Genomic DNA, 43593 nt, shown 5'->3' on the forward strand with positions numbered 1-43593 from the left:
TTATTAGTGATAATTATAAATCTAAATAATATTATTTAAAAGCTATAAAAATGTATGAATAAAACCATATACTGTGCTGTAAATACGAATATATAATTTACGTCCATTTACAAAGTTATTTTTAAAATTAGATAAGAATTTCACAGCAACTATTGATTTTGGATCATATTCGTGATATCATATATTCGTTGCTTGCCGAAGTGGTGGAATTGGCAGACGCAACGGACTCAAAATCCGTCGGTAGTGATACCATGCGGGTTCGACTCCCGCCTCCGGCACCAGATTATGAGCTGCATTTTTGTTGGTGATAAACCAATGGAAATGCAGCTTATTTTGATAAAGTGCATCTTGGAATTTTTTCTAGGGTGCTTTTTTGTGCACTTGTTATTATTTGGCTGATTCCACTTGCATTTAATATATTGGGAGAATTATAATTATTATATATGGAGAATTATGTTAAAAGTTTTAGGGAGGTAGTATAAAGTGGAATATCAATTTTCACCTATAAGATTTGACAATAGGGGATATATCCGGGATTCGGTATTTTCCATTTTGCGTAATGCCATATTAGATGGAAAATTAGAACCGGGTCAGCGGCTGGTGGAACGCAATATTGCAGAACAGCTTAAGATAAGCAGGACCCCTGTACGTGAGGCAATCCGCCAGCTTCAATATGAAAGACTGGTAACTTATATACCCCGTAAAGGTGTGGTGGTTTCAGGATTCAGCAAGGAGGATATTGAAGAAATTCAACTTATCAGGACTACATTGGAGGCACTGAGCTGCAGTATCGCAGCTGTGAAAATTAATGACAAGGAATTGAATTATCTCAATTCAGTTGTGGGTCAGATGGTGGAGGAATACAAAAAAGAAAATAATGGAAAATTGAGTTCGCTAAATAAAAAATTTCATGAATGTATCTGGAAGTCAGCAGACAGTCCCCATTTATATTATTTCATAAATACACTTTGTGAATATGTAAATAAATTTACTCATTTAACTTATACGAAGCCTGGCAGAATTGAAGAAGTGGTGCTGGAACATAATGAAATAGTTGATGCTCTGCAGAGACATGATAGTCAGGCTGCTTATGATGCCATGAAAAAGCATGTTGAAAATTCAGGGCATATATTTCTCAGTATGGCTTATTCAGATAAAAATAAATGATAGTATATGTTTGGTGGCATCAGCTGGATGCTGGGGAATTTATGTGTATGCAAAATTAATTTGTGATACTGGATTGAAAAATTTTCTGAAAATTTGTTGAATTCAGTATAAGATAATGCTATAATAAAAATGGAAAAATTAACAAGTGCAATTATTATAAGATAAGGCAAATTGGTATTGATTTAGCAGTGGATATGCCAGATCAATACCAACACAGCAGACCGTTTGTTTATTCATTGAAGAATATAATGTGTTGATTTTGTAATGAATTAAAGAGGAGTTTGATGACATTATGGTATACCGTATACCATAAATATGCCAAAATTTAGCTTGAATTAATTGATGGTTGCTCAAAATTACTGGGGGGTTAATGAGATGGCTGAATTCAATTCTATTAAACTGAAAGTTAAAGAAGGGCTGATAGAGGATTCACGCAAAGGAATTGTGAGAATAAATAGAGAGGATATGGAGAAACTGGGTGCTGACACTGGAGATGTTGTCGGTATAAAAGGCAGTAAAGTTACTGCAGCAAAAGTCTATCCCTCCTTTAGTGATATTTACGGCAGTCCGCTGATTCAAATGGACGGTGTAATCAGGCATAATGCCGGGGTGGGAATAGATGGTGAAGTGGAAGTTAGCAAAGCTGCAGTGAAAACAGCACAGAAGGTAGTACTTTCACCAATGGAAAACTCTTGCGAATGGACAAGGGAAGATGAAGACGAGGTAAAAAGTACACTGAGAGGAATACCATTGATCTGTGAGGATGAATTGTCTCTGACTCTTTTTGGAAATGACAGACATGACTTTCTTGTAAGTGGTACAGCACCGTCAGGAATTGTAAAAGTAAGCAGAGAAACTGATATTGTTTTTGTACAACCTGAGCTTGTTACTGCTGGTTCCAGAATTACATATGAAGATATAGGTGGATTAGATGAGCAGCTTCAAAAGATAAGGGAGATTGTAGAATTGCCTTTAAAATATCCTGATGTATTCAAGAAATTGGGGATAGAGCCTCCTAAGGGAATATTACTTCATGGGCCTCCAGGCACTGGTAAAACTTTGATTGCAAGAGCAGTGGCCTCGGAGACAAAAGCCTATTTTATCCATGTAAATGGACCGGAAATAATGAATAAATTTTACGGCGAGAGCGAGGCAAAATTAAGGGGAGTTTTCAAGGAGGCCAAAAGCCGTGTGCCCAGTATAATTTTTTTGGATGAATTGGATTCCATTGCACCAAGAAGAGAAAATGTACATGGTGAAGTGGAAAAAAGGGTGGTGGCCCAGCTCCTTGCTCTTATGGATGGATTGGAAAGCCGGGGTCAGGTCGTTGTAATCGGTGCCACTAATATACCTGATTCACTAGATCCGGCACTTAGACGTGCAGGAAGATTTGACAGGGAAATTGCCATAATGCCTCCCAATAAGGAAGGAAGGCTTAGAATATTGCGGATTCATACAAGATGTATGCCTCTTGATAAAGATGTTAAATTGGATGAATTGGCTAAAATCACCTATGGATTTGTGGGTTCAGATCTGGCTGCATTATGCAAAGAGACTGGGATGACAGCGCTTAGAAAAATCCTGCCTAAAATTACAGAGAAGAATGTTATTCCTTCTTTTAAAGTCTCAATGGATGATTTTAAGAATTCACTGAGAGAAATTCAGCCGTCCTCCACGAGAGAATATTATTCGGAAATTCCAGATGTAAGGTGGGATGATATAGGGGGACTGAAGAAAACCAAAAAAGTTTTGCAGGCTTTAGTAGAACTTCCGCTTCATCATCCTGATCTATGTCAGATATACAGATTTGTACCACCTAAAGGTATTTTGATAACAGGGCCGTCGGGAACAGGTAAAACCATGCTAGCAAATGCCGCAGGAAATTCTGCAAGAACAAATTTTATAGTTATAAATGGCCTTACGCTTGCTTCTCACTGGAAGGGAGAGGCAGAAAGGGTTTTACATGATATATTTGTCAAGGCTAAACAGACTTCTCCCTGTATTTTATTTTTCGATGAGTTAGATGGAATTGTGCGTTTCCGGACTTCAGGGGCAAGTAATTTAAAAAATGGACTTATAAGTCAGCTTATATTGGAATTTGATGCCCTGGAAAAAATTCAGGGAGTCACGGTATTGGCTGCCACCAGCAGAATAGATTTAATTGATTCTGTTTTACTGAGAGAGGGGCGATTTGAATATATTCTGGATCTGCCTTTGCCCACGGCTGCTGAGAGAGAATCAATTTTTAAAATTCATTCCAGAGGTCTGCCCATAGATGATGAAGATGTGGATTTTAAAAAACTGGCAGAAAAAACTGGAGGCATGAGTGGAGCACAATTGGCCGGGATATGCCATAGGGCCTCGTTTATAGCAATTATGCTGTCAATAAAAAATGGCTTGAAAATAAAGATAGATCAAAATATCTTTAATCAATCCATTGATGAAATCAATAATCAGAAAAAGCTTGAGGGGGTGATAAAAACAAAATTTCAGCATTGAAATTGATTATAATGTTGACCATTAAAGAAAGGAAGGTGGAATAAAGGTGTCAAATCAAAATTTGTTTAATGAACCAGGGTTGAAACAAATTACAGTTTGGGGTAGAGGAGTTTATGAGAATAAAGAAGCCCGTGATGTGGTGGTTTCCTTGACTGAAGCTGCCGCATTGGAGGGCAAGTATGTTCAGGCATGGGAAAATTATGTAGATCTTCCCGACCGTATCTATGTTCCGGTGAGGGCATATGGAAAAATTAGTTCTCAGGAAATTGAGTCCAAGTATGTTTATGAAAATGAGGCTCCCGATATTGTAGTTCTTACAGAAGAGACTCTTGTAAAAGGTGTAGATGTTTTAGCCGGAATAAAGCCGGGAGCTGTGCTGGTGGTAAATACGAAGCGCTCACCGGAATACCTGTTTGGATTTATTAAAAAGAATACAGAAAATCTTTCGAAAATTGTTACGGTGGATGCAAATAGTCTTTCAAAATCTATTATCACTCTCTCGGGAGCCGAAGGCGCTACAGATGCATCAGGAATTGGAAAGGGTATTGGTGCTGTGCTGGCAGCAGCTGCTGTCAAGGGTACTGAAATTGTGAAATTTGATAATCTGCTTAAAATTGTTGTAAATAAAAATGCTGCGAAAAAAGCTTATAAACAAGCAGTTGTTATAGATGTAAATACTATACCGAAAGCTTCTGTTTAAAATTTAAAATTAGGAGGTGCTGTAAAATGGCTGTACCATATGAAAAAATTCCCTTTGCAGGAACTGTACCTTCCCCTAAAAAGGAGAATGAAGGCATGATTACCGGTAATTGGCGTACTAGGAGACCGGTATTGGATACTGAAAAATGTACACAGTGTCAGATTTGCTGGATTAGCTGCCCGGATTCCTCTGTAAATCTTATGACTGAAGATAGTCCTATCACTTTTAATCTGAAATATTGTAAAGGCTGCGGAATCTGTAGTGAAGTGTGTCCGGTAGGAGCAATTACTTTAGTGCCTGAACTGGATTTTAAAGATTGATTTATATCAATAGGAGGTGAATTAAAAAAATGAAAACCAATATAAAAAGAATGTCAGGATGTGTGGCAACAGCTAATGCCATAAAACTGGCCAATGTGGATGTTATATGCTCATATCCAATTCGTCCATATACTGGAATCATGTCGGAGCTGGCAAGAATGGTGGCAGATGGAGAATTAGATGCTGAATTTGTTCTAGGTGAAGGAGAGCACGGACAGCTAAGCGTTGTCTATGGGGCTTCTGCCGCTGGAGCAAGGGCCTTTACAGGTAGTTCCGGAGTAGGTGTGACCTATGCCATGGAAGTGTATTCTCCAATTTCAGGTGAAAGACTTCCTCTTCAGATGGCTATTGCGGATCGTACGCTGGATCCACCAGGTGATTTTGGATCGGAGCATACTGATGCACTGTGCTGTCGTGATCAGGGATGGATTCAAGGATGGGCATCTACACCCCAGGAAGCACTGGATTTAAGCCTTATGTATTATCGTATTGGTGAAGATCCGCGGGTTCTTCTGCCGCAGTATGCCTGTCAGGATGGGTATTTCGTATCCCATATTCTTGGGGAAGTCGATGTGCCGTCACAAGAGCAGGTAGATGCATTTTTGCCGCCTTATAAAAATCATCATGTGCTGGATACAAGCAATCCAATGATTATAGGGCCTCAGATGGAGCCTGAAATGGGACCTGGAACTCAATATCAAAGACATATGGCTGTGGAAGGGGTGTATAAGGTATTTGAAGAAGTTCATGAAGAATTTGCGGATATCTTTGGACGCAAATATGATCCATGGCTTGAAGAATACATGACCGATGGTGCCGAAACGGTTATTTTCATCCAGGGAGGACATGCCGAGACAGCCAAAAATGTTGCAAAACATTTGAGAAATCTGGGTGAAAAGGTGGGTGTGGTTCGACTGCGTACACTGCGTCCTTTCCCAACTAGACAAGTACGTGAGACTCTGAGTAAATTTAAAGTGGTAGGTGTGGTGGATAACTCGGTCAATTTTGGAATATCCTGTGGAGCAGGTGTTCTTTTGACTGAAGTCAGAGCAGCCTTGTATAACAGTGACAAGAAAGTGGATACCGTTGGATTTGTGGCAGGACTTGGAGGCTCTATGATCAGCCAGGATGAGTTCTATAAGATGTACAGTATTATTAAAAATGTAGCTGAGACCGGAAAAAATGAAAAACAGAGTTACTGGTCGCCATTTGAATTGTAAATATGAAAGGAGGAAGTCAAGTGTTAGAACAAATCAAATCTATTAAAAAAGCTCCAAAAGAGGAATACTATGTTCCAGGTCATCGTACTTGTGCCGGATGTGGTCCTGCACTGCAATATAGATTAGTGGCCAAAGCTGCAGGAAAAAATACGATTTTTATAGGACCTACAGGCTGCATGTATGTTGCAAACACCAGCTACGGGTGTGGACCCTGGGCTGTTCCATGGATACATGCACAGATTACCAATGGTGGTGGGGTTGCCTCCGGAATATCAGCGGCATTTAAGGCAATGATACGCAAGCATAAGACTGATGCAGAATATCCCAATATCATTGTAATGGCCGGCGATGGCGGTACTACTGATATTGGAATACAGTCACTGTCTGCTGCTTTCTACCGCGGACATAATATAGTGTTTATCTGTTATGATAATGAATCCTATGCCAATACGGGAATTCAAGCTTCTCCGACCACGCCTTACGGAGCGTGGACTACCTTTACTCCCGCAGGTCCTGTAGTTCCAGAAGGCAGAAAGCTTATGCCTAAGGATATAACCAAAATTATGGCTCACGGCCATCCTGAATTGAAATATCTTGGTACTGCATCAGTGGCTTATCCTCTGGATTTGATGAATAAAGTACGTAAGGCCTGTAATGCGGATGGACCGGCTTTTCTCTACATTCATGCACCATGTCCAAAAGGATGGAGTTTTCCAGCAGAAAAAACAATTGAAATTGCCAAATTGGCAGTTCAGACAGGTATGGTACAGCTGTACGAACTTGTAGATGGGAAATACAAATTGACTTACAAACCTGCCAAATTGAAACCAGTTGATGAGTATATAAAATATCAAGGACGATTCAGTCATCTGAAGCCCGAACATATTGAAAAACTTCAGCAGTTTGCGAATCAGCGCATGAGAGAAGTTGAAGTAGAGAACAATGTACCTCCGGTAGCGGAATAATAAATTTTGGACGTAATATAATAGAGTATGGAGATACCATAATTTTCAATATATCAAGTAAAGGTTTACTCCCCGGGTTGATTCACCAACTCCGGGGTTCTAACTAATAAATAGGAGAGGGGGGTGGTAAAAATGGTTTATTGATTTGAATCAGGTAATTTTTACAATTGAATATTAATTGAAGGGGGAATTATGCATGAGCAATATTGATGATATGAAAGCCAAGAATATCAATGCATATGGATCAGTTCTCGGTAACCGTTGGGTACAGCTTATATCTGCTGTTGTGGCCATGGTAATGATTGCAAATCTACAATACTCCTGGACTTTGTTTACCACTCCGCTGGTAGCACAGTTAAAATCATCTCTAACTGTTATTCAATATGGGTTTACCTTATTTATCATGCTTGAAACTTTTGTACAGCCGGCAGGAGGATATTTGCTGGATAGGTTCGGCTCAAAACTCATGTTTATCATTGCAGGTCTTCTCATTGGATTTGGATGGAGTATGATGGGACAAGTGAATTCCGTAAGCGGTTTGTATTTTTCATATGCTATGGCAGGAATTGGTGCGGCAATTATCTATGGCGGGTGTGTTAGTGTGGCAATCCGCTGGTTTCCAGATCGACGGGGTATGGCTTCTGGTATAATAGCAGGTGCCTTTGGTCTTGGATCAATGCCTTTTATACCTATAATCAATAATCTGCTGCAAAACAGTGGTGTTACACAAGCTTTTCTGGTTACTGGAGTGCTGCAGGGTATTATAATCCTGATTGTAGCCTTAATTCTGCGTTATCCTGTTGGATCAAAAATGCCCAATAAAAAGGAGGAAATCAGTAAATTGGATCAATCCAAAATTGGGTTTAGTCCTCTGCAGATGCTGAAAACTCCAAATTTCTGGATCATATGGTCTATGTTTTTTTCCATCAGCGTAGGCGGACTTATTATTACAGCTAATACAAAGCCTTTTGGAAAAGAAATGGGTATAGCTTCTTCAATTATTGTGCTGGCAGTTATGTTAAATAGTCTTGCCAATGGGATAGGTAGAATTTTTTGGGGATGGATTTCAGATAGATTGGGTCGTCCTAAAACCATGTTTATATCTTTCGGTTTAAATGCGGTATTTTTATTTGTTTTGCCTATTATAGGCGGTAACAATATATTATATATAATTTGTCTAATGCTTATAATGTTCACCTGGGGACAATTATTCTCCTTATTCCCGCCAATTAATGCAGATGTATTCGGTTCCACTTATGCCGCAACTAACTATGGATTTCTATACAGCGGCAAAGGAATAGCTTCTATTTTAGGCGGTGGTCTGGGAGCATATCTGGCTACCTCCTATGGATGGAATGTAGTATTTTCTTGTGCTGCAGTACTTTCACTTTATGCCTGTATAATGTCACTGGTTTTGCCTCGCATACCAAAACCAGTGAAAAAACAACCTGTTGTAATTAAGGAAGAAGTTACTAAAACCACTGAATAGCATTCAATTGAAAATATTCTGCAAATTATCTTGTCACCACTTCCCATGTTACGTTTACAGTATATCACAAGCCAAAAACTATTTCAATAGTTTTTGGTATACCAGATACCTATTTTAATAGGGAATATACTGTAAATTATTTAAAAATATTGGTTTATCTCACAAATTCAATTTTGAAATTTATATTGTTATTGAGGTATGGTTTTGTATAAAAGCTGTACCTCAATAATTTTCACTACAATAAAAGTATGGTCTTATAACTTTTTGTGTACTATATTATAATTGTATAAGGGAGCATTTTTTATGTAAATTATAACTTGCATGTACTATTGATATATAAGAAGGGAGAATTAGATAATATGGATATTTCATTTTTGGGAGGAGCCCGGGAGGTGGGAGCCAGCTGTATACTGCTTACGATATATAATAAAAATATATTGCTTGATTGCGGCATAAGGCAGAGTTCCTCCAAGGATTCCCTGCCTGATTTCAAATTGATTCAGGATAAAGGCGGTGTAGATGCCATTGTGATAAGTCATGCACACATGGATCATATAGGTTCTCTCCCAATCATAAGCAGGGAATACCCAGAAGCTAGGATATACACAACTAGAATGACCAAGGATTTAATGAGGGTTCTGCTCTATGACAGCCTGAAAATTATGAATCACAGGGAAGGAGAAATTCCCCTGTATGCAGAAAAGGATGTCATAAGCATGCTAAATCGTGTATTCCCCATAAACTACATGGTTAAATTCTCTATATTTGATAATATAGTTCTTACTTTCTATATGGCAGGACATATAGCGGGAGCCAGCTGTGTTTATATTACTACTCCGGAAGGTTCGTTTTTTTATTCCGGGGATTTTTCACTGTTTTCCCAGAAGACCGTAGAGGGATTGAAACTGCCAAAATTGAGGCCGGATGCGGCAATTTTCGAATCCACTTATGGTGATAGACTCCATTCAAACAGACAGGTGGAGGAAGAAAAACTTGTGGATATAATAGATGAATGCATCAGTGAAAAAGGTAAAATGCTAATCCCGGCCTTTGCACTTGGAAGGGCACAGGAGGTAATTCTGATCATAAAAAAGGCAATAAACAAAAAAATGCTGAAAAATGTTAAAGTTTATGTGGATGGAATGATAAGAGATATAAACAGAACCTATAAATTGAACCCGCTGTATCTTAAAAATTCTCTGGGCAAAAAGATACTGAAGGGTATTGAACCATTTTATGACGACAATATAATTGCAGTAAAGGATAATGAAACCAGAAAAAATATATTGGAAAGCGAAGAGCCTTGTGTGATAATATCCAGCTCGGAAATGCTTACAGGGGGTTACAGTCAGTACTATGCAGAGAAAATAGCTGCCCTGGAAAAGGGATATATAGTTATAACCGGCTACCAGGATGAAGAATCACCAGGGAGAAAACTGCTGGATCTTTTGAAAAATGAAGAGAATAAAAAATTATGTATAAATGAAAAAACCATTGAAGTGAAGTGTAAAGTTGAGAAAATAGGCCTTTCAGCTCATAGTGACAAATTTGAAATAAAGTCTTTAATTCATCTTTTAAATCCAAGAAGTATATTTATTGTTCATGGAGATGAAAAGGTAGTGGAGGGTTTTTCTAGAGAACTTTTTTCGGAAGTGACTGGAGAAATATATGCTCCTAAATGTGGGGAAAGTTATGAAATATATGTACACAGACCTCGAAAACAGCGGGAAAGATATATAGGCAAAATCATGAATTCCTATGAAGAATTAGATGAAGGCAATGTGAGAAATCTATGGGGATTTGTGTCTTCTAATTATGAAAAAAAGTTATTTACGCTGGAAGAACTCTTCTATATATGGAGAGGTCGTAATAAATTGGGAAATTCTTTTGAGCATTTTCAGAAAATCATAATTGATTCTCCATATTTTGAGAGTGACAGCAAAAGGTTGTTCTTGTTTGGCTGTCAGGAGGAGGAAAAGATACGAAAAATTCTAGATAAGAAAGAGCTCAAACCCAATGAATTGAGGGAGATCGTATATGAACATTTTGGCAAATTTAATTTTAAAAAAGCCAGCTATATATATGATGAGAAAAAAATTATTTTAAGCTTTGATTTCCCGGCTGTAGTGGATAAAGATATATATGATGTTATAAAAAAATTTCAGGAAAAACTGGGATGGAAGGTTGAAATAAGTAATAAGGTAAATATAAATGCAGTTTCAGAAGTGGTAAAAAAATTTTTGCGGCAGGAAGATATAAGCAAGATATCTTATAGGCTGGAGAAAAATGAAGTTCTGGTAATTTTGGCTTCAACGCCTGATATAAAAGAGAGCAGATCCAGGGAATTTAAAAATATTACGGGAATGGATATTTTGATTAGATCTACCATGAATTCAGCTTCTAATTCTAAAGGTACAGATGGCATAGTTGTAAAAACTGATAATGCTTATAATGTTATGGAACAAAACAAGGCTTTACAATTCATCGATGATTTTTTTTACAATCAAGAATTTAGCCCCTATAGGAAAAGCGTAAAATCTTTTTTGGATAAGAAATATATAGAACTGTCTTTTATAAGCCCTATAATAGGGAAAAAATATAAAGAAAGCATTAAAAAAATAGCAGATAGTATAGGTTGGGACATAAGTGTCTCAGGGAGTGCAAATCAAAATGAGATAATAAAGATGGCTGTAGAGCTCTGTAAAAAGGAAGGTATAGAATTTAGAAAAAATCCTGCTTTTAATGCCCTTGACTTGAGTGTAGAGCTAAAAATTAAAGACAGTTGTCTGAAAAGCATGGAAGAAAAACTGAAGCTGATAAAAACTGAGTTTGGGTATAAGACAGGTTGTGTATTGAAATGGTAAATATAAAATGTGGCTTATTGCATACAGATATGAGGAACATAAAATAATTAATCATAGAAGATTTAGACAAAATATGATAATATTATATTTAAATATAGGAAGGGGACATGTTAATGAAAAATAGAAATCAAGGTACGAAAACAGCAGAAGTATCAATGTATTTTTCAGAATTTGAAGTACCTCCAATGCAGGATGTTCTCATCATTGGTAAAAGATCTCCTATTGGCCCGGAGGCCGCCAGAAGAATGGTAGACATGCTTTCTCCAGAACAATATGAAGTGATTAAAATAGAACATAAATATGTAGAGGCAATTGTAATTAAAAAATCTTTAGTAAATCTGATTCCTGAGAATAAGTTGATTTCTATAATTATGGAGGAAGGAGGTAAAATTGCTGACGAAACAATGATTATAAAAGCACAGGTTAGTATAACATTGCATGTTAGTAAATCCATAGATTTATGATACAGAATGTTTTAGGTATAGCGGATAAAAATTTTGTGAAAGTTAATATATTTTCAGGAGTAAATTCCATTCAACACCATTTTTATGAAAATGATATCGTGTGTTTTGTAGTTTATGATTCTGATGAATTGGCTGGCATAATTACAGAAAAAGAACTGATCGGGGCCCATCCCAACAGAATAATTGCAGATGTCATGTCAGATAAATATGTTTGTTTGAATGGAGACACTTACATATGGGAATTGATGGAAATATTTAACACGGATAGAGAACTGGAAGTTGTATTGATAAAAGAAAAGAATGTAATTGTAGGATTTATTACAAGAATAGTTCTAAAGATAGAATTGGGAAAACACATTGATCTGCTTACAGGACTTTATAAAAATGATTATATATTTTATTATGCTTATAAATTTATTATGGAGAGTAAAGAGGTCTCGATTATATTTATGGATCTGGACAATTTTGGTTTTATAAATAAAAAATACGGCCATATAAATGGAGATAAAATATTAAAATCAATAGCTTGTATAATAAAAGAAAATATTGGTTTAGATGAGGACATCTATCTCTGCAGATATGCAGGAGATGAATTTGCCATGCTGACACTGAAGCCTTTAAATGAAAACAAGATATTGTCTGAAAGATTGATAGAATCAATAAAAAGCGGCAGTTTTCCAGACGAGATTCCGGTTTCAATATCCATAGGTATGGCGGAATATAGAGCAGACAACCTACATGAAGAGAGAGATGTATTTGAGTTAGTAAACAAATTGGTCAATTCTGCAAGCCTTGCATCTACCAAGGCTAAGAGTATGAGCAGTCACTTATTTGTAGCAGAGAGTATGGATGACATATGCTTTAATGAAAAATGATCATTTTATCATAGACAAGTAACAGTAGAGAAAATAAAGTACAGATATCAAATAATGAAGATTTTTTGATATCTGTACTTTATTTTTATTAGTTATTACTTTTCAGGGAATATTCGATTATTTTGTCTAACAGCTCTGTAAAGGATATATTTACTGCATTGGCACTTTTGGGGAAAAGACTGTTTTTTGTCAATCCGGGAAGCGTATTCAATTCCAGTACATAGGGTATATTGTCCTTTACTATCATATCCACTCTTGCATAACTGCTGCATTTTAAAACTTTCCAGCATTTAAGGCATATTTTTTCTATCTCGCTCTGTAGAGATTTGTTAAGCTCCACTATTATCTCTTCCGAACCACCATCTGCATATTTTGAAGTGTAGTCAAAAAAATTGGCTTTAGGCCTTATGGAGATCAGTGGAAGCGGGTTGCCATTTAACATACAGCAGGTTATTTCATCACCTTTTATATATTTTTCAATTATGATCTCCCTGTCATAATTGAGAGCTAGTTTTACAGCATCTTCTACATATTTTTTATCTTTTACTATATTGGTAGCTACACTTGAACCTCCGCAATTTGGCTTCACCACTACGGGATAACCCATATCATCTAAGTATTTATAATCTATTTCCTCTGTTGAATTGATGCACATCCATTTTGCAGTATTAATTCCTGTGGATTCAAATATTTTTTTACTTATATCTTTATCCATGCAGATGCTGCTGGTTAGAGGACCACAGCCGGAGTAAGGTATATCCATGGTTTCAAATACAGATTGAATTGTTCCATCTTCCCCGAATTTTCCATGAAGTGCGATAAATGCGAAATCTATATCTTTTACTTTTGTGAAAACATCACTTTTTTTATCTATAACAATAGGTTTTACCTGGTACTTGTTTTTATCCAGATAATTCATTATTTCTTTACCTGAGTTTAATGAAACTTCTCTTTCTGAGGATATCCCACCCATTATAACACCTATTTTCATATTTATTCCTCCATAATTTATTATTTATATGTTTCTAAATTTTCACACTCTGTTCTCAATATTTATTCTATACATCTGTCATGTAAAATAAAGAACCACATCTGGACTATTTTATTTAAGCTGTGGTTTCATATAGAATATAATCCTTTATTTATATGCTCAATTGTGTAAAATATAAGTGAGGTGAAATCTAGTATGTTCTCTAATATGAAAATAACAGATAATAAATTTGTATATATACAATTAAAGGATTATATTAAGAGTATGATATTGAAAGGACTATTAAGAGCAGATGAAAAACTGCCTTCTTCCAGAGAAATGGCCTCGATGTTAAACGTAAGCAGAAATACAGTGATGTATGCCTATGAATTTTTACAGGATGAGGGATTTGTCTATATAAAAAAGGGAAAGGGCACCTTTGTTTCAGATATAAAAGTAAGTGTGGAGGAAAAGTGGAACATAGACTGGGAAGATGAAATAAACAGCTATGGAAAATTGTCAGAAAAATTAGATATAATCAAGCATGAAACAAAGTGGCAGAAGGGTATGATATCTTTTAAAAGCATAGCTCCTGATGAAAAACTTTTCAACATAGAGGAATTTAAGAAATCCTTTCTAAACCGCATGTCTTTGGAAGGGGAAAAAGTATTGAATTATGGATATGCAAAGGGTTATAAATACCTTATAGAATATCTGCTTAAATATATGGAGAACAAGGGTGTTGATATAGAGGGAAAAGATATACTTATAACAAATGGATTTACAGAGGGATTTGATCTGGTGCTGACCTGCCTTACGAATAAGGGGGACAATATATTATGTGAAAATCCGACCCATAATACGGCTATTAAAATCATGAAATTACACGGGCTGAATATAAAAGGAGTTCAAATAGGGAAAAAAGGGGTGGACTTGCAGGAGCTTGAGAAAAAATTAAAGAGAGACAAATATAAAATTTCCTATTTCATACCTTCTTATCATAATCCTACAGGTATTGTGATGTCTCCGGAAAACAGGGCAAAACTGTATAATGTGCTTAAAAATTATAATGTTCCAATAATCGAAGATGGTTTTAATGAAGAACTCAGGTATTCAGGTACTCATGTGCTTCCTATAGCTGCTCTCAGCGGTAAAGGCAACAGTGTCATATACATAGGAAGTTTTTCAAAAGTTCTGTTTCCGGGTATAAGGATAGGGTGGATATTATCGGATAAAGTACTTACAGGATATCTGGAAAGTATCAAAAGAGCCAGGAACATCCACACATCTTCACTGGATCAAGCAGTATTTTACGATTATCTGAAAAGTGGAAGTTTTCATAAATACATAAGAAAAGCCAGGAAAATATACAGGGAAAAGTATGAGTTTGCACTGGAATGTGCCCAAAAATATATACCCAGCAGAGAGATACTGGGGGAGGGAGGAATGCATATTTTTATAAAACTAAAAAATATAGACTCCAGACAGCTCTTAGAGAAATGCTGTGAGAGGAAAGTAATATTTACTCCTGGAGACATATTTTATGTAGATGACAGGGGCAGGGATACTTTAAGACTTGGTTTTTCAAGAGTAAGTGAGGATAATATAGAAAGAGGATTTAAGATAATTGGTGAGGAAATTGAAAAATTAGGAGGGACAATATAGTGAAGAAAATATCGCAGAAGACACTGTACAAGGGAGATTGGATTAAATTAGAAGAGATAACTTACAGGGGTAAGAATCAGGAGCAGTTAAAGTGGGAGAGCATAGAGAGAACCAATACTGTAAATACAGTTGTAATAATGGGCAGAATGGTTCCATCTAACAGATATGTGCTCATAAAGCAGTACAGACCCGCCATAGATGGTTATGTGATTGGATTTCCTGCAGGGCTGGTGGAAAGCGGGAGCCTGCCTGAAAATGCACTGAGAGAATTAAAGGAAGAAACGGGATATACAGGAAAAGTAAAGTCCGTGGGACTTTCTCTGTATTCAAATGCGGCACTGCTGACGGACAAGGTTAGGGTGGCCAAAGTGGAGATAGATGAAAATCTGCCTGAAAATAAAAATCCCAAGCAGCAGCTGGAAGCGGCAGAGGACATACAGGTAATCACTTTGAAAAAAGATGAAATGAAGAACTTCTTTTTAAAGGAGCAGGCAAGTGGAACTGCCATAGCCATGGGGCCCTGGTATGCTTTTTTTGGAATGGAGGGCATATAGCAATACAACAGGTTCAAGTGGAGAGTTTGTTTGAAATATACTTATAATTATGATATATTTTTAACATGAATGTATTGTAATTTGAAATTGAGGGTGTAATTTATGGAGGATTGGCTTTTAAAAAAAGATGAGTATATTCCTACGGAAGATAAAGATAAATTTATAGATAAAAGTATTTTTTCTATATTGCATCTTCTATCACTTATTAAGAGAGATAATAATCGTGAGAATAATATTCTATACAATTTAAATCCCGTGGGAAAATTATTTTTTACTATTTTGAATATAGTATTTTTATCTTTATCAAAAAGTTTTCATTATGTGCTGCTGGTAGATGTATATTTTTTGCTGGTTTTGAGTCTTCTGAACATAAGGGAGATAAAGAGGATATTGATTTTGAGTACAGCGGTACCTCTGTTTACGGTGATAATGCTCATACCTTCCATAATGATGGGAAATGTGACAAACAGCATATTGCTTGTATTGAAAGTAGTGGGAACTATAATTGCCATAAATACTTTATCCTGTACTACAGGATGGCATGATATAATAAAGGCATTAAAAAAGTTTTTTATACCGGATATATTTATTTTGGTATTTGATATAACTTTGAGATATATTTATATTTTGGGAGAGTTTGCACTGGATATGTTTTATTCCCTTAAGCTAAGGTCTGTAGGAAAAAATCACAACAAGTATTCTTCTGTTTCAAAACTTATGGGAAGCCTGTTTTTAAAGTCCAAGGAAATGGGGGATGAAATGTATTGTGCCATGGAGTGCAGAGGATTTACCGGAGAATACATATCTCATGCAAAATTTAAATTCAAGCTGGTGGATTTTCTATATTTAATGGCGAATATTTTTATTATAGGTATGTATTTTTATATAACTGGAATGAGGTTGAGATGATAGAATTTAAGGAAGTTTTTTTTAAGTATAAAGATGAAGAAGTGCTGAAGAATATAAATGTCAAAATAGAGCCGGGAGATTCAGTAGCACTTATAGGTGCCAACGGCAGTGGAAAATCAACTTTTTTAAAATTGCTGAATGGAATAATATTTCCTACAAGCGGAAGCTATTATTTTGATAATGTAAAGATATCCCAGCATAAATTGGAACAGAGCAGCTTCTCCAAAAAATTTCATAAAAAAATGGGATTTGTATTTCAAAATTCTGATGCGCAGCTCTTCTGCTCCAGCGTATATGAAGAGGTGGCCTTTGGGCCAAGGCAGATGGGAATGGATGAGGCTGAAGTAAAAAAAAGAGTGGAAGATTGCTTGAATCTTTTAAATGTAAAGGATCTTCAGAACAAGGAACCGTATAATATAAGCGGAGGAGAAAAGAAGAGAGTTGCCATAGCTGCTGTACTTGCTTTAAATCCAGAGGTGTTGATTTTAGACGAACCTATGAGCGGTATAGATCCTAAAGGGAAAAAATTTTTAAATAATTTGTTTATAGACTTGAATAAAGCCGGAAAGACTATAATATGTTCCACACATGATTTTGAATATGTGAAAGGACTTTTTAAACGTGTGCTGGTATTTTCAGAAGATCATCTTCTTATAAAAGATGATTCTTATGAGAGGATAATTGAGGATAATAATTTTCTGACAAAATATAATATCAAGTGATTCTTGGATTGGAGTTTTGCTTATAAGAAATGTTATATCTTTTAATTGACATAAAAGTCGAATTATAATAAACTTAAAATATAATAAAATAGATTTTAGGTACCTTATGCAAGGTTAAAAGGGAATGCGGTTAAATTCCGTAACAGCCCCCGCTACTGTATGTGATGACAAATTTTGATTTTTGAATTTTAAATAAAATCAAGGTAAATGTGAGTCATGAGTCAGAATACCTGCCTAGTAATTATTTTGGCTTTCGGAGGGAAAGAAACTTTTAGTATGATTAACTTCTCAGCAAAAGCTGGGTTTTTATGTTAAAGGCAATGAGCTCTAGAAACTCATTGCTTTTTGTTTTAAAAATATATTTTAATTGGGGATAGATTTTCTTTTAATAGGAAAAGTTATAAGGAGGACTGATTATTATGGCAAAGATTATGATTCAAGGAACAGGTTCTACCGTGGGAAAAAGCATAATTGTTTCTGCTCTCTGTAGGATATTTAAACAAGATGGGTATTCAGTGTGCCCGTTTAAATCTCAAAATATGTCATTGAATTCATACATAACTCTGGATGGAAAAGAGATGGGACGTGCTCAGGTGTTACAAGCCTATGCTTCTGGTCTGCAGCCGGAGGCTTATATGAATCCCATATTGCTTAAACCCACTTCAGACAAAAAATGTCAGATAATAGTGAATGGCAAGGTGTATGGAAACAGTACGGCTATGGAATATCACAACATGAAGCTGGAGTTTAGGGACATGCTTCAGGATCATTTTAAAAAAATGGAGAAAAGCTTTGAAATAATAGTCATGGAAGGGGCAGGAAGTCCTGCAGAGATAAATTTGCGGGATAGGGACATTGTGAATATGGGAATGGCAGAAATAGCTGATGCTCCGGTGCTTTTAGCAGGTGATATAGATAAGGGAGGGGTATTTGCATCTCTGGCAGGTACCATGTTGTTTTTTACAGAGGAAGAGAAAAAAAGAGTCAAGGGTACAATAATAAACAAGTTCAGAGGAGATATAGACATATTAAAGCCGGGGCTTAAAATGCTTCAGGATGTTGTCAACGTTCCCTGTATAGGGGTTATACCCCATTTCAATCTGGCACTGGAAGATGAGGATGGAGCAGTGGAATTCAACAAGAAGGTTACAGCACCTATAGATATAGCTGTGATAAAACTGCCGCATATATCAAATTTCACTGATTTGGATGCCCTAAAAAGTGAAGATGATGTTTCTGTGAGGTTTATAACTTCCACAGAAGAATTTGGGAATCCGGATCTGCTTATAATTCCCGGCAGCAAGAATACTATAGAGGACTTAATTAAAATCAGACAATGCGGACTTGAAGCCTGTATTAAAAAGTACAGTGAAAGTGGAATTGTAATAGGTGTCTGCGGTGGTTACCAGATACTTGGAAATATCATAAGCGATCCTTATAAAACCGAGACCGATATGGGAGAAGTGGAAGGTATGGGTCTTTTAGACATAGAGACTGTATTTGAAAAGGAAAAAGTGACAACCAGGATAAAAGCGCTGAGTAATGCCGATTTTCCCATTATAAAAGAGGATGGTTCTCTGGAAAAAAGAAAATTGGATGTTTACGGGTATGAAATTCATATGGGAATATGCAAATATGGTGCAAAGGCAAAACCTCTGTTTAAATTCATAGAAAAAAATGGCAAAAAAGTAGATATAGACGATGGAGCTGTAAATGAAAGAAAAAATGTATTTGGCACTTATATCCATGGCGTTTTTGATGCCATGGATTTCAGAGAGTATATTCTAAACAGGATAAGACAAAATAAAGGACTGAGTTATAAGAAATCCAGGGTATATGAAGATCTTAGAGAAGGTGAAATAGAAAAACTTGCCGGCATAGTGAGGAAAAGTCTTGATATAGATAAGATATATACCATCATGGGACTAAGAAGATAATGTACAGAAGCTTGTGCACTGTTTACAATAATATTGGAATGGGAGGATTAATTTGTCTATTTCCCTTGTTAATATAAATATAATAGATCTTTTTGCGGCAGTTATAATAGATTGGATAATTGGAGATCCGCACTGGTTTCCCCATCCTGTTGTATATATAGGAAAATTGATAGCCTATTTGGACGAAAAAGGTAGAAAAATCTGTAAAGGGAAAAATACTTTAAGGGCTTTTGGCGGGTTGATAGTCCTGGTAGTTGGAGCCATAAGTTTTTTACTTCCCTTTGCTGTACTCATGCTCCTTAGGAATCATATGGTTTTATATCACATAGTTAATATATTTATTATGTGGACAGCCATTTCTGCCAGATGTCTTGCGGTGGAAGCTAAAAAGGTATATTTTGCTTTAAAAGAGGAAGATATTGAAGATGCAAGATTAAAGCTTTCCTATATAGTGGGAAGGGATACTTCTAATCTAAGCAGTGAAGAAATAGTCAGGGCAGATGTGGAGACGGTGGCAGAAAACACTTCTGATGGAGTCATAGCTCCTCTTGTATATGCGGCTGTATTGGGAGCACCTTTTGCCATGCTCTATAAAGGTGTAAATACCATGGATTCAATGCTGGGTTATATGAATGAAAAGTACAGATATATAGGATTTTTCCCTGCGAAGGTAGATGATATATTTAACTTTATACCTTCCAGAATTACTGGCTTTTTAATGTGTATGGCATCTTTTGCAGTAAAAGGGAATCCAATAAGGACTCTTAAGATTATGATGAGGGACAGAAAAAATCATAAAAGCCCCAATTGTGCCTATCCTGAGGCTGCAGCGGCAGGTGCCATGGGAGTTCAGCTGGGCGGCACCAATGTTTATTTTGGTGAAGTGGTATATAAGCCTACTATAGGTGATAAACTTGTGAAATTGAATTTTGAACATATAAAGTATTGTATAGATCTAATGTATTTTACGGAAATACTAATGGTGGTTTTATGCTGGGCAGTTTTTATTTTATTGAATTGGGGTTGAATGTAAAATGTAAAAATATAAATTAGGATGTGTTTATATGGAACATGGTGGAGATATATATACTGAAGGACTTCTAAAGGGAAGAAAACTTTTGGATTTCAGTTCAAATATAAATCCTTTAGGAGTACCGGACAGTTTTAAAAGAAATATAGGTGAGGCACTGGAAAATGTGGAAAAATACCCGGATGCCAAGTATAGGGAATTAAAGGGGAATTTGAGGCAGTATTTGTATTTTGCAGAAAATTATTTTGGAAACTGTCGGAACAGTAAAGTAGTAAATCTGGAAGATAGAGATATCGTACTGGGAAATGGTGCTGCAGAGATAATAGATTTGGTTATAAGCTGTTTTAAAAACATATGCATTGTGGTGCCTTCTTTTATAGAATACAAGAAAGATGCTGTGAAATGGAAATGCAATATAAATTATTCCAGTTTAACTGAAGATATGGATTATGACTATGACGATATAAAATTAAAACTTCAAAGTGCAGATGCGTTGATTTTGGGAAATCCCAACAATCCAAACGGAAAAACCATAGATAGGGAAAGGTTTCATGACATAATAAATTGGTGTGATAAAAACCAGAGGACTATAATTATAGATGAGGCATTTGTGGAGTTTACAGGTAAAAGTGGATGCAGTTTTTTAGATGAGATGAAATATCATAAATGTATTTTTATAGTCAGAGCTCTTACAAAATTTTTTGCACTTCCTGGAATAAGAATGGGGTATGGTCTCTGCAAAGACGAGAAACTGATGGATATTATAAGATCCAGACAAAATCCATGGAATGTAAATTGTTTTGCGGAAACAGCAGCCAGGTACGTGTTGAAGGACAGGGCTTACATGGACAGTTCACTTCAGTGGATTGAAAGTGAGAGAAAATTCATGCTGGAGAATTTGAAGGAGATTCCTGTAATAGAAAAAGTATACCCTACGTCCAGTAATTTTGTGCTTTGTAAAATACAAGGCATGGACTGTGATGAATTTTATGAAATGTGTTTAAAGAAAGGTGTACTTATAAGAAAATGCAGTAATTTTAGGGGATTGGATCATAGGTTTATAAGATTGGCAATAAAGGACAGAGATAAAAATCAAAGGCTGATGCATATATTGGGAAAAATGCAGCTGTAGGAGAAGATAGCAATGAATAAAAATCCTTTGAAAAATAATTCAAATATGTTCCTTGATCTGCTGTCACCCAAAATAAAGGTTATGGTGATAGGTGGAGGAAAGGCAGCTTATATAAAATCCAGAACCTTTGCATTGAAGGGATGTCAGGTATTTGTGCTTTCTCCAGAATTCATTCCGGAATTTGATGATATAAAGGGTAATCTGAATGTGAATGTGATTCCGGGGGTGTACCAAAAAAAGTACATAGAGGATAAACATATTGTAGTCGTTGCCACCCATGATAGAGAACTAAACGAAGCTATAGGAAAGCACTGCAGACAGCTGTGTAAAATTTATCTGGATGCCTCGGAACCGGAGAGAGGAAATTGTATTATTCCCTGTCAGAGGAATACTGAAAATATTTCTCTGGGGGTTAATACCAGGGGAGTGGGTGTGTCTCCTATAACTTCGGTGTTTATTGCAGATAAAGTAAAAAAATATTTGGGGGATTACGATGATTTTGTGAAGTTTACCTCTAAAATAAGAAATCATATAGAAAATGTGGAAGATAGAAGAAAGATCATGAAATTCATATGCAGTGAGGATTTTTACTTTTTTTATAGAAAGGGAAAATCTTCAATAATAATAGAGATGTTTTTTAGAGTAAATAATAATTGATTTTGCAGGACGGTGATAATATTTGGAGTTTAAAATTGCGACCCGAAAAAGCAGCCTGGCCCAGCTTCAGACTGAAATAGTAATGGGTATACTGGAAAAAAATTTTAATATGAAATGTCAGAAAGTACTTATTGAAACTACTGGTGACAAAAGGCTTGATATAGCTTTAAACAAAATAGGCGGAAAAGGTCTGTTTTTAAAGGAAATTGAGCTGGCGCTCCTGCAGAATGAAGCAGATGCCGCAGTACACAGTATGAAGGATGTACCCTTTGATGTTCCAGAAGATTTTGAAATAGCTGCTGTTTTAGAGAGAGAAGATGTGAGAGATGCTTTTGTTTCTTTGAACAATATACATTTTGAAGACTTGCCGGTTGGAGCCAGGGTTGGGACTAGCAGTAATAGGAGAGCTGCCCAGGTGAAATTATTGAGACCGGATTTGGATATAGTTGCCATAAGGGGCAATATACAGACCAGGATAAAGAAAATTAAAGAACAGGATTTACAGGGAATAGTACTGGCAGCTGCAGGAATTAAGAGGTTAAAACTTGAAGAATTGGTTACAGAGTATTTTCCCATAGAAAAAATGATACCTGCAATTGGACAGGGAGCTTTGGGAGTGGAAATAAAGAAGCAGAGCCAGTACAAAAATTTTTTTACACAATTAAATGATGAAGATACAAGGGTGTGTGTAGAAGCGGAGAGAAGCTTCATGAGGACTTTAAATGGAGACTGTCATTCTACTATAGGAGCTTATGCCCGGATAGAAGGAAATCTTATAAATATAATTGGAGTATTTATGGTAGATGGCAGATTGATAAAAAAAGATATAACAGGCAGCAGGGAGAACTATATGATTCTAGGTCAAAAACTTGCTGAAGATATAGTAAATTCTTAGGGGAGGTTTCAAATGGGTAAAGTTTATCTTATAGGTGCAGGTCCTGGTGAGGAAGAACTTATAACTTTAAAGGCAGTGAGAAAGCTTGGAGAATGTACTGCGGTGATGTACGACAGGCTGGCGGGATCTGAAGTTTTGAAATATCTAAATGATAATTGCAAAGTATATTATTGTGGAAAGGAACCGGGATGTCATTACAAGAGTCAGGATGAGATAAATGACATGCTGATTAAACTGGCAAAAGAAGGACATACCGTGGGGAGGATCAAGGGAGGAGATCCCTATATATTTGGAAGAGGAGGAGAAGAAGCTCTTGCACTTCTAAAGGAAAACATTGAATTTGAAGTTATTCCAGGGATTACATCTCCTATTTCCGTACTGAATTATGCAGGTATACCTGTAACTCATAGAAAAATATCCAGAAGCTTTCACGTATTTACAGGAAAAACTGCAGATAAATTGAATATAGATTGGAATGCGGCAGCTAAAATAGGGGGTACTCTGATTTTCCTGATGGGATTTAAAAACCTTGATGTAATATGCGGCAATCTGATAAAAAATGGAATGGACAAAAACACACCCTGTGCAGTAGTTATGAGAGGGACCACCTCAAAGCAGAGAAAAATTGTGGGCAAGCTTCAGGATATAAGTGAAAAAGCAAATTCGGCATCGATGTTTTCTCCCTGTATCATAGTGATAGGGAAAGTGGTTGAGTTCAGTGATCAGTTGAACTGGTATGAAAAAAAGCCTCTTTTTGGCAGAAATATATGTATTACCAGATCAAAAGCACAGTCAGGAGAAATGCGAAGGAAGCTTCTGGATTTGGGAGCTCAGGTTACTGAAATACACTCTATTGAGATAAAGTATACCTCAGAAAACATCAAAAAATATATGGATAAACTTTCTGATTATGATTACATAGTGTTTACCAGTGTAAATGGGGTGAATAGTTTCTTTGATAGACTGCTGTGTGAAAATTATGATGTGAGAAGGATACGGGCAAAATTTGCTGCCATAGGTCCTGCTACGAAAAAAGCCATAAGTCAGAGGGGAATTATACCGGAGATGGTGGCAGAGAAATTTGTAGCTGAAAGTCTTCATGATAAGATGAAAGATTTTATAAAGAGGGGGGACAGGATCTTTATTCCACGATCCAAAAATGCAAGGCCTTACCTGGCTGAAACTCTGCGCAGAGAAGGATGTATAGTAGATGAGTGTTATACCTATGAAACAGTGAGCGGGAAACTTACGGATAAAGATTGTTTCCAGGATGTGGATACAGTGATTTTTACAAGTCCGACCACAGTTAAGAATATGATAAATCTGGTGGGAATTGCAGCCATAAGTAAAAAAGAGGTAGTGGCTATAGGACCTATAACGGGAAAAGAGCTGGAAAAGCACCACATAATTTATGATATGTCCGGTGAATATACTACAGATGGAATTATAAAAACTATATTAAATGAAAGGTAGTAATGAAAATGTTCAGAAGACACAGGAGATTGAGAAAAAATCAAGTTATAAGGGATATGGTTAAAGAAACAGTACTTAACAGGCAGGACTTTATATATCCTCTGTTTGTGGTGGAAGGAAAAAACATAAAGAAGGAAATACCTTCTCTGGAAAATAATTATCATTATTCCATTGACAGACTGGAGGAAATTGTACAGGAAATTAAGAAATCAGGAGTGAAAAGTGTTATCTTATTTGGAATTCCCGGGTACAAGGACGAGGTTGGAACTTCAGCTTTTGAAAAAGACGGTATAATACAAAGAGCAGTTAGAAAATTGCGGGAACTCTATCCTGAGCTCTATATAATAACAGATGTGTGCATGTGTGAATATACCAGTCACGGACACTGCGGTATACTTCACGGCCATGAAGTGGATAATGATGAGACCATCAAGTATATTGCAAAAATAGCTGTATCTCATGCTGAAGCTGGTGCAGATATGGTAGCACCTTCAGATATGATGGATGGCAGAGTGAAGGCCATCAGAGATGCATTGGATGAAAATGGATTTAAAGATGTATCTATAATGGCATACAGTGCTAAATATTGCTCAGCATTTTACGGACCTTTCAGGGATGCGGCAGATTCGGCACCTAAGTTTGGAAACAGGAAGGGCTATCAGATGGATCCAGCCAACATAAGAGAAGCCATGCTTGAAATAGAAGACGATATAAAAGAAGGAGCAGACATAATAATGGTAAAGCCTGCCATGCCGTATCTTGATGTAATAAGGTGGGCAAAAGATAAATTTGATGTACCGGTGGCGGCTTATAATGTGAGCGGAGAATTTGCCATGGTTAAAGCTGCAGCCCAAGCCGGGCTCATAGACGAAAAAGCTGTGGCAGAAGAAATGCTCACCTGCATAAAAAGGGCTGGAGCAGGAATGATAATCACCTACTATGCACTGGATATATGCAGGTGGATAAAAGAAGAAAACAATTATTAGATTGATTTCGAGGAAAGGTAGGATTATTATGAAAAGCATCGTTATATCTTCAGACAGCAGTGGCGGCGGAAAAACCACAGTAACTCTTGGAATTATGAAAGCTCTTATAAAAAGAGGGTATAAGGTTCAGGGATATAAAGTAGGGCCTGATTATATAGATCCTGCATTTCATAAAAGTATAACCGGCACAGCTTCTAGAAATCTTGATCTCTATCTTATGGGAGAAAATGGCGTAAAGGCTTCTTTCAGCAGAGGCAGGGGTGACCTTGGGATAGTTGAAGGAGTTATGGGACTCTATGACGGGAAGGGGATAGACAGTGAATATTCTACAGCTAATGTAGCCAGAGTGCTGGATTTACCGGTGGTGCTGGTTATAAGCCCCAAGTCTCAAAGCACAACCCTTTGTGCTGAAATAAATGGGATAGTGAATTTTGAAAGCATAAATATATGCGGGATTATTTTTAACAATATAGGTGAAAGTTATTACAAACTTTTGAAAGCTGCAGTAGAGAAGAACTGCAATTTAAAAGTTTTTGGATATATACCTGCTGATGAGAGACTTTCTCTTAAAAGCAGGCATCTTGGATTAGTTCAGAGCAGTGAAGTGGAGGATCTAAATGAAAAAATTGAACTGTGCAGTGAGCTTATTTTAAAAAATGTAAACCTGGAAATCCTGCTGAAATATTTCAAGGAAGGGCCTGATTTCAGAGATGAATACCATCTGAAAAATAGAAATATAAGGACTGCAGTGCCTTATGATAAGGCTTTTAGTTTTTATTACAAGGAGAATATAGAACTTCTTGAGGAGGCTGGAGAAATTGTATTTTTTAGTCCCCTTAAAGATAAAAGTCTTCCTGAAAATATAGATTTTTTGTATATAGGAGGCGGGTATCCGGAAGTTTTTGTAAAGGAGCTCAGCAGAAATAGATCCATGCTGGAGAGTATAAATAAAAAGTTGAAATCCGGTCTTGCATGTTATGCTGAATGTGGAGGCCTCATGTACCTCATGGGAGGTATTGAAGATGCGGAAGAAAAATGTGTGTTAAATACAGTAGGATTTTTTAGTGGAAATGCCTATATGACCTCTAAACTTCAGAATTTCGGATATGCTCAAATAGAAGTGACTGAAAAAAACAACATTCTGCCTCTGGGATTTAAGATAAACTGTCATGAATTTCATAAATCCTATATTGAATCAGATGAAAAGAAGATCTATACATTGAACAAAGATACCTATAATGGAAAAATAAAAAAATGGAATTGTGGTTATGTAAATAAAAATACATTGGGAGCCTATGCACATATTCATTTTTTTGGAAATTTGAATATTATCAAACAAATTCTAAAAAATATTAAAAATAAAGGGGAATGAAGGAGTTGTTGAGAATGGGTCTGCTTGAGGAAACTTTAGACAGTATAAGAGGAAAGGATGAAGAGGCTGTAAAAAAGGCATGGTCTGCTATAGATAATCTTACGAAACCTATAGGAAGTCTGGGAAAACTTGAAGAGATAATCGCCAAAATGGCTGGAATAACAGGAAAAACCCATAATAAAATAAATAAGAAAAACATTGTCATAATGTGTGCCGACAATGGAATGTGGGATGAAAAATTAAATAATTGTCCTAAAGAGCTTACGGTGACGGTTACTAAGAATTTTGTAAAAGGTATTACAGGAGTCTGTGTATTAGGTGATTTTTTCAAATCAGACAGAACTGTAGTGGACATAGGAGTGGATTATGATTTCAATGATCCTGAAATTTTAAACAGGAAAGTGGCCTATGGTACCAAAGACATTACCAAGGGACCTGCCATGACCAGAGAAGAATGCGTAAAAGCAGTTGAAACAGGAATTGAGGTAGTGGATGATCTTGTAAAAAAGGGATATGACCTTTTTGGCACAGGGGAAATGGGAGTGTGCAATACTGCTACCAGTGCTGCAGTCTTAAGCGGACTTAGAAAATTACCTGCAGATGTGACGGTGGGCAAGGGATCTGGCATTACAGACAGTCAGCTCTATTACAAGAAAAAGGCTGTACAGCAGGCCATTGACATAAATAAGCCTAATTCAGAAGACCCTATTGATGTCCTATCAAAAGTGGGAGGTTTTGATATAGCTGGAATATGCGGATGTTTTCTGGGAGCTGCCAGAAACAATGTCCCCATTGTAATTGACGGATTTATATCTGCAGTGGCTGCTCTTTGTGCTTTCAGGCTGAACAACAAGGTAGTGGATTATCTGTTTGCTTCCCATCTTTCGGCAGAACCAGCCATAAAGTACATAATGGCAGAACTGGGACTTACACCTATGGTGAATTTGAACATGAGGCTGGGAGAGGGATCCGGATGTCCTATAGCTTTTGGAATAATAGAGGCGGCCCTTTATGTTATGGACAATATGGGAACTTTTTCGGATGCTAACATAGATAGTGCAAATTTTGTAGATATCAGGGAAAAATAAAAAATTAATTTTCTATGCAGAAATGGAGAAGGTATTATGGATTATGTAAAATCACCTATGGATATAGAGAAGAGAAGTTTTGAAATAATAGAAGAGGAAATGGGAAGTCACAATTTTTCAGACGAAGAGCTCCTGGTAGTAAAAAGAGTAATACATACTACAGGGGATCCGCAGTATAAAGAAATTGTATATATAAGGCCGGGGGCCATAGACAGTGCATTGAAGCTTCTAAGAGAAGGCACCACCATATATACGGATACCAATATGGCGGCTGCAGGAATAAATAAAAAAGTGTTAGGCAAACTTAATTGTAAAGTCGAGTGTTTTGTAAATAGAGAGGATATAGCAGATACAGCCAGGGTCAAGGGTATAACCCGCTCTATGGCTGCAGTGGAAAAAGCGGTAGAAGAAGGAGTGGAGTTCTTTGTATTTGGCAATGCTCCTACAGCTCTTTTTAAATTGAAGGAACTTGTACTATCAGGAAAGGCAGCACCAAAATTTATAGTGGGAGCTCCGGTAGGTTTTGTGGGAGCTGAGGAATCCAAAAAAGAGATAGAAAAATTGGATGTGCCCATGATAACCATAAGGGGAAGAAAAGGCGGAAGCAATATAGCGGCTGCAATAGTGAATTCACTTATGTACATGATAACAAGATGATATTTTGAGGTGATATATTGTGCTGAATATGTATGTAAACTGCAATGGTAAAAAATTGAGATGTGGATACACCACAGGTTCCTGTGCGGCAGCGGCAGCTAAGGCGGCAGCAGTTGTTTTATATTTCCACAAGGATCTTAAAGAAGTCAAAATAGATACTCCCCGGGGAATTGAACTTTTGATACCTCTGCATAAGATGGTGCAGAAGGAGGATTGTGTAGAGTGCTGTGTGTTAAAAGACGGAGGGGACGATGTGGATATAACAGACGGCATAGAGATATGGGCAAGAGCCAGAAAACTTCCACAGGGATATATTTTAAAAGGCGGCAAAGGAATTGGAATAGTCAAGGGTGAAGGGCTTTACGTAAAAAAAGGAGAGCATGCCATAAACCCGGTTCCAAGAAAAATGATTGAAAAAGAAGTAATGGAAGTACTACCTAAAGGAGCTGGTATAGAGATAACTGTCTTTGTTCCCCAAGGAGAAAAAATAGCAAAAAAGACTTTTAACCCCAGGCTGAATATAGTTGGAGGAATTTCCATATTGGGAACTACTGGAATTGTGGTACCCATGTCCGAAGAGGCCTTGATGCAGTCCGTAGAGCTGGAGATAAACCAAAAAGTGTCTCGGGGATTTCAGGATTTAATTCTTCTTTTTGGCAGTATGGGTGAAAAAATGGCATTGGATTTAAAACTGGATAGAAATAAAATGGTTATAATGTCTAATTATGTTGGTTTTGCACTGAACTGCTGCATGGAAAAAAAAGTAAAAAAAGTGCTTCTGGTAGGTCATATAGGAAAGCTCAGCAAGGTTGCCTCAGGATGTTTTAACACACACAGCAGAGTAGCGGACGTAAGACTTGAGACACTGGCTCTTGAACTGGCTCTTATGGGAAAACCTGTGAATATTGTAAAGCAGGTGTATGAGCAGAAGACCACGGAAGGAGCAGTTAAGTTTCTGGGAGAAGGATATGGGGAGCTGTACAAAAATATAGGCCTAAAGGTGAAAAATAGAGTAGAACAATACACTTATAATTCAATTGAGGTAGAGGTTATCATGTACTCTATGGGAAGTGGAGTACTGTATAACAGCCTCAAGCAGATTGGCAGGTGAAGAAAATACCATGGATACTAAAGTCTTCATAGTGGGTATAGGTCCCGGAAGTCAGGAGTATATACTTCCAAGGGCTGTATCTGCAATGGAACAGTCTGATGTGGTAATTGGTTTTGAAAGAGCAGTTGACAGCTTGAATTTTATAAAAAAGAATAAAATAAAGGTAAAAAAGCTAGGACAGATATTGGATATTATAGAACAGGGTGAATATAGGAACATATCAATAGCGGCCTCTGGAGATCCACTCTACTATGGTATAACCGAGTACCTTAAGAAAAATTACCGGGGAAATATAGATATTATTCCAGGAATCAGTTCTTTTCAATATATGATGGCAAAGATAAAATTGAGCTGGCAGGGAGCTTTTCTGGGAAGTCTTCATGGAAGAGAAGATGATTTTAGCAGTATAGTAAAAGAAAATGGGGTGTCCATATGGTTTACGGATAATGTGCATTCTCCGGATTATATGTGCAGGGTGCTTGCAGATTCATCTGTTGATGTAAAAATGTATGTAGGAGAAAATCTCTCCTACGAGGATGAAAGGATAACCTGGGGAAATATAGATGAAATGCAAGACAGGAAATTCAGCGGACTTTCAGTAGTTGTAATAGAGAACAGGGGAGAAATTTTATGATGTATATAGAGGATGATGAATTTATAAGAGGAAATTGTCCAATGACAAAAGAGGAAGTCAGAATACTCAGTATTTCAAAGCTGGGGGTCAGTGAGGATTCCAGAGTGCTGGACATAGGAGCCGGCACGGGGTCTGTGAGCATACAGCTGGCGAAAATATGCAGTAAAGGCGGTATAACAGCTATTGAAAAAGATGAGGAAGCTCTTTGTCTTATTGAACAGAACAGAAAAAAATTTAATGTGGAGAATTTGAAGGTGATAGAGGGAGAAGCCCTTAAGGTGGAAAAGGATGCACAGGGACCATTTGATGCCATATTTATAGGTGGAAGCGGCGGAAATATAGATGGTATAATAAAGCTATACGGTTCAAAACTGGAGAGCAGGGGAAATATGGTGCTTAATTTTATAACTTTAAATAATCTCTACAAGGCCATGAGTACCTTGAAGGATATGAATTATAAGGTGGAGTGCATTCAGGTTTCAATAAACAAAACCCGTGGAAACAGCTATATGATGACCTCCAGCAACAGTATATTTATAGTCAAGGCTGTTAAGCCATGACTTTGATTTGATAGATTTTCGGCAAAGCCGAAAATCAACATTAATTGTGAACTGTGAATTGTCAATTGCCAATTAAATAAATTATACATAAAAGGAGTATGGAATCAAATGGAAAATACAGATACATCTATGGGCACTTTGTATGGAATAGGAGTTGGGCCTGGAGATGAGGAATTACTTACATTGAAAGCTGTAAATACCATAAAAAAATGTGATGTGGTAGTGGCACCCTGTGCCAGAGAGGGAAAAGACAGCATAGCCTTTGATACGGCCAGAAATTTTGTGGATGAGCACAAAGAAGTCATAATAAAACATTTTCCCATGGGAGGAAAAGATCAGGACAGGAAAGTGTTCGAGGCCTTTGAAGTTATAGAAGAAAAATTAAAAGAAGGTAAAAATGTGGCATTCCTGACCATAGGAGATCCTTTTGTGTACAGTACCTACATATACCTTCTGACCCATATGAAAGATAGAGGATATAATACAAGAACCATACCTGGAATAACATCTTTTTGTGCAGCTGCCAGTTTGGCAGGTGAAAATATTGTCATAGGAGATGAAAGGGTACTTATTCTGCCTGCCAGTCAGGTGGATGAAATAAAAGATGAAAAATTTGTAGTTATAATGAAATTGTACAGGAACGAAGAAAAGGTTCTAGATAGATTGGAGAAAAAAGGTTTCAAATACGTATTTGTGAAAAGGGCATATAGAGAAGGACAGCAGATTTTCAGAAAGAGAGAGGACATACTGAAAAACAGGGATTATATGTCACTTATAATAGCACAGAGAAAATAGTGGAGGGATAGATATGGTTAATAAAGTTTACTTTATAGGAGCAGGTCCTGGAGATGTGGATTTGATAACTGTAAAGGGAAGAAATATACTGTCAGGTGCAGATGTGGTAATATATGCAGGTTCTCTTGTGAGCAAAGAGCACATGAATTACTGTAAGAATGGGGTAAAGACGTATAATTCAGCTTCTATGACATTGAAAGAAGTTATTGAAGTTATTGATAAATATTATAATGAAGGCAAAAATGTAGTCAGACTTCATACGGGGGATCCAACAATATATGGAGCTATAAAGGAACAGATGGATGAACTGGATAAGCTTCACATACCCTATGAGGTAGTGCCTGGAGTGAGCTCTTTTACAGCTGCTGCAGCTGCAATAAAAAGTGAATTTACTCTTCCCAATGTAAGTCAGACAGTTATACTTACGAGAATGGAGGGCAGAACTCCTGTACCTGAGAATGAAAGCTTGGAGAAGCTTGCCTCTGTAGGATGCTCTATGGCTCTGTTTTTATCCGTCAATATGATAGACAAGGTTGTTGAAAGATTAAGAGCAGGATATGGAAGAAATGTACCTGTAGCAGTTATTCAAAAAGCCACCTGGCAGGATGAGAAATGTGTGGTGGGAACATTGGATGATATTGCAGAAAAAGTGAAAAGTGAGAATATAACAAAGACAGCTCAAATATTGGTGGGAGATTTTATTAACTGTGAATACGACAGAAGCCTGCTGTATGATGAAAATTTCACCCACATGTACAGAAAGGGAAAAAATGAGGATAGCGGTAATTAGTGTAACAAATGCCGGGGATAAAATAGCGGAAAAGCTTAAAGACTATTTTAGTATAGATCTCTATTCCAAAAAAAAAGATGAAAAATTTAATCTGAAAAATACAGCTGAAATTGTAATGAACAAATATAGAGATGTTTTGTTTGTAAGCTCTACAGGTATAGCGGTGAGAGCTATAGCCCCCTTTATAAAATCCAAGGACAGAGATCCAGCAGTTATTGTAGTAGATAGTTCCTGTAAATTTGTCATAAGTCTTTTAAGCGGTCATCTTGGGGGAGCAAACGAGCTGGCTGTGGAGCTGGCGGATATTTTAAAAGCAGTTCCCGTAATAACCACTGCTACGGACAACATGGGTATAAAGGCACCGGATGTTCTGGCCAGAGATAATGAACTCGTTATAGACAGTTTGCAGGATGCAAAATACATGGCATCACTTTTGGTGGCAGGCGAAAAAGTTGGATTTATGGATGAAGACAATCTTATAAAAGTTCCGGCGGGTTACAGCAGCAGTCTTAATAAGGTCAGCGGAGCTGTGTATGTGACAAATAAAAACAGACTTAGCTTGGATAATACAAAAATTTTAAAGCTCATAAGAAGGAATATTGTGCTTGGGGTTGGATGCAGGAAAAATTTTAGTCCCCTGGATATGATAGACAGAGTTAAAAAATTACTGAGTGATTACAATATAGATGAAAGAGCCGTGAAATATATAGCTACTGTGGAAATTAAATCTGAAGAAAGAGCTGTGATTGAACTGGCGGAATATTTTAAGTGCGACATAAAAATATTTTCTGTGGAAGAAATAAGAAATGTACAGCATAATTATGAGGGCAGTGATTTTGTGGAAAAGTCCGTGGGAGTAAGAGCAGTTTGTGAACCCTGTGTAGAACTTGCGGGAGCAGCTTTGCTCACAGATAAAATAAAAGCAGATGGCATGACACTGTGTATTGGCAAATTATGTAGAATATAAAAGGATGTGTTTAATTTGGGTAAGCTTTATGTAGTTGGAATTGGTCCGGGAAGTGTTGAAAATATGACGGTAAGGGCTGTAGAGACAATAAAAAAAAGTGATATAGTCATAGGATATACCAAGTATTTGGATATAATAAGCAGTCTAATTGAAAATAAAAAAGTGTTTTCCACAGGCATGAGAGGTGAGGTGGAAAGGTGCAGACAGGCACTTGAACTTTCACGGGACAACGTGGTTTCCATAGTGAGTACAGGGGATTCGGGAATATACGGTATGGCAGGACTTATTCTCGAAATGAGAAAAGATGAAGATGTGGAAATAATTCCGGGAATCACAGCCTCTTCTGCAGCTGGATCCGTGGTTGGGGCACCGCTTATGCATGATAACTGCAATATAAGCCTAAGTGATCTCATGACACCCTATGAGCTGATAAAAAAGAGAGTGGAACTTGCAGCTTCCGGAGACTTCGTAATATCTTTTTATAATCCTAAAAGTCATGGAAGACCTCATTATCTGAAAGAATGCATGGATATTATACGAAAATACAGAGCGGACTCCACTCCGGTAGCTGTAGTTAAAAACGCACTCCGGGAAGGACAGAAGTATGAAATTTTTACCATGGATTCTTTTGAGGATGACAAGGTGGATATGATGTCCATAGTGATAGTGGGCAACAGCAACAGCTACTTGAAGGAAGGTGAATTCATAACTCCCAGAGGATATAAATTCACCAGCTCAAATAATTAATTATGAATTGTAAATTGAACAAGGGGGGGTGTATAAATTGAGTATCTTGAAAAAGGGTATTCTGGTGGTCAGTTTTGGAACCAGCATATTGGAGACATTAAAAAGCTGTATTGAGAATACAGAACAGGAGATCAGAAATAAGTTTAAAGGATATGAGGTCAGAAGAGCTTTTACCTCAGGAATAATAATCAGAAAATTAAAGAGAGAAATGGGAATTGAAATAGATACGGTGGCAGAGGCACTGCTTAATATGAAAAATGAAGGATTTTCAGAGGTATATGTGCAGCCCCTTCACATAATGCCGGGAGATGAGTACGACAAAATAGTGCTTGATGTAAAAAAGTACGGATCTTTTTTTGACAAATTGGTGGTGGGAAGACCTGTGCTCTATAGAAAGGATGATTATGTAACAGCAGCCAAAGCTCTGGAAAATCAACTTCCTCTGCTGAAGCAGAATGAGGCTGTAGTACTCATGGGTCATGGCTCATCTCATCCGGGCAATGCTATTTATGCCATGTTTCAGTATGTATTGGAGGACATGGGTATGAAGAATATATTTATAGGTACGGTGGAAGGTTATCCTGTAATTGAAAATATAATACCCAAGCTGAGGGATAATAAAATAGAAAAGGTCATTCTCATGCCGTTTATGGTGGTGGCAGGAGATCATGCATTAAATGACATGGCAGGGGATGACAGCAATTCCTGGAAGGAAATACTTAAAAGTAAAGGATTTGAAGTCAGCACATATATTCACGGCCTGGGAGAAAATAGAGCTTTTCAAAGAATATATGTACAGCATGTAGAGGACTGTATAAATGGCAACCCTCTTATGAATACAAAAATTAAGGTTTTAGGTGACTTGTAAGGAGATTTTTGATATGATAGGATTGATTCTTGGAACTAGTGAAGGGAAAAAAATACTTTCCATGCTCAATGAATTTACGGAGGATATATTTGTATCTACTGCAACAGAATATGGAGCTTCACTTCTTGAAAATTATAGATACAGATATATGAATGACAAACCTCTTGATTTTGACAAGCTTGTAGATGAGCTCAAAAAAAGGAATGTAACGGCACTGGTGGATGCATCTCACCCCTATGCGGTAGAAGTCAGTAAAAATGCAATGGAAGCCTGTAATAAATTGAATATAGAGTATATAAGATATGAAAGGCCTTCCTGTATAGAAAAATTCAAGGATGAACCTAAGGTTATAAAAATACGGGATTATAGTGCATTTAAATCAGAGCTTGAAGATAGAAATATAAAAGGTACCATACTCAATACTACGGGCAGTAAAAGTCTGGGTGATATATTGGCTTTGAAGCTGGAAAATAGAATAGTCTATAGAGTACTGCCCAGCCTGAAGGTTTTAAATGAACTTCATAATCGAAACATAGCTTTGGACAATATAATTGCGCTAAAAGGGCCTGTCAGCTATCAGCTGAATTGTGCTTTTATAAGGGAATACAAAGCCCAGGCTATGCTGCTCAAAGATAGCGGTGTAGAAGGCGGCACTCTTGAAAAAATAAGATCTTGTTTGGATTGTGGAATATATGCTTTTATAATAGAGAGAAAAAGAGCAAATTATCACAGGGTTTTCCACAGTGTGGAAGGTCTGGTGGAATATATAAAGGATGTAAAGTGATTCTTAGATAAAAGTTATTTGTAAAGGATGTATTTTATGGAGGTTACAGCAGCTTATCCTGGAAGTTTTGGAGAAATAGTTCAGGGAAAAATGGAAAATAGAGATATTTTATTATCTTGTCCTGTAGATGTTTATACTGAAGTCAAACTCACAGAATGCCATAATCCTGTAAGAAGAGCGAATTTGAAAAAATCCTCGAATTTTCTATTTAATATTCTAAAGTCTTGGGGATATGAAAAATATTATAAAAATATAGATATAGAAATAAATTCCCAAATTCCACAGGGTAAAGGACTTGCCAGCAGCACGGCAGATTTGTGTGGGGTATATTACTGTCTTATAGATATGTTCAACAGAAAATTCAATGAATTAGAACTTGTAAGAAATTGTGTCAATATAGAGCCTACTGACAGTATAATATTTAAAAAGATGACTCTATTTGATTATAAAAATGGAAAATACAGTTGTACTTTGGGAGATTACCTTTCCTATGATGTACTTGCTTTTGAAGGATATGGAGCAGTTGATACTGTGGAATTTAATCATAGGGATTTGCCGGAATTAAGTGATGTGACAGCACTTATACCTGTACTTAAAGAAGCGGTGGAAGAAAAAAATCTAGAAAAATTAGCATATGTATCTACTGAAAGCATAATAAAGAATCAGGGAAGGCTTTATTATGAGTTTTTGGACAGGATAATTGATATAAAAAAAAGGACTTCAGGACTTGGCATAATGGGAGCGCACAGTGGAAATGCTCTGGGGATAATATACAAAGGCAGAGAAGAAATTGACTTTGCAGAGAGAATATCACAAAAACTGAATTTAAAGAATATTAAGTTGTACAAAGTAAAGACATTGAAGAAAATTTCGACTTAAATGCAATATCAAATTATTATAAAGGGGAGTTGGTATTTATAATGGATAAAGGATATATTCAAGTTTATACTGGAAATGGCAAGGGAAAAACTACAGCAGCACTGGGATTATCTCTCAGGGCAGTATGTGCCGGCAAAAAGGTGTTTTTTGGACAATTTGTAAAGGGAATGGATTACAGTGAACTAAAGGCAGGAGAGTATCTTCCCAACTTTACACTGGAGCAATTTGGAAGAGATGTTTTTATATTTGACAAGCCCAGTGAAAAGGATATAAAAGTAGCCAAGGAGGGACTGGAGAAGGTTAAAAAAGTGCTTAGTTCCGGAGACTATGATGTAGTTGTACTGGATGAGATAAATATAGCCGTGTTTTACAAGCTCTTTACTCCGGAGGAAGTATTGGAGCTTTTGGATATGAAGCCTGAAAAAACGGAAGTTATATTGACTGGAAGATATGCGGATCCTAAAATAGTGGAAAGAGCAAATCTAGTTACAGAGATGAAAGAAATAAAACATTATTATGTCGAGGGTGTAAAAGCCAGAAAGGGAATAGAAAATTAGTTTATTCCATCACTACCACTACTAATAAAATACTTCCAACATCTCAAAAAAGTGGGAGGAAAGCATTACTCGCACGTCTGGATATATAATAAACTGAGCCTGATGAATTTTATAAAATTTGTCAGGCTTTTAATTGTCCAAAAGAAAACCACCTGCTGTGCAGGTGAGTTCAGAAAAGCTTAAGCGGTGAACAAAAAACCTCACTTTGATAAAATAGAAATGGTCTCGTCAGCCAAATCTATAATTCAAAGGAGGTTTGTGCCCTAAATGGACAACAACAGTTTAGCACATACTAAATGGAGATGTAAATATCATGTAGTATTTGCACCAAAGTATAGAAGAAAAGAAATATATGGAGAAAGAAAAAAAGAGATAGGAAAAATATTAAGGGAATTATGTAATTGGAAGGGAGTAGAAATAATAGAAGCAAATGCATGTGAAGATCATATACATATGCTTTTATCAATACCACCAAAGATAAGTGTATCAGGTTTTATGGGATTTTTAAAAGGAAAAAGCAGTTTAATGATATTTGAAAGATTCTCAAATTTAAAGTATAAATATGGGAATAGACATTTTTGGTGTAGAGGATATTATGTTGATACAGTGGGTAAGAATAAAAAAGCAATAGAAGAATATATAAAAAATCAACAAAAAGAAGATATGATTTCTGACCAGATAAGTATGAAAGAATATATGAACCCTTTTAAGGGTAGCAAGTAATATAAATTGCGGCTGGCGGGATCTTCAAAAAATGCCTTAAGGCATAATGCTGGTAATGTGCCCTTGTAGGGCTTAAGAAAAACCACCAGCTAAGCTGGTGGATATTTATTTTGGTATTTACAAAATAGAAAAGTTAAGTTAAAATTGAAGATGAGAATCAATATCAATTAGAATATATGAATTTAATTAGAAAAGGGAGGATTTTATTGTGAGTATATTAGTTATTGGAGGAGACAAACTTGGAAATATAAAAGATAAATTAAAGGAAAATGGCTTTAACAAGATAGATCACATCAGCGGAAGAAAAAAAGGAGACAGAAAAATAAAGATATCTGAAGGTACGGATTTAGTTTTGGTATTGACAGATTATATAGGACATAACATATCTGAAATAATAAAAAATCAATCCAAAAGAAGCGATGTAACAATTATGTTCTGTAAACGATCCTGGTCAAGTATGTATAAAAATATAGAAAATTACATTACGCAGATAAAAAAGGTCTGAAATATGCAGACAAAAATAAATTTCTATATGGTGCAGTGCACTTATAAGAAATTATCTGTTAAATAATTTCTTATAAACTAATACGATTAAAAGTGTAAACACTGAAGTAAGTGCTATGGTTCCACCGGGGGCACTGTTTATATAATAGGATAAAAATAACCCAACTAGTATATCTGCAAATCCAAATACTATTGAAAATATAAATGTGAGCTTGAAGCCTCTGTGAAATTGAAGTGAAGCAGCTACAGGCATGGCAATCATGGATGAAATCACAAGAATACCCAGTATTCTTATGGACACCGAAATAGTAGCACCTACTAAAAGCGCAAAGAGGTAATTTATAAGTCGTACTTTTATTCCGCATACTTTAGCACCATTTTCATCAAAGGTTATATAGAGCAGTTCATTGTACAGCATGGATAGAGTCAGTACTGAAATTATGCTCAATGAAAATACCGTATACAGCTCACTTTTAGATACTGTAAGTATGCTTCCAAACAAATATGAGTTTACATTTGCATTTGCCTTTCCTGTACTTATGAGCACGATTGCAATTCCTACGGATAGTGTAAGAATTATTACAAGTATTAATTCTGCATATTTTTTATAGTAATTTCTCAAAAATTCTATGGTAACTCCTGCAAGGGAGGTGAATATAAAGGAAGTCAGTATTGGGTTATATCCAAATACCAATCCTATTGCCACTCCTGCCAGAGATGAATGGGACAATGTATCTCCCATCATGGAATATCTTTTTAAAACTAAAAAGGTACCTACTGCAGGGCATAATATTGATATAAATATACCTGCGATAATTGCATTTTGCATAAAGCTGTATTGTAACATAATTTTCCTCCAGTAAAAGATGGCCTAATTTTTGAAAGCTATAGATTTTCTATATTGGTCAACATCATATAGATGTACATTTCCATTGTTTATAGTACATATTTTAGTGGAATTTTCAAGAGCTGCTTTCAAATTGTGTTCCACCGATAATACTGTTATAGATGAGTTTCTGTTTAAGTTACGTATTATTTTGTATATACCCTTTTGGCTTGGAATGTCAATACCTGTAGATGGCTCGTCAAATATCAGGAGTTCAGGATTACCTACAAGTGCCCTCGCTATGAATATCTTCTGGCGTTGTCCTCCAGAAAGATTACCTATGAGACTGTTCTTGAAATCAATCATTCCTACAAGATCAAGACATCTGTCCATGGCTGTCCTATCCTTCAATTTTAGTACCTTCATATGACATTTAATCAATTCAGAAACAGTAATTGGAAATTCTGAATTAAAAGTTTCCAAAAACTGAGGCACATAGCCTATTTTTTTCGATGATACCCTTATTTCACCCTTTAAGGGATGTAATAATCCTAAAATCAGTTTTATCAAAGTGGTTTTGGCACTGCCATTTTCCCCTATAATTGAAAGGTATGTCCCTCTTTTTACGTTTAAATTTATTTTATTTAGTAAGTAAGGGGGACTGCCAGTGTAGGAAAAAGTCAAATCTTTTATGCAGATCATACTAAAACTCCTTCATTTATATAGAATTCGTATATATATTATTATATAACTACTTGCAAATAATTTGCAAGTAGTTATATAGGAATGATCTTATAGATTATGCTAAATTTTACTCCACAATTAAGAATTTACAATATACGAGTATTTTTTAACTTTTACCGTCCCATAGACATTTTTCCATATCTATGCGTCCATCATTTCTGAAGATAATACCTTCCGATTCCAAAAGAAATCTTTGAAATTCAGAACTTCCAAAAACATAATCCGGAGACAGGCCGCCGGATTTATTCACGACTCTGTGGCAGGGAAGATGCAAGTTGTCAGGGGCACTTCTCATGGCCCATCCAACTATTCTGGCACTTTTGGGTTCTCCAAGCATAGCAGCTATCTGTCCATAGGTGGCAACTTTTCCCTGTGGTATTTTAGAAACCAGGTTATAAACTTTGGAGAAAAATTTTTTCGACAAATATAGCACCTCTCTGTATCTATAATTTAGATTTTTGAATGGCAGTACATTTTTATTATAATGTGAATAATTTGAAATTACAATTTTAATAGGAAGGCTGATCGTGTCAATTTACTGCAGATTAAAAAAATATAGCTGTGACAGCTTTCATTTTTTTGAAACAATATGTAAAAAAATATTGACTAAATGGATAAAAAAATATATAATAATATCTGTTGATTGCAAAAATCAGTATGAGGTCCCTTGGTCAAGCGGTTAAGACGTCACCCTCTCACGGTGAAATCAGGAGTTCGATTCTCCTAGGGACTACCAAAGTTTAAAGAATGGCTTAACTTCAATAGTTAAGCCATTTTGTTTTTGTAGCTTTTTAATTTGCTTTTGAAAAAATTACATCTAGAGAAGTTTCATATCATGCCGATGATAGGTTTGCTTATTGTTCTACTTTCAAGGCATTAGCTGCTGGTGCTGTTTTAAAACAAGACTCATTAGGGCAGCTTAAGCAATTAGTTAAATATAAAAAAGAAGATGTCCTCTCCTATGCTCAAATTGCAAAAGATAATGTTGATAAAGGTATGACTATTGAAGAAATTTGTAGTGCAGCAATACGTTTCAGCGATAATACAGCTGCAAATCTTTTATTAAATCATATAGGCGGAAAAGCATAAAGCAGCACTTAATCAATTAGGAGATAACGTTACGCAACCTGTACATATAGAACCAGAACCAAACGAAGGTATGCCTGGAGATACTAGGGACACTAGCACACCAAGGTAAAAGTAGGTATCTTAAATGGTGGATGCCCACTTTGTGTGAAGTTTATAAATAATATTAATCATTACCATATGTTACATGTTGAAAGTATAAGCATAGTTTGGTAGCATGTATATTGTAAGAGCTTAATAAAAAGAGAACCATTTTACAGGCATCCGGTTAAATCTGGGTGCTTTTTTTGCATAAAATCACATATGTAAAAATATTACTTAAAAAATACAATATAAAGATATATACAGGTTTACTGACGGTGAAGAACATTTTGGCATATAAGTAAACTAAAAAAAACAATTAAATTAAAGGAAGTAAATATTGATGAAATATAGAGTTTTGGAAAAATCCAGAACTTTTTTATTTTGTCACCAAATAAAAATATGATAACATTAAAGTATAAAGATGAATTTTATAAATAGGAGAGTATTAATGATATATTTAAATTTGAATTATTTAAGCGGAGTAATTATGATTATTGTCGGAGGTGCATGTAAGTTATATCCACCTAAGCATATAAATCATTCTTTGGGCTATAGAACACCATTTGCAATGAAAAATGTTAATACATGGAATGAAGCAAATAAATTTGCTGGTATGATTCTTATATGTGTTGGAATAATATCTTTATTCATAACCACATTTTTCATTGTACTGGGTGAAGTTAATAGCAACATACCAGCAAAAATATCTGTTATTTTGCTTATAATTTCTATACCATATACAGAAATACATTTAAGAAAATTATTTAAAAAAGATGGAAGTAGAAAAGAAAATATTGACCTAAAATAAATCGATATTAATTCTATTATAGTTTCTGTAATAATTGGATGTATATTGTATCCATACCATAAATTATTTGATAAGAATTAATTTTAAAATTTCTTGGAGGAATACATTATGAAAATAAAAAGAAAATCTCCAATTGTAATTGCAGTTATAATTGTTTCAGCCTTTACTGTTTTATTTGCACTATTATCTATTAAAAATAGCAGCAATTATTTATTTCGTCTTTTGGCTCAAGGGGACCTATGTTTAACACACATAAACTCATATTAATTTTCCTATTAGCATCATTAATGTTGCAGTGGAAATTGAAATTACGGCAGTGGATAAAAATTGATTTGGAATAAAATAACATATTATAATTAGCGATATTGTAGTTAATATTGAATAATATTTGAGCTGCTTTCTTCGATGTTCACTTTTTATTTTTTTATTGATATTATCTACTGGTGAGAAAATGCAAATTAATGTAAAAGAAATGCCTAATAAAAATGTTACAGAAATATTGTTAAGTATTATGTATTTACCAGCAGTAACTATTATATAAAATACAATAAAACTGATAAAAAAGCATCCCCAATAAGTTTTTGCATGGTATCCGCCTGAAAATAATCTAATGGGACAAAAAAATAAAAGAGCAATTATATAATAATTTTGCAAAGAAAATATCCAGAATATAATAAAATATGGTATTAATTTTGTTATTTCATCAAAAGTACAAACTAATCCATATTCCATCTTTTTCAATTCAAGTTCTGAAAATTCAGGATTAGATTCAGAAATTTTTTTTACTAAACAAGTTATAAAATTATTCATTTTCCTCTCTCCTGCAAATTAAATGCAACTAAAAATTTTGTTATTTCAGAATTACTTTCTACAGATATGCATCCATTGTTTTGTTCAATTAATTGCTTGGTAATATATAGGCCAAATCCATGGTCATCTGATTTTTCGGTTTTTGTAGAAAATCCCTTCTCAAAAATTTTATTTTGAATATTTTTAGGAATCATTCCTGCGTTATCGGAAATTTCAATATAAAACTCATTGTCTTCAATAAAAGTATCAAAGGTTATTTTTTTATTTTGAATGTTGGATTTAGGTTGAAATGCTTCAAATGCATTGTCTATAAGATTGCTTATAATACTTATCAATTCGTTTTCTTTAATCTTTAATTTGCTAAAAGGTTCCTCAATCATTATATCAAGGTCTATATTGTTTTTATCAGCAAAATTGTTTTTAATAGATAATAGTCCATCTAAATAGTCATTACCTGTATTTATGTATTTAAAGGATGAATGGAGATTATCTGATATTCCGTCTACATAATTTTTTATTTTTTCAACGGTATTTGGTCTATTTAATGAACAAAGACCCCATATAACATTGATATGATTGGCAAAATCGTGTTTTTCCCGTCTTATTATGCTAATTATCTCCTTCATATTTTTAATCTGTTTTTCCTGAATCTTATAATTGGCTTTTATATTTATAAATTTTTGATATTTCTTTAATTCCTTAAATT

45 protein-coding genes, 2 tRNA genes, 1 pseudogene and 1 riboswitch are annotated in these 43593 nt (G+C 35.8%); of the genes and pseudogenes, 42 read left to right on the plus strand and 6 right to left on the minus strand.

Translation table 11 applies throughout. From position 1 onward, the window contains the following. Window positions 1-194 precede the first annotated feature (194 nt). The 11 genes from CLLU_RS09435 (at window position 195) to CLLU_RS09485 (ending at window position 12563) form a co-directional block, all read left to right on the plus strand. Window positions 195-281 (plus strand) — tRNA-Leu (locus CLLU_RS09435). Between the two features lie 202 nt (window positions 282-483). Next, a complete protein-coding gene (locus CLLU_RS09440; protein ID WP_106009497.1) occupies window positions 484-1167 on the plus strand; it encodes a GntR family transcriptional regulator in 684 nt (227 codons plus the stop codon). Window positions 1168-1542: 375 nt separating this feature from the next. After that, on the plus strand, window positions 1543-3666 hold the full coding sequence (locus CLLU_RS09445) for an AAA family ATPase (protein WP_106009498.1): 2124 nt from the start codon (window positions 1543-1545) through the stop codon (window positions 3664-3666). Between the two features lie 46 nt (window positions 3667-3712). Beyond that, window positions 3713-4366, plus strand: coding sequence for an oxalate oxidoreductase subunit delta (locus tag CLLU_RS09450; protein ID WP_106009499.1), 654 nt, complete (start codon window positions 3713-3715; stop codon window positions 4364-4366). Between the two features lie 26 nt (window positions 4367-4392). Beyond that, window positions 4393-4686 (plus strand): 4Fe-4S binding protein, encoded by a 294-nt coding sequence (locus CLLU_RS09455; RefSeq protein WP_106009500.1) that lies wholly within the window; start codon window positions 4393-4395, stop codon window positions 4684-4686. A 29-nt stretch (window positions 4687-4715) separates the two neighbouring features. Continuing rightward, entirely contained in the window at window positions 4716-5906 is a 1191-nt protein-coding gene (locus CLLU_RS09460) for an oxalate oxidoreductase subunit alpha (RefSeq protein ID WP_106009501.1), read from the plus strand. Window positions 5907-5926: 20 nt separating this feature from the next. Continuing rightward, window positions 5927-6871, plus strand: a complete 945-nt coding sequence (locus CLLU_RS09465) for an oxalate oxidoreductase subunit beta (protein ID WP_106009502.1) — start codon at window positions 5927-5929, stop codon at window positions 6869-6871. Between the two features lie 196 nt (window positions 6872-7067). Beyond that, the gene (gene oxlT, locus CLLU_RS09470) at window positions 7068-8360 is read left to right on the plus strand and encodes an oxalate/formate MFS antiporter (protein WP_106009503.1); all 1293 of its coding nucleotides are present in this window, start codon (window positions 7068-7070) and stop codon (window positions 8358-8360) included. Window positions 8361-8719: 359 nt separating this feature from the next. After that, a complete protein-coding gene (locus tag CLLU_RS09475) occupies window positions 8720-11224 on the plus strand; it encodes an MBL fold metallo-hydrolase (protein WP_106009504.1) in 2505 nt (834 codons plus the stop codon). 113 nt (window positions 11225-11337) lie between these two features. Continuing rightward, window positions 11338-11688, plus strand: coding sequence for a hypothetical protein (locus CLLU_RS09480; protein WP_106009505.1), 351 nt, complete (start codon window positions 11338-11340; stop codon window positions 11686-11688). Next, window positions 11685-12563 carry a diguanylate cyclase gene (locus CLLU_RS09485; RefSeq protein ID WP_106009506.1) on the plus strand — a complete coding sequence of 293 codons (879 nt, stop codon included), beginning with the start codon at window positions 11685-11687 and terminating at the stop codon, window positions 12561-12563. The genes CLLU_RS09480 and CLLU_RS09485 overlap by 4 nt, the downstream gene beginning before the upstream one ends. A gap of 88 nt (window positions 12564-12651) precedes the next feature. Here CLLU_RS09485 and CLLU_RS09490 read toward each other — a convergent pair whose 3' ends face one another. Continuing rightward, window positions 12652-13554 (minus strand): D-alanine--D-alanine ligase, encoded by a 903-nt coding sequence (locus CLLU_RS09490; RefSeq protein ID WP_106009507.1) that lies wholly within the window; start codon window positions 13552-13554, stop codon window positions 12652-12654. Window positions 13555-13749: 195 nt separating this feature from the next. Between CLLU_RS09490 and pdxR the strand changes: the two genes are divergently transcribed. The 27 genes from pdxR (at window position 13750) to CLLU_RS09625 (ending at window position 38530) form a co-directional block, all read left to right on the plus strand. Then, complete coding sequence (gene pdxR / locus CLLU_RS09495) at window positions 13750-15198, plus strand: MocR-like pyridoxine biosynthesis transcription factor PdxR (RefSeq protein ID WP_106009508.1); 1449 nt, start codon at window positions 13750-13752, stop codon at window positions 15196-15198. Then, window positions 15198-15752, plus strand: a complete 555-nt coding sequence (locus CLLU_RS09500; protein WP_106009509.1) for an NUDIX domain-containing protein — start codon at window positions 15198-15200, stop codon at window positions 15750-15752. The genes pdxR and CLLU_RS09500 overlap by 1 nt, the downstream gene beginning before the upstream one ends. A gap of 102 nt (window positions 15753-15854) precedes the next feature. After that, window positions 15855-16661, plus strand: coding sequence for an energy-coupling factor transporter transmembrane component T family protein (locus tag CLLU_RS09505; RefSeq protein ID WP_106009510.1), 807 nt, complete (start codon window positions 15855-15857; stop codon window positions 16659-16661). Continuing rightward, window positions 16658-17383 carry an energy-coupling factor ABC transporter ATP-binding protein gene (locus CLLU_RS09510; RefSeq protein ID WP_106009511.1) on the plus strand — a complete coding sequence of 242 codons (726 nt, stop codon included), beginning with the start codon at window positions 16658-16660 and terminating at the stop codon, window positions 17381-17383. Before CLLU_RS09505 ends, CLLU_RS09510 begins: the two co-directional genes overlap by 4 nt. Before the next feature lie 80 nt (window positions 17384-17463). Then, a riboswitch (cobalamin riboswitch) is annotated at window positions 17464-17635 on the plus strand. Window positions 17636-17802: 167 nt separating this feature from the next. Continuing rightward, window positions 17803-19320 (plus strand): cobyric acid synthase, encoded by a 1518-nt coding sequence (locus tag CLLU_RS09515; protein WP_106009512.1) that lies wholly within the window; start codon window positions 17803-17805, stop codon window positions 19318-19320. 79 nt (window positions 19321-19399) lie between these two features. Next, window positions 19400-20347, plus strand: a complete 948-nt coding sequence (gene cbiB / locus CLLU_RS09520) for an adenosylcobinamide-phosphate synthase CbiB (RefSeq protein WP_170065752.1) — start codon at window positions 19400-19402, stop codon at window positions 20345-20347. Between the two features lie 37 nt (window positions 20348-20384). Further along, window positions 20385-21482 carry a pyridoxal phosphate-dependent aminotransferase gene (locus tag CLLU_RS09525; protein ID WP_106009514.1) on the plus strand — a complete coding sequence of 366 codons (1098 nt, stop codon included), beginning with the start codon at window positions 20385-20387 and terminating at the stop codon, window positions 21480-21482. 12 nt (window positions 21483-21494) lie between these two features. Beyond that, complete coding sequence (locus CLLU_RS09530; RefSeq protein WP_106009515.1) at window positions 21495-22139, plus strand: NAD(P)-dependent oxidoreductase; 645 nt, start codon at window positions 21495-21497, stop codon at window positions 22137-22139. Between the two features lie 22 nt (window positions 22140-22161). Continuing rightward, window positions 22162-23034 carry a hydroxymethylbilane synthase gene (hemC, locus tag CLLU_RS09535; RefSeq protein ID WP_106009516.1) on the plus strand — a complete coding sequence of 291 codons (873 nt, stop codon included), beginning with the start codon at window positions 22162-22164 and terminating at the stop codon, window positions 23032-23034. Window positions 23035-23046: 12 nt separating this feature from the next. Next, entirely contained in the window at window positions 23047-24507 is a 1461-nt protein-coding gene (cobA, locus tag CLLU_RS09540; RefSeq protein WP_106009517.1) for a uroporphyrinogen-III C-methyltransferase, read from the plus strand. An 8-nt stretch (window positions 24508-24515) separates the two neighbouring features. Then, a complete protein-coding gene (gene hemB, locus CLLU_RS09545; protein WP_106009518.1) occupies window positions 24516-25493 on the plus strand; it encodes a porphobilinogen synthase in 978 nt (325 codons plus the stop codon). 28 nt (window positions 25494-25521) lie between these two features. Continuing rightward, window positions 25522-26865 carry a cobyrinic acid a,c-diamide synthase CobB gene (locus tag CLLU_RS09550; RefSeq protein ID WP_106009519.1) on the plus strand — a complete coding sequence of 448 codons (1344 nt, stop codon included), beginning with the start codon at window positions 25522-25524 and terminating at the stop codon, window positions 26863-26865. A gap of 14 nt (window positions 26866-26879) precedes the next feature. After that, window positions 26880-27953, plus strand: a complete 1074-nt coding sequence (gene cobT / locus CLLU_RS09555) for a nicotinate-nucleotide--dimethylbenzimidazole phosphoribosyltransferase (protein ID WP_106009520.1) — start codon at window positions 26880-26882, stop codon at window positions 27951-27953. A gap of 33 nt (window positions 27954-27986) precedes the next feature. Further along, window positions 27987-28610, plus strand: a complete 624-nt coding sequence (locus CLLU_RS09560) for a precorrin-8X methylmutase (protein WP_207655980.1) — start codon at window positions 27987-27989, stop codon at window positions 28608-28610. Window positions 28611-28629: 19 nt separating this feature from the next. Next, complete coding sequence (gene cbiD / locus CLLU_RS09565) at window positions 28630-29721, plus strand: cobalt-precorrin-5B (C(1))-methyltransferase CbiD (protein WP_106009522.1); 1092 nt, start codon at window positions 28630-28632, stop codon at window positions 29719-29721. A 10-nt stretch (window positions 29722-29731) separates the two neighbouring features. Continuing rightward, entirely contained in the window at window positions 29732-30355 is a 624-nt protein-coding gene (gene cbiE, locus CLLU_RS09570) for a precorrin-6y C5,15-methyltransferase (decarboxylating) subunit CbiE (protein ID WP_106009536.1), read from the plus strand. Further along, window positions 30352-30915, plus strand: a complete 564-nt coding sequence (gene cbiT, locus CLLU_RS09575; protein WP_106009523.1) for a precorrin-6Y C5,15-methyltransferase (decarboxylating) subunit CbiT — start codon at window positions 30352-30354, stop codon at window positions 30913-30915. Before cbiE ends, cbiT begins: the two co-directional genes overlap by 4 nt. Before the next feature lie 129 nt (window positions 30916-31044). After that, complete coding sequence (locus CLLU_RS09580) at window positions 31045-31710, plus strand: cobalt-factor II C(20)-methyltransferase (protein ID WP_106009537.1); 666 nt, start codon at window positions 31045-31047, stop codon at window positions 31708-31710. Between the two features lie 13 nt (window positions 31711-31723). Then, window positions 31724-32500: a precorrin-4 C(11)-methyltransferase gene (gene cobM / locus CLLU_RS09585; RefSeq protein WP_106009524.1), complete on the plus strand. Its 777-nt coding sequence runs from the start codon at window positions 31724-31726 to the stop codon at window positions 32498-32500. Further along, on the plus strand, window positions 32481-33467 hold the full coding sequence (cbiG, locus tag CLLU_RS09590) for a cobalt-precorrin 5A hydrolase (protein ID WP_106009525.1): 987 nt from the start codon (window positions 32481-32483) through the stop codon (window positions 33465-33467). Before cobM ends, cbiG begins: the two co-directional genes overlap by 20 nt. Window positions 33468-33482: 15 nt before the next feature. Then, the gene (cobJ, locus tag CLLU_RS09595; protein ID WP_106009526.1) at window positions 33483-34214 is read left to right on the plus strand and encodes a precorrin-3B C(17)-methyltransferase; all 732 of its coding nucleotides are present in this window, start codon (window positions 33483-33485) and stop codon (window positions 34212-34214) included. A 43-nt stretch (window positions 34215-34257) separates the two neighbouring features. Then, window positions 34258-35082 (plus strand): sirohydrochlorin cobaltochelatase, encoded by an 825-nt coding sequence (locus CLLU_RS09600; protein WP_106009538.1) that lies wholly within the window; start codon window positions 34258-34260, stop codon window positions 35080-35082. 13 nt (window positions 35083-35095) lie between these two features. Continuing rightward, window positions 35096-35866: a cobalt-precorrin-6A reductase gene (locus CLLU_RS09605; protein WP_106009527.1), complete on the plus strand. Its 771-nt coding sequence runs from the start codon at window positions 35096-35098 to the stop codon at window positions 35864-35866. A 36-nt stretch (window positions 35867-35902) separates the two neighbouring features. After that, a complete protein-coding gene (locus CLLU_RS09610; protein ID WP_106009528.1) occupies window positions 35903-36745 on the plus strand; it encodes a GHMP family kinase ATP-binding protein in 843 nt (280 codons plus the stop codon). Between the two features lie 41 nt (window positions 36746-36786). Next, window positions 36787-37302: a cob(I)yrinic acid a,c-diamide adenosyltransferase gene (cobO, locus tag CLLU_RS09615; protein ID WP_106009529.1), complete on the plus strand. Its 516-nt coding sequence runs from the start codon at window positions 36787-36789 to the stop codon at window positions 37300-37302. Window positions 37303-37569: 267 nt separating this feature from the next. After that, on the plus strand, window positions 37570-38025 hold the full coding sequence (gene tnpA / locus CLLU_RS09620; RefSeq protein WP_027103771.1) for an IS200/IS605 family transposase: 456 nt from the start codon (window positions 37570-37572) through the stop codon (window positions 38023-38025). Between the two features lie 208 nt (window positions 38026-38233). Beyond that, window positions 38234-38530 (plus strand): DUF2325 domain-containing protein, encoded by a 297-nt coding sequence (locus tag CLLU_RS09625; protein WP_106009530.1) that lies wholly within the window; start codon window positions 38234-38236, stop codon window positions 38528-38530. A gap of 51 nt (window positions 38531-38581) precedes the next feature. Here CLLU_RS09625 and CLLU_RS09630 read toward each other — a convergent pair whose 3' ends face one another. From CLLU_RS09630 to CLLU_RS09640, 3 genes are all read right to left on the minus strand, one after another. After that, a complete protein-coding gene (locus tag CLLU_RS09630) occupies window positions 38582-39376 on the minus strand; it encodes a metal ABC transporter permease (RefSeq protein WP_106009531.1) in 795 nt (264 codons plus the stop codon). A gap of 24 nt (window positions 39377-39400) precedes the next feature. Then, window positions 39401-40057 carry a metal ABC transporter ATP-binding protein gene (locus CLLU_RS09635; protein WP_106009532.1) on the minus strand — a complete coding sequence of 219 codons (657 nt, stop codon included), beginning with the start codon at window positions 40055-40057 and terminating at the stop codon, window positions 39401-39403. Between the two features lie 148 nt (window positions 40058-40205). Beyond that, window positions 40206-40523: an MGMT family protein gene (locus CLLU_RS09640; RefSeq protein WP_106009533.1), complete on the minus strand. Its 318-nt coding sequence runs from the start codon at window positions 40521-40523 to the stop codon at window positions 40206-40208. A gap of 237 nt (window positions 40524-40760) precedes the next feature. Between CLLU_RS09640 and CLLU_RS09645 the strand changes: the two genes are divergently transcribed. The 4 genes and pseudogenes from CLLU_RS09645 to CLLU_RS18745 all read left to right on the plus strand — a co-directional run bounded on the left by CLLU_RS09645 (window position 40761) and on the right by CLLU_RS18745 (window position 42344). Next, window positions 40761-40835: transfer RNA gene (locus CLLU_RS09645), tRNA-Glu, on the plus strand. A 59-nt stretch (window positions 40836-40894) separates the two neighbouring features. Further along, a pseudogene (locus tag CLLU_RS09650) lies at window positions 40895-41294 on the plus strand (serine hydrolase); the annotation flags it as partial. A gap of 423 nt (window positions 41295-41717) precedes the next feature. Then, window positions 41718-42077 carry an SdpI family protein gene (locus CLLU_RS09655; RefSeq protein WP_106009534.1) on the plus strand — a complete coding sequence of 120 codons (360 nt, stop codon included), beginning with the start codon at window positions 41718-41720 and terminating at the stop codon, window positions 42075-42077. A gap of 108 nt (window positions 42078-42185) precedes the next feature. Further along, a complete protein-coding gene (locus tag CLLU_RS18745) occupies window positions 42186-42344 on the plus strand; it encodes a hypothetical protein (RefSeq protein WP_158255914.1) in 159 nt (52 codons plus the stop codon). Here the strand turns inward: CLLU_RS18745 and CLLU_RS09660 are convergent. Beyond that, entirely contained in the window at window positions 42336-42887 is a 552-nt protein-coding gene (locus tag CLLU_RS09660; RefSeq protein WP_106009535.1) for an accessory gene regulator B family protein, read from the minus strand. The genes CLLU_RS18745 and CLLU_RS09660 overlap by 9 nt on opposite strands. Further along, window positions 42884-43593 (minus strand): sensor histidine kinase (locus CLLU_RS09665; protein WP_146127600.1); only part of this gene is annotated, 710 nt, incomplete at its 5' end. The genes CLLU_RS09665 and CLLU_RS09660, both read right to left, overlap by 4 nt.

It is taken from the genome of Clostridium luticellarii (genome assembly GCF_002995845.1).
Lineage (GTDB): Bacteria > Bacillota > Clostridia > Clostridiales > Clostridiaceae > Clostridium_B > Clostridium_B luticellarii.

Excerpts from the sequence above, each read along its gene's own strand:
- CLLU_RS09445 (WP_106009498.1), top strand. The coding sequence starts at position 1,543 with ATGGCTGAATTCAATTCTATTAAACTGAAAGTTAAAGAAGGGCTGATA.
- CLLU_RS09455 (WP_106009500.1), top strand. The coding sequence starts at position 4,393 with ATGGCTGTACCATATGAAAAAATTCCCTTTGCAGGAACTGTACCTTCC.
- CLLU_RS09460 (WP_106009501.1), top strand. The coding sequence starts at position 4,716 with ATGAAAACCAATATAAAAAGAATGTCAGGATGTGTGGCAACAGCTAAT.
- oxlT (WP_106009503.1), top strand. The coding sequence starts at position 7,068 with ATGAGCAATATTGATGATATGAAAGCCAAGAATATCAATGCATATGGA.
- CLLU_RS09475 (WP_106009504.1), top strand. The coding sequence starts at position 8,720 with ATGGATATTTCATTTTTGGGAGGAGCCCGGGAGGTGGGAGCCAGCTGT.
- CLLU_RS09480 (WP_106009505.1), top strand. The coding sequence starts at position 11,338 with ATGAAAAATAGAAATCAAGGTACGAAAACAGCAGAAGTATCAATGTAT.
- CLLU_RS09485 (WP_106009506.1), top strand. The coding sequence starts at position 11,685 with ATGATACAGAATGTTTTAGGTATAGCGGATAAAAATTTTGTGAAAGTT.
- CLLU_RS09490 (WP_106009507.1), bottom strand. The coding sequence starts at position 13,554 with ATGAAAATAGGTGTTATAATGGGTGGGATATCCTCAGAAAGAGAAGTT.
- pdxR (WP_106009508.1), top strand. The coding sequence starts at position 13,750 with ATGTTCTCTAATATGAAAATAACAGATAATAAATTTGTATATATACAA.
- CLLU_RS09505 (WP_106009510.1), top strand. The coding sequence starts at position 15,855 with ATGGAGGATTGGCTTTTAAAAAAAGATGAGTATATTCCTACGGAAGAT.
- CLLU_RS09510 (WP_106009511.1), top strand. The coding sequence starts at position 16,658 with ATGATAGAATTTAAGGAAGTTTTTTTTAAGTATAAAGATGAAGAAGTG.
- CLLU_RS09515 (WP_106009512.1), top strand. The coding sequence starts at position 17,803 with ATGGCAAAGATTATGATTCAAGGAACAGGTTCTACCGTGGGAAAAAGC.
- CLLU_RS09525 (WP_106009514.1), top strand. The coding sequence starts at position 20,385 with ATGGAACATGGTGGAGATATATATACTGAAGGACTTCTAAAGGGAAGA.
- CLLU_RS09530 (WP_106009515.1), top strand. The coding sequence starts at position 21,495 with ATGAATAAAAATCCTTTGAAAAATAATTCAAATATGTTCCTTGATCTG.
- cobA (WP_106009517.1), top strand. The coding sequence starts at position 23,047 with ATGGGTAAAGTTTATCTTATAGGTGCAGGTCCTGGTGAGGAAGAACTT.
- hemB (WP_106009518.1), top strand. The coding sequence starts at position 24,516 with ATGTTCAGAAGACACAGGAGATTGAGAAAAAATCAAGTTATAAGGGAT.
- CLLU_RS09550 (WP_106009519.1), top strand. The coding sequence starts at position 25,522 with ATGAAAAGCATCGTTATATCTTCAGACAGCAGTGGCGGCGGAAAAACC.
- cobT (WP_106009520.1), top strand. The coding sequence starts at position 26,880 with ATGGGTCTGCTTGAGGAAACTTTAGACAGTATAAGAGGAAAGGATGAA.
- cbiE (WP_106009536.1), top strand. The coding sequence starts at position 29,732 with ATGGATACTAAAGTCTTCATAGTGGGTATAGGTCCCGGAAGTCAGGAG.
- cbiT (WP_106009523.1), top strand. The coding sequence starts at position 30,352 with ATGATGTATATAGAGGATGATGAATTTATAAGAGGAAATTGTCCAATG.
- CLLU_RS09580 (WP_106009537.1), top strand. The coding sequence starts at position 31,045 with ATGGGCACTTTGTATGGAATAGGAGTTGGGCCTGGAGATGAGGAATTA.
- cobM (WP_106009524.1), top strand. The coding sequence starts at position 31,724 with ATGGTTAATAAAGTTTACTTTATAGGAGCAGGTCCTGGAGATGTGGAT.
- cbiG (WP_106009525.1), top strand. The coding sequence starts at position 32,481 with ATGAGGATAGCGGTAATTAGTGTAACAAATGCCGGGGATAAAATAGCG.
- CLLU_RS09605 (WP_106009527.1), top strand. The coding sequence starts at position 35,096 with ATGATAGGATTGATTCTTGGAACTAGTGAAGGGAAAAAAATACTTTCC.
- CLLU_RS09610 (WP_106009528.1), top strand. The coding sequence starts at position 35,903 with ATGGAGGTTACAGCAGCTTATCCTGGAAGTTTTGGAGAAATAGTTCAG.
- cobO (WP_106009529.1), top strand. The coding sequence starts at position 36,787 with ATGGATAAAGGATATATTCAAGTTTATACTGGAAATGGCAAGGGAAAA.
- tnpA (WP_027103771.1), top strand. The coding sequence starts at position 37,570 with ATGGACAACAACAGTTTAGCACATACTAAATGGAGATGTAAATATCAT.
- CLLU_RS09630 (WP_106009531.1), bottom strand. The coding sequence starts at position 39,376 with ATGTTACAATACAGCTTTATGCAAAATGCAATTATCGCAGGTATATTT.
- CLLU_RS09635 (WP_106009532.1), bottom strand. The coding sequence starts at position 40,057 with ATGATCTGCATAAAAGATTTGACTTTTTCCTACACTGGCAGTCCCCCT.
- CLLU_RS09655 (WP_106009534.1), top strand. The coding sequence starts at position 41,718 with ATGATATATTTAAATTTGAATTATTTAAGCGGAGTAATTATGATTATT.
- CLLU_RS18745 (WP_158255914.1), top strand. The coding sequence starts at position 42,186 with ATGAAAATAAAAAGAAAATCTCCAATTGTAATTGCAGTTATAATTGTT.
- CLLU_RS09660 (WP_106009535.1), bottom strand. The coding sequence starts at position 42,887 with ATGAATAATTTTATAACTTGTTTAGTAAAAAAAATTTCTGAATCTAAT.